Source organism: Paracoccus tibetensis, from assembly GCF_900102505.1.
GTDB classification, from domain to species: domain Bacteria; phylum Pseudomonadota; class Alphaproteobacteria; order Rhodobacterales; family Rhodobacteraceae; genus Paracoccus; species Paracoccus tibetensis.
Map to the genome: position 1 here is coordinate 55,778 of NZ_FMVT01000007.1, position 55,469 is coordinate 111,246.

Here is a 55,469-nt window from a genome sequence, read left to right on the forward strand (position 1 = left end):
GCCTCGTCGGCCTTGCCGGCTTCGAGACGAGCCGCCCGGCGAGCCTGTCCGGCGGGATGCGTCAGCGCGCCGCCATCGCCCGCGCCCTCGCGGCCGAGCCGCGCCTTCTGCTGCTGGACGAACCCTTCGGCGCGGTGGACGAGCTGACCCGCCGCCAGTTGGCGCGCGAGCTGCCGCCGCTCTGGCAGGCGCGGGGGGCGACGGTGCTGCTGGTCACGCATTCGGTCGAGGAGGCGGTGCTGCTGGCCGACCGGGTGCTGGTCCTTTCGCCGCGGCCGGCGCGGATCGTGGACGACATCGGCGTCCCCCTGCCCCGTCCGCGCCCCGCCGGCATCACCGACAGCCCCGCCTTCCGCCAGCTGACCCGCCGCGCCCTGACGGCGCTGGAGGGCGGCGCGCCATGACCGCGCGGCTGGCCGGGCCGCTGCTGCTGCTGGCGCTGTGGCAAGGGCTGGCGCTGCTGACCGCCGGACGCTTCCTGATCGCCGGCCCGGCCGAGGTCGCCGCCTGGCTTGCGGACCAGTCCGGCTTGGTGCTGCGCGCGCTGGCGGTCACGGGGCGCAACGCGGCGGTGGGCTTCGTGGCCGGGAACCTCGCCGCGGTGCTGCTGGCGGCGCTGGCGGCGCTGTGGCCGCGCAGCCGCGGCGGCGTGCTGGCCCTTGCGCTGGTCGTCCACTGCCTGCCGCTGGTCGCCACGGGGCCGATCCTGCGCGTCCTGCTGGGGCCGGGCGAGGGGCCGCAGATCTGGATCGCGGCGCTCGCGGTCTATTACACCACGCTGATCCCGCTGCTGGCCGGGCTGTCGGCCACGCCCTCGGGCTGGCTGGACCTGGTGCGGGTGCACGGCCGGGGGCGGCTGGCGCAGCTGGTCCATGTTCGCGCCCGCGCCGCGCTGCCCTATCTTCTGGCGGGCTTGCAGATCGCGGTCCCCGCGGCGCTGCTGGGGGCGATGGTCGGCGAGTTCACCGGGGCCGAGCGCGGCCTCGGCGTCCTGACCATCCGCTTCACGCGGGCGCTGGACGTGCCGGCGCTGTGGGGCGTCGCCACCGTCGCGGCGGGCGTCGCGCTGGCAGGTTACGGGGCGATCGGCGCGCTTGGACGGCGCCTCGGCGCGCCGCCGCCGCCGGTGATCCTGTCGCTCGGGGCGGCGCCGCGCGCGCCCTGGCGCCGCCAGGCGGGCGGGGCGCTGCTGGTCCTGCTGGCGGTGCCGCTGCTCTGGTGGGCCGCGATCGAGGCGCTGGCGCTGAACCCGTTCTTCGTCAAGACCCCGGCCGAGCTGTGGCTGGCGCTGACCTCCGCCCCCGACTCGGCGCTGCGCCGCGCGACGCTGGCGGGGGCGGGGCTGCAGACACTGGCCTTCCTGCTGCCGGGCTATCTGGCGGGGCTGGCGCTCGGGGCGGGCCTTGCCGCGCTGCTGGCGCTTGCCCCGGCGGCGGGGCAGGTGGTCACCCCGCTGGCGCTGGCCATGCGCGCCATCCCGATCATCACCACCGCGCCGCTGATCGTCCTGGCCCTCGGGCGCGGCGCGGCGGGCACCGTCGCCATCGTCGCCGTGATGGTCTTCTTCCCGACGCTCGTTGCCTGCCGCTACGGCCTCGCACAGGCGCCGGGGCGGATCATGGACCTGATGCAGTGCCACGCGGCCGGACCCTGGGCGCGGCTGCGCCATGTGCAGCTGCCGGCGATGCTGCCCGCGCTCTTCGCCAGCGCCCGAATGGCGGTGCCGGCGGCGGTGCTGGCGGTGACGGTGGCCGAGTGGCTGGCGACGGGACGCGGGCTGGGGCAGCTGATGGCGCTGTCGGCCTCGGTCTCGGACTACACGATGCTGTGGCTCTGCGTGGCGCTGGTGACGCTGGCCTCGGCGGCGGGCTATGCCGCGATCGCCGTCCTGGAGCGGCGGGTCCTGGCCGTCTTCGCCCCCGAGCAGCTGGTCCGATGAGCCGCCCCTGCCCCGCCAGCTTCGCCATTCCCGGCGACATCGAGACGCTGACCGGCGGCTACATCTACGAGCGCCGCCTGCTGGAAAGCCTGCGCGCCCTCGGCCATTCCATCCGCCATGTCCCGCTGCCCGCAGGCTTCCCCCACCCGTCGGACGCCGAGACGCGGGCCACGCTGGCCGCGCTGTGCGCCCTGCCGGCGCAGGAGCCGCTGATCCTCGACGGCCTCGTCTTCGGCAGCATCGCGCCCGAAGGACTGGCCGCCGTGCAGGCGCCGCTGATCGCCATGCTGCACCACCCCCTGGCGCTGGAGAGTGGGCTCGCGCCCGCGCGGGCGCAGGCGCTCTATGACAGCGAAAAACGGAACCTCGCGCGGGCGGCGCATGTGCTGGTGCCGAGCCGGCACACCGCCGCGCTGCTGGTCCGCGACTATGGCGCCGATCCCGGCCGCATCACCATCGTCCCGCCCGGTGTGGACCCGCCGCGCGTGACCCCAGCCCCGACCCGCCCGCCGCTGATCCTGTCGGTCGGCATCCTGCACCCGCGCAAGGGGCATGACGTGCTGATCGCCGCGCTCGAGGGGCTGGCCGATCTCGACTGGCACGCGGTCATCGCGGGCAACCCTTGGGACCGCGAACATGCGGCCGCCTTGGCCGCCCGGCGCACGACAAGCCCCGAGGCCCGGCGCATCCGGCTGGCGGGCCGTGTGGCGGCGGACGAGCTGCAGCACCTCTACGCACAAGCCAGCATCTTCGCGCTGGCGACGCGCTTCGAGGGCTACGGCATCGTCTTCGACGAGGCGCTGATGCGCGGCCTGCCCATCGTCTCGACCGCGATCGGCGCGGTGCCGGACACCGTGCCGACCGATGCCGGACTGCTGGTGCCGCCCGACGACGCCCCGGCTCTGTCGGCAGCGCTTCGGCTGGTCCTGACCGATCCCGCCCGGCGCGCGGCGATGGCGGCGGCGGCCACCCACGCCGCCGCCGCCCTGCCGCAATGGAGCGACAGCGCCGCGATTGCCGGCTCCGTGCTGGAACGGGTCGCCGCATCGCGGATGCACCCGGGCGGAACCAACTGACGGGCAACGGACTTTCATCGATCGACGCGGCACTCGCCGCTCCGGCAAGGGCGCGGAATGGCGAAGGCACGCAAGACCAAGGGCGACGAGAACAGGGCAGCCGAGCCGGAGCTGCCCGGCGCGGCGCCGTCCGCCGCCGATGTCGATGAGACAGAGGCACCGGGCGAGGCAACAGCGGCGGCAGAAGCCGACCCCGACGCAACCCCGCAGGAGGGCAAGCGCAAGAAGAAGCCAAAGCCCATCGGGACCGAGAAGGCGGTCGAGACGATGTTCCGCAACAGCTACCGCGCCGAGCTGGACACCATCGCGCTGGCCGCCACCAAGGCCAACATCATGATCTCGCTCAACGGGTTCATCATCTCGGCGCTGATGATCTCGGGCGCGTTCATCTTCGCCTCGTCCCCCGCCTTCCTGTTCCCGGCCGGCGTCTTCCTCGTGACCGCGGCGGTCTCGATCGTCTTCGCGCTTCTGTCGGCCTCGCCCGAGCGCAGCGATCTTTTCAGCGGAATGCGGGACTGGGCGGTGGCGGTGCGGCACAGGCAGGCGCGGCTGCGCGATCTGCGCGGCTACATGACCCGGGCTCGGCGGGGCACGCCTGCAGACGGGCCGCAGAACGTCCTGATCTACGAGCAGCGCGTCCGCCTGTCGCCCGAGGAATACTGGGCCGAGATGCAGGACATGATGCGCAACCGCGAGCGGATCTACTACAGCATGAGCGACCAGCTCTACTGGCTGGCGCTTGTGGCCGACCGCAAGTTCCGCCTGCTGAACATGAGCTACACCGTGTTCCGGTGGGGGCTGCTGGCGACGATGCTGTCCTTCCTGCTGCTGAAGCTGTCGCTGGACCTGCTGCCGCGCCAGGCCGATCCCTCGCTGCGCCTGCGCAACCTGGGAGTCGGCACCTTCCAGGACATCTACGAGCCCTCGGCCGTGCAGCAGCTGCCCGACGGCCGCCTGCTGGTGGTCGAGGACGAGGCTTCGCGCGCGCTGAACATCCTGACCCTCGACGACACCGGCATGCTGGTCGAGGACAACGCGCTGGATGTGCGGATGATGCGCGCCTTCGGCCGAAAGCTGTCGGACCTCGAGGGGCTGTCCATCGACGAGGACGGCTACCTCTATGCCACGACCTCGCATTCGCTGACCCAGAAGGGCGAGCGCCGCGCCGACCGCGAGCAGATGCTGCGCTTCCGCATCACCGGCAACGCGGTCACCGACATCGCGACCTTCGGCGGGCTGCGCGACACGCTGGCGGCCGACACCGCCCTGCGCGAGGCGGTGATGGAGGCGACGGGCGAGCATCTGGACATGAACGCGCTGAACATCGAGGGCCTCGCCTATGTCCGCCAGTCCGGGCATCTGCATGTCGGCCTGCGCGCGCCGATGGCGGGCACGCGCGGCGTGATCGTGGTGATCGAGAACCCGGCCGAGATGTTCACCGGCCAGGCCCGCCCCCGCTTCGGCGCCCCGATCCTGCTCGAGCTGCAAGGCGGCGGCATCCGCGCGCTCAGCTACGACCCGGTGCTGGACGCCTTCCTCATCGTGAACGAGCTGGAGGGCTACGAGGGCAACCGCTTCTCGCAGCTCTGGCGCTGGAGCGGCAACCCCGCGATGCCGCCCGAGCCGATCGCCCTGCCGGACATCATCAACCTCAACAACGTCGAATCCATCGACTCGATCAACATCGACGGCGAGCCGCGCCTGCTGATCATGAGCGACGAGGGCAGCGAGAAGAAGAACGAGCCGGCGCGCTACATGATGCTGGACTACGGCCAACTGACCGAGCGCGAATGACGCAGGCGGCCGCGCGCCGGTCGCGGAACATCCGCGCCGCTCGGCCGTTGATGCACCGGCACGAAGCCGCTTCGGAGGACAAGGTGAACGATCGTCGCAAGAGAAATGCCGTCTGGATCATCGGCGCGGTCGTCGCGGCCCTGGTGATCGCGGCCATCTACACCTTCGTCGTCGGCAGCAACGCCCCCGCCGGCTGAGCCGCGAGGCACTTGCGGCAGGGCGTCGCAGTCGCCATCTTGGGCCGTGACGCCGAATCGCGTCCTGCCCTGCTGGTGACCGGGCCCCTCTGGTGGAAGTGGCGGCGCTTCCGCGATGTCGGCACCCCCCTTGCATCCAGCCGCCTGGATACCCGTCATCATGACGACATCTCACTTGACCCGCGCGGCGGGCACGGATCGTCCGGGGGGACGGTCGGTCCTCTCCTATCTCAAATGGGCGATCATCGTCACCTTCGCGGGCCTCGCCCTCGGTGCCGCGCTCGGCTGGCAGACCACGGGCACGCTGTCCGGGATGCTGTCCATCCTCTTCATCTGCGCCGTGCTGGCGGTGCTGGAAATCTCGCTGTCCTTCGACAACGCCATCGTCAACGCCAACAAGCTCAAGGACATGACGCCGAAGTGGCAGCACCGCTTCCTGACCTGGGGCATCCTGATCGCGGTCTTCGGGATGCGGATCGTCTTTCCGCTTCTGATCGTGGTCGTCGCGGCCCATGTCGGCCCGTGGCAGGCGCTGGTCATGGCCGCCAGCGAGCCGCAGGAATACGCCCGCATCATGCACGAGGCGCATCTGCCCATCGCGGCCTTCGGCGGCACCTTCCTGATGATGGTCGGCCTGTCCTTCTTCTTCAACCACGAGAAGGACGTTCATTGGCTGGGCTGGCTCGAGCGGGCGATGACCCGCTATGCCTCGATCCGCGGGATCGAGGTCGCCATCGCGCTGCTGTTCGTGCTCGGCTTCTCGCGCCTCCTCGAGGGCGCCGAGCGCACCGTCTTTCTCAGCGCCGCGATCTGGGGGCTGATGACCTTCCTGCTGGTCGAAGTGCTGGGCGGGCTTCTGGACAGCAGCCAGTCCGCGCTGAAGGGCGCGGCGCAGGGCGGGTTGGGCGCGTTCCTGTACCTTGAAGTGCTGGACGCGTCCTTCAGCTTCGACGGCGTGATCGGCGCCTTTGCGCTGTCGCAGAACCTCTTCGTCATCGCCATCGGCCTCGGGATCGGCGCGATGTATGTGCGTTCGATGACCATCATGCTGGTCGAGAACGGGACGCTGGCCGAATACCGCTTCCTGGAACATGGCGCCTTCTACGCGATCATCGCCCTGTCGCTGGTCATGTTCGCCCAATCGCTGGTCCACATCCCCGAGGTCGTCACCGGCCTTGGCGGGGCGGCGCTGATCGGGGTGGCGCTGATTTCCTCGATCCGCTGGAACCGGCGGCAAGAGGCGGCGCTGCCGGCCTGATTGCGGTAACGCCGGACGTTGACCCCGCACCCGCCGTCGTCCAGAACGTCGGCGGGTGAAGGGAGAACCGCCATGAGCTTTCTGGGAATTGATCTGGGCACGTCCGGCCTGCGCGCGCTTCTGGTGGACGAGGGCGGGCGCCCCATCGGCTCGGCCGAGGCGCATTACGAGGTCGCCCATCCCCATTCCGGCTGGTCCGAGCAGGACCCGGCCGACTGGATCGCGGCGCTGCAATCGGCCGCCCGCCAGCTCAAGGACCGCCATCCCGAATTTGCAGCCTTGCGCGGCATCGGCGTCGCCGGACACATGCACGGCGCGACCCTGCTGGACGACGCCGACCGCGTGCTGCGCCCCTGCATCCTGTGGAACGACACCCGCTCTCATGCCGAGGCCGCCGCGCTGGACGCCCAGCCCCCGTTCCGCGCCCTGTCCGGCAACATCGTCTTTCCCGGCTTCACCGCGCCCAAGCTGGCCTGGGTCGCCGCGCATGAGCCAGAGGTCTACGGTAAGATCGCCAAGGTCCTGCTGCCCGCCGCCTACCTGAACCTGTGGCTGACGGGCGAGCATGTCTCGGACATGTCCGACGCCTCGGGCACCGCCTGGCTGGACGTCGCGGCCCGCGACTGGTCGCCCGAGCTGCTGGCTGCCGGCAGCATGCGCGCGGACCAGATGCCGCGGCTGGTCGAGGGCAGCGCCCCGGCCGGGCAGCTGCGCGCCGATCTGGCCGCCGAGTGGGGGCTGTCGCAGCCGGTGGTCGTGGCGGGCGGGGCCGGCGACAATGCCGCGGCCGCCTGCGGCATCGGCGCGATGGCCGAGGGGCAGGGCTTCGTCTCGCTCGGCACCTCGGGCGTGCTGCTGGCGGCGCGGGACGGCTTCCGCCCGGCGCCCGAGACCGCGCTGCACAGTTTCTGCCACGCCGTGCCGGACCGCTGGTACCAGATGGGCGTGATGCTGTCGGCGACGGACAGCATGAACTGGCTGGGCCGCATCACCGGCGCCAAACCGGCCGAGCTGGCCGCCGCGGTCGAAGGCCCGCTGCAGGCGCCGGGGCCGGTGCGTTTCCTGCCCTACCTGTCAGGCGAGCGGACGCCCCACAACGACCCGAAGATCCGCGGCAGCCTGACGGGCCTCGCCGCAGCCACGGGGCGCGAGGACCTGACTCGCGCCGTCATGGAGGGCGTCGCCTTCGGCCTGCGCGACAGCTTCGAGGCGCTGCGCGCGACCGGCGCCGAGCTGCCCGAGCTGATGGCCATCGGCGGGGGCGCCCGCTCGCGCTACTGGCTGCAGGTGATCGCGACGGTGCTTGACATCACGCTGGCCCTGCCCGCGGACGGCGAGTTCGGCGCGGCGCTCGGCGCGGCGCGGCTTGGCATGCTCGCCGCCGGCGCCGGCAGGCCGGAGGATGTGATGTCCACCCCCGCCATCGGCAATCGCATCGTGCCCGTGGCCGAATCCCGCGCGGCATTTGACAATGCTTATCGCGCGTGGCGTGCGACATATCCGGCAATTCGCGCAATACAGTAGCGCAATCTTGTCCAATTCGACGCAGATCGGCGTTTTCCACCGCCCGGAGCCCCATTTTCACCAAGCTATGAACAAGATATGAACGATGTGTCGCCTTGATGACGTGCAAACGGCAGCTGCCGTTGCATGATGGTCAAGCGCGGCGCATCTTCGGATGCTGCACCCCTTGCTCGAGGAGCCAAGACATGCAGATGAGGCCAGTCCCCAAGAATCCCCCGGTCGCGGAGTTCAGCCGCGACATGGTCGAGACGATGATGACCTATTTCGAGGCCTATGCCGACGAGGGCGTCCTGAAGGTCGAGGTGACCTCGTGGGGCCTGTGGCTGCCCAACAAGGTGACCGGCGGCCGCCAGTTTCTGGGCCTCGCGCGGATGCCGGAAGACACGCCCCGCCAGTAAGGCCGCCCGGACCCCACCGCCTGACTTGCCGCCCCGAGGGGGGCCGGCGCGATCAGACACGCGCGCTCAGGCAGGCGCATTCATGCGGGCGCGGCGCCGATCAGGCGATCTATATGCGCCCCGATCTGCTGCGCGTCATAAGGCTTCTGGATGACCGGCGCCGTCCTGCCCCATCCGGCAAGACCCGCCTCTCCGTAGCCGCTTGCAAAGACGAACGGGATCCCCCGCTGATCGAGACAATCCGCCACGGGGAAAGACTTCTCTCCCGCCAGGTTGATGTCAAGGATCGCCAGGTCGATCATCTCCTTCTGCGCCGCCTCGAGCGCGGGGCCGAGCCGCATGAGCGGCTTCAGCGGATGGTGTCCCAGGTCGCTGACGATGTCCGAGAGCAGCATCGCCACGAGCATCTCGTCCTCGACGATCAGGATCCGTGCCATCGCCTCAGTCCAGGATCGGACGGTCGCAAAGCGCGGCCGTGGTCGTGATCAGGTGGAAGGCCAGGCCCTCGGGGCGCAGGTCGATCTCGGCCGTGCCGTTCAGTTGCTGCGGCAGGACCTGCAGGATCAGGCGCGAGCCGAAGCCCCGCCGGCCGTAGGGCGCGGCCGTCGGGCCGCCGCGCTCGATCCAGTCCATCATGAAGGCGCCCTCGGGGCCGACCCGCCAGCCCAGATCGACCTGCCCGCCCGGCGCCGCAAGGGCGCCGTACTTCACCGCGTTCGTGCCCAGCTCGTGCAGGGCCAGCGCCAGGGACAGCGCCGCCTGCGGGCCGATCTGCATGTCGGGCCCGGTGACGCGGACGGCGTCGTCGCCCGGAACACGGAACGGCGCGACCGCCGCATCGACCATCGCGCGCAGGCGCACGCCGGTCCAGTTCTCGCGCGTCAGGACGTTGTGGGCGGCCGAAAGCGCCATGATCCGCGCCGTGATCGCGCGCGAGGCCTCGGCCGGGTCGGGCGTGCTGCGCAGCGTCTGGCTGACGATCGACTGCACCGAGGACAGCGTGTTCTTCACCCGGTGGTTCAGCTCGTTGATCAGCAGCGCCTGCCGGTCCTCGGCGCGGACCCGTTCGGTGACGTCCGAGCCCTGGATGAAGATGTGCGAGACCTCGCCGGCCTCGTCGCGGATCGGCTGGAACACGAAGTCGAGGATGCGCTCGTCCAGCGCGCCGTCACTGGCGCGCCGCAGCATCACCCGCTCGGCGTTGCGGCGGTGGACGGTGCCGGTGGCGCGCACATGGTCCAGCACGTCCAGATAGCCCTGCTCGACCACCTCGGGCAGCGACTCCTCGACGGTCTTGCCGATGGGGTCCTCGCGCGCGCCGACCAGCCGCAGGTAGCCGGGATTTGCCAGCTCGAAGCGGTGCTCGGGCCCGCCGACCATCGCCATGAAGGTCGGCGCCTGCTCGAAGAGGGTCTGGAGGCGCTCGAACTCCTGCCGGTTGCGCCGCTCGGCCAGCACGCGCTCGGTCGTCTCGGCCAGGATGGCGATCACGCCGGCAGGCTTGCCCGACTCGTCGAGGATCGGGGAATAGTCGAGGTTCATCCAGACCTGCTCGGCGTAGCCCTTGCGGTAGAGCGTCAGCTCCTGGTCGCGATAGGCCAGCGTGCGGCCCGACAGGCCGACCTTCATGACGTTGTCGTTGAAATCCGCCGCCTCGGGCCAGCCCTCGCGCACGTTCGAGCCGAAGAGCCCCGGATGGCGCGGCCCGGCGAACAGCGAATAGGGGTCGTTGTAGATCATCACGCCGGACGGGCCCCAGAGCATCACGATGGGCACTGGGCTCTGGAGCAGCAGGGCCGCCGCGTTCCGCAGCACGGCCGGCCAGGTCTCGACCCGGCCGAGCGGGGTCTGCGACCAGTCGAACTCGCGCAGCAGCCGCGCGCAATCGCCGTCATGGCCGATGAAGGCAAAGGGGTCGTGGGGCTGGCAAGCCTGGGTCATGTCGGCTCCGCCGGTTTTTCTTCACCTAGCGGGAATGAGTGACGTCGGTCAATCCCGCCGCAGGTCGCATCGCGGTGATATGAAGCCAGATGGGTCATCGCCCGAGCGAAGCCGCGATGAGGTGGCGCGAATAGGGCGCCTCGGCGGCGTCCCCGCGCAGCTGGGCGGCGGACAGAATCTCGACGATGCGGCCCTGCTGCATGACGGCCAGCCGATCGCACATATGGGCGATAACGGCCAGGTCGTGGCTGACCAGCAGGTAGGTCAGCCCATGCTCGGCCCTGAGATCGGCGAGCAGGTTCAGGATCTCGGCCTGCACGCTGACATCGAGCGCGCTGGTCGGCTCGTCCAGCAGCAGCAGCCGCGGCTCGGCGGCCAGCGCCCGGGCGATGGCGACGCGCTGGCGCTGGCCGCCCGACAGCTGGTGCGGGTAGCGGAAGCGGAAGCCGCGCCCGAGGCCCACATCGTCCAGCAGCTTCTGGATGCGGCTGTCGATCCGGTCCATGCCCTGAAGGCGCAGCGTCTCGCCCAGCACCGCATCGACCGAGTGGCGCGGGTGCAGGCTGGCATAGGGGTCCTGGAAGACCATCTGCACCGTCTTGAAGAAGGCCCGGTCGCGGCGGTCGGCCCTGAGCGGGCGGCCGTCCACCTCGATCCGGCCGGACCAGTTCGGGTTCAGCCCGGCGACGGCGCGCAGGATGGTGGACTTGCCCGAGCCGGATTCGCCGACAAGGCCGAAGCTTTCGCCCGCCGCGATGTCGAAGCCGACGCCGCGGACGGCGTCGATCCGGTCGGGGGGCTGGCCGAACCAGATGGTGAGATCCTCCACCCTCAGCATGGGGGGGACCGCCGCAGCGCGGGTTTGGCACCCCGGCACCCCCGCAGGGTATTTGCGCAACGAAGAAGGGGCATCAAAGGCCTCCGGGCAGGTCGGTGTCGGCGCGGGCGGCGGCGGGGTCCGGCTCGCGCCAGGCCTCGTCGCGCTGGAGCACCGCGAGCCGGTCCACCGGCGCATCGAGGCGCGGCAGGCTGTTCAGGAGGCCGCGCGTATAGGGGTGGCGGGCCTGGTGCAGCTCGCGCGCGGGCAGGGTTTCCACGACGCGGCCGGCATACATGATCAGCACCCGGTCGCAGAAGCGCGAGACGAGGTTCAGGTCGTGGCTGATGAAGATCAGCCCCATGCCGCGGTCCTTGACGAGGTTGTCCATGATGCTGAGCACCTCGCCGCGGACCGAGACGTCCAGCGCGCTGGTCGGCTCGTCCGCGATCAGGATCTGGGGCCCTGGCGCCAGCATCATCGCGATCATGATGCGCTGGCCCATCCCGCCCGAGACCTCGTGCGGGTAGGTGTCCATCACCCGCTCGGGCTCGCGGATCTGGACGGCGCGCAGCATCTCGAGCGCCTTCGCCCGCGCCTCGCCGCGGGGGGCGCGGGCGTGGAGGCGGTAGGCCTCGATGATCTGCTGGCCGACGGTCATCACCGGGTTGAGGCTGAACTTGGGGTCCTGCATCACCATGCTGATCTGCCCGCCGCGGATGGCGCGCATCTGCCGCTCGGGCAGGTTCAGGATGGACCGGCCCTGCAGGGTCAGCGCGGCGGCCTCGACCCGGCCGGGCGGACGGACGAGGCCGAGGATCGCGCGGCCGGTCATGGACTTGCCGCTGCCTGACTCGCCGACGATGGCGAGGCGCTCGCGGCCCAAATCGAAGCTGAGGCCGCGGACGGCCTGGAACTCGCCCTGCCGGGTGGGGAAGGTGACGCGCAGGTCGCGGACCGAGAGGAGCGGCGCGGTCATGACTTGTCGCCCTTGGGGTCCAGCACGTCCCGCAGCCCGTCGCCCAGCAGGTTGAAGGCCATCGAGACGGTGAAGATCGCGAGGCCCGGCATCGCCGCCACCCACCAGAAATCGAGGATATAAGCCCGCCCGTCCGAGATCATCGCCCCCCATTCCGGCAGCGGCGGCTGCGCCCCGAGGCCGAGAAAGCCGAGCCCCGCGGCCGAGAGGATGATGCCCGCCATGTCCAGCGCCACCCGCACGATCAGCGAGCTGACGCAGAGCGGCCAGATGTGCCGGATCAGCAGGCGCAGGCGGCTTGCGCCCTGCAGGCGGGCGGCGGCGATGAAGTCGGCGTTGCGGATGGTCAGCGTCTCGGCCCGCGCGAGGCGGGCATAGGGGGGCCAGGCAGTCAGCGCCAGCGCGAGCACCGCGTTGCCGATGCTGGGGCCGAGGGCGGCGACGAAAGCCAGCGCGAGGATCAGCTTGGGGAAGGCCAGGAAGATGTCGGTGATCCGCATCAGGACCTGATCGACCCAGCCCCCCGCGAAGCCCGCGACCGTGCCGATGAAGAGGCCGATAATGGGGGCGATCAGCGCCACCGTGCCGACGATGAACAGGGTGATGCGCGAGCCGTGGATGAGGCGCGAGAGGATGTCGCGGCCAAGCGCGTCGGTGCCCAGCCAGTTGGCCGCCGAGGGTGGTTGCAGGCGGTTCGCGAGGTTCTGGGAATAGGGACTGTAGGGCGAGATCCAAGGCGCGAGGATCGCCATGCCGATCAACAGGATCAGGATGATCAGCCCCAGCATCGCCAGCTTGTTGGCGCGGAAGGTCAGCCAGCCTTGGTAGATCGCGCCGAGCCGCGCCTGCCGGCGGGTCTGCGGGGCATCGGACAACAGCCAGTCCCGGCGGGAGACGGCGCTCATTTCGACCTCGGGTCGAGGAAGCGGTAGAGGATGTCGCTCAGCAGGTTCAGCACCACGAAACAGACGCCGACGACGACCGTGCCGCCGAGGACGGCGTTCATGTCTCCCGACAGCAGCCCGCGGGTGATGTAGCTGCCAAGGCCGGGCCAGCTGAAGATGATCTCGGTCAGGACCGAGCCCTCCAGCAGCGAGCCGAAGCTGAGGGCGATGACCGTCACCAGCGGGATGGCGATGTTGCGGAAGGCGTGGCGCCAGATCACGGCGTTCTCGGACAGGCCCTTGACGCGCGCGGTGGTGATATATTCGGCCGAGAGCTGCTCGAGCATGAAGCTGCGGGTCATACGGCTGATATAGGCCAGCGAGTAGTAGCCCAAGAGGCTCGCCGGCAGGATGATGTGCGAAAACGCGTCGCGGAAGGCCGGCCAGTCGCGGGCCAGCGCGCTGTCCACGAGGATCATGCCGGTGACGTTCGGGACCATGCCGTCATAGATGATGCCCTGCCGGCCCGGCCCTCCGACCCATCCGAGGATGCCGTAGAAGACCAGAAGGCCCATCAGCCCCAGCCAGAAGATCGGCATCGAGTAGCCGACCAGCGCCACCACGCGGGCGATCTGGTCGATGACGCCGCCCTTCCGCGCCGCCGCGATGACGCCAAGCGGCACGCCGATCAGGACACCGATCAGCGTGCCGAGCGTCGCCAGCTCGAACGTGGCGGGGAAGACGCGGGCGATGTCCTGCGCGACGGGCTGGCCGGTCGAGATCGAGCGGCCGAAATCGCCCCGCAGCACGTCGCCGACATAGCCGAGGAACTGCACGATCAGCGGCCGGTCGAGGCCCATCGCCCGATAGGCCGCGTCATACTGCGCCTGCGTGGCGCGGTCGCCGACGACCTTCAGCACCGGGTCGATCGGCATGACACGGCCGATGATGAAGGTCACCAGCAGAAGGCCCAGCAGCGTCAAGGCCAGCGACAGCAGCGTGCCGCCCACGCTGCGGGCGCGGCGGCGCATCAGCGCGCCGCGCGGCGAGGGGGCTGCGCCGGGGGGCCTGCCCCCGGCGCTGTCGTCGGTCATGGCCAAGGCCTATTCGCCCTTGGTCACCTGGCGGTAGATGACCGAGGTCACCGCGCCGCCGCTGTACCAGTTCTGCACGTTCTCGCGCAGGCCGACCTGCTCGATGCGCTGAAACAGCGGCACGATGGGTGCCTCGGCCTGATACCGGCGCTGGATCTCGCGGTACATCTCGGCCCGCGCCTCGGTGTCCTGCTCCAGCGTGGCGGCAACGGTGGCCTCGTTCATCTCGGCAGGCACCTCGTAGGCGTTGCGCCAGGCCAGAAGGCCGACCGCATTCGCCTCGTCGCTGTTGTCGGGGTTGTAGGCGAAGGTCGCCGCATTGGTGTTCGGGTCCGAGTAGTCGGGGCCCCATTCGCCCAGGAAGATCGGCACCTCGCGGGCGCGGTAGGCGTCCAGCACCTGCGCGCCGGTCATCTGCTCGATGTTCAGCGTCAGGCCGGCCTCGGCCATGCTGGCCTGCAGGGTCTGCGCCACGTCGATATATTCTCGCAGATCGCGGACGCGGGTGGTGATGGTGCCGCCCTCGATGCCGGCATCGGCCAGAATCTGGCGCGCCTTCTCGACGTCGTAGGTCCAGGGCGTTTCTTCCAGAACGCCCAAATAGCCGAGCGGCAGGAAGCTCTGATGCGTCACGAACTGGCCCTGCAGGAAGCTGGAGGTGATGCCCTCGTAGTCGACCAGATGCTTCATCGCCTCGATCACGGCGGGGTTCGACAGCAGCTCGTCCTTCTGGTTCAGGCCCATGTAGAGGATGCGGCCGCGCGGCTCGTCCAGGATCTTCACGCCCTCGACGGCGCTGATCGACTGCACGTCGGTCGGGGTCATGTTGCGCGCCACGTCGATGTCGCCCTGCTCCAGCAGCAGCCGCTGCGCGCTGGACTCGGCGACGTTGCGGACGATCACGCGCTTCATCTCGGGCGCGCCCTGCCAGTACTCCTCATAGGCGGTCAGCTGCACCTGCTCGTTCGGGCGCCAGGCCGCCAGCACATAGGCGCCCGAGCCGGCCTCGTTGGTGGAGAGCCAGGCATTGCCCAGATCGCCGTCCTGCTCGTTCGCCATGACCGTTTCCTTGTCCACCACCGAGGCGATGTTGGCGGTCAGGCAGTTCAGCACGAAGGACTGCGCGTAGGGCTGATCGAGGCGCAGCGTCAGCGTGTTGCCCTCAAAGGTGATCATCTCCTCGACATTGTCGGGGGTGAAGCCGAACTGGGTCAGGATGAAGGCCGGGGTCTTGTCCAGCTTGACGGCGCGCTGCAGCGACCAGGCCGCATCCTCGGCGCGCAGCGGGTTGCCGGAATGGAAGGTCACGTCGTCGCGCAGGGTGAAGGTGATCGAGAGGCCGTCCTCGGCCACCTCCCAGCTGGTCGCGAGGCTGGGCTGGAAGCCGGCATCCGGGTCCAGCGGGTCGAAATCGACCAGCCGGTCATAGGTGTTGTTGTTCACGTCGTTGCCCGAGAACTCAAAGCTCTGCGCCGGGTCCAGGCTGATGATGTCGTCGATGGTGTGCGCGACGACCAGCGTGTCGGCCGGGGTCTCGGCATGAGCGGCCGGGGCAAGGGCCAGCGCCGAGGCCAGAAGAAGCGCACGCGAGGAGATACGGATTGTCATGGTGATGATCCCTGTGGACGGCGCCTCCGACTGCCGCGGAGGCTTGCACATCGTGAAGCTTGGCGCAGGGCGCGGCAGCTTGCAAGACCTCGTGGGCCGGCGCGAGGGGCGGCAGCGCGCGGGCGGGGCGGGGCGGCGCCGAATGAGAATTGACAGGATCAGTCCCGCTGATCCAGCCTGCCCCGCAAGGAGGGCCGCGATGGACGCCCCGGTCTCCGGCCTCGCGCCGGTCTTCAGCATCGAGAACGAGGCGGGCCGCGGCGCGGCCGTCATCGTCTGCGAGCATGCTTCGAACCACTTTGCGCCGGAATGGGGCGATCTCGGCACCACCGCCAAGACCCGCAAGAGCCATGCGGCCTTCGATCCCGGCGCGCTGGATCTGGCCCGCGCGCTTGCGCGCCAGCTTGACGCGCCCCTGATCTCTGGGGGCCTGTCGCGGCTGATCCACGACCTCGACCGGCCGCCGCACGCGCCGACGGCCATGCCCATCGTGAGCCAGGTCCACAAGATCCCCGGCAATCGCGAGCTGACGACGACCGACCGCCTGCGCCGCGTGCGGCAAATCTATCTGCCCTTCCACGCCGCCTTGTCGGCCCTGCTGGCCGAGCGGCTGGCCCTGGGGATGCCGACCGCGCTTCTGACCGTGCACAGCTTCGATCCGGTCTATTTCGGCCTGCACCACAATGTCGAGCTGCGCGTGCTGCATGACGCCGACCCGACGCTGGCACGCGGGCTGGCCAAGGCCGCGACCGGCTTCTCGACCCGCCTGAACGAGCCGTCCGGCACCTGGATTGAGGGATCGCACACTCTGGCCCGCCACGCGACGCCCCTGCACCTGCGCCATGCCATGCTGGAGCTGCGCTCGGACCTTCTGGACAAGGATCTGCCGGGCATAGCCGCCCGCCTCGCGCCGCTCTTGTCGGGCGCGATCGGGGCCGCGTGAGCCCCCTGCCCCACCCGCCCCCGCCCGCCCCATCCGGCAGGGCGCCGATCACCCGGACACGGAGGACCTCATGCCCGCGAACCTGACCCTGGAGGCGCTGCGCGAGGCCGTGGCGCTGGACGAGATCGACACGGTCATCGTCGCGCTGGTGGACATGCAGGGCCGCTTGATGGGCAAGCGCTTCCACGCCGCCCATTTCCTGGACCACCACGACGAGACGCATTGCTGCAACTACCTGCTCGCCACCGATCTCGAGATGACCACCGTGCAGGGCTACGCTGCGACCAGCTGGGCCAGCGGCTACGGCGACTACGTGATGAAGCCCGACCTTTCGACCCTGCGCCGCATCCCCTGGGCGCCGGGCACCGCGCTGTGCCTCGTGGACCTGTCGGACCACCATACGCACCAGCCGGTGCCCCATGCGCCGCGCAACGTCCTTAAAGCCCAGATCGCGCGGGCCGAGGCGATGGGCCTGACGCCCATGATGGCGACCGAACTGGAATTCTTCCTCTTCCACGGCGATCCCCGCGCGCATTTCGACGCAGGTTACCGCGACCTACGCCCCACCGCCCGGCACAACGTGGACTACGCCCTCAGCGGCACCTTCGCGGACGAGCCGGTGATGCGCGCCCTGCGGAACGGGCTCTATGGCGCGGGCATCCCGGTCGAGAACTCTAAGGGCGAGGCCGAGGCGGGCCAGCACGAGATCAACGTGAAGTATTCGGACGCGCTGGACACTGCCGACATGCATGTGCTGGTCAAGGCGGCGACAAAGGAGATCGCCGCCGCCCACGGCCAGTCCGCGACCTTCATGGCGAAGTACTCGCACCGGCATGCGGGCTCCTCGAGTCATGTCCACCAGTCGCTGTTCAAGGAAGGCGCCAACGCCTTCCACGACGCCGGCGCCGAGCACGGCATGTCAGAGACGATGCGCGCCTATCTCGCCGGCCAGCTTGAACATGCGGCCGCGCTGACCCTGTTCCTCGCGCCCTACATCAACAGCTACAAGCGCTTCGTGACCGGCCTCTTCGCCCCGACCAAGGCGATCTGGTCGCTGGACAACCGCACCGCCGGCTTCCGCGTCTGCGGCGAGGGGACGAAGGGCGTTCGGGTCGAGTGCCGGATCGGCGGCGCCGACCTCAATCCCTACATGGCCTGCGCGGCGCTGCTGGCGGCGGGTCTGGACGGGATCGAGCGCGGGTTGACCCTCGGCGCGCCCTTCAACGGCGACGCCTATGCCGCGGCCGAGGCGCCGGAAGTGCCGAAGACCCTTGCCGAGGCCGCCGCGGCGCTGGACAACTCGGCGGTGATGCGGGCGGCGTTCGGAGACGGGGTCGTGGACCACTACCTCCGCGCCGCCCGATGGGAGATCGAGGAAGCGGGTCGCGTCGTGACGGACTGGGACATCGCCCGCGGCTTCGAACGCGCATGAGGATCGAAAAATGAGCAAGACGATCAAGCTGATCTCGCCCGTGGACGGCAGCGTCTACGTCGAGCGCCCGGCACTTCCGCTGCCCGAGGCACAAGCGGCGGTGGCTCGCGCCAAGGCCGCTCAGGTGGGTTGGGCCGCGCGGCCCCTCAACGAGCGGATCGCGCGGGTTCAGGCGGGGCTCGACGCGCTGAACGGGATGAAGGACCGCGTGGTCGAGGAGTTGGCCCGCCAGATGGGCCGCCCCGTCCGCTATGGCGGCGAGTTCGGCGGCATGAACGAACGCGCCGCCCACATGATGAGCATTGCCGACGAGGCGCTTGCCCCCGAGGTCATCGAGGACAGCCCCCGCTTCCGCCGCGAGTTGCGCCGCGAGCCGGTCGGCACCGTCTTCGTCATCGCGCCGTGGAACTACCCCTTCCTGACCGCCACCAACACCATCGTCCCCGCCCTGATCGCCGGCAACGCGGTGATCCTGAAGCACGCAAGCCAGACCCTGTTGGCCGGCGAGCGGTTGGCCGAGGCCTTCCATGCCGGCGGCGTGCCGGCCGACGTGTTCCAGAACCTCGTGCTGGACCATGAGACGACCGAGGCGCTCATCGCCGCGCGCTCCTTCGGCTTCGTGAACTTCACCGGCTCGGTCGCCGGCGGCCGCGCCATCGAGCGGGCGGCGGCGGGCACCTTCACCGCCACGGGGCTTGAGCTGGGTGGCAAGGACCCCGGCTATGTCCGCTTTGATGCCGATCTGGACGCGGCGGTGGACGGGCTGATGGACGGGGCGATGTTCAACTCGGGGCAATGCTGCTGCGGGATCGAGCGGATCTATGTCCATGACAGCCTCTATGACGCCTTCGTTGAAAAGGCCGCCGCTTGGGCGCGGCAGGCGAAGCTGGGCGATCCGCTGCACCCCGAGACGACGATGGGCCCGATGGCGCATCGCCGCTTCGCCGATCTGGTGCGCGAGCAGGTCTCCGAGGCGGTGCTGGCCGGCGCCCGCCCGCTGATCGACGCGGCCGACTTTCCGGCCGACGATGGCGGCGCCTATCTCGCCCCGCAGGTGCTGGTCGACGTCACCCACGACATGCGCGTGATGCGCGAGGAGAGCTTCGGCCCGGTCGTCGGGATCATGCCCGTTTCCGGCGACGACGAGGCTATCGCGCTGATGAACGACTGCGACTATGGCCTGACCGCCTCGATCTGGACGGCCGACCCCGAGGCGGCGTCCGAGATCGGCGCGCGGCTGGAAACGGGCACCGTCTTCATGAACCGCTGCGACTATCTGGACCCGGCGCTCTGCTGGACCGGCTGCAAGGATACCGGGCGCGGGGCGGCGCTTGGGCATCTTGGCTATCTGGCCGTGACGCGGCCCAAATCCTACCATCTGAAGAAGGTGACGGCATGAGCCTGACAGCCAACTGGTCCTATCCGACCGCGATCAAGTTCGGCGCCGGCCGTGTCAGCGAGCTGGCGCAGCACTGCCGCGCGGCCGGGATCACCAACCCGCTTCTGGTAACGGACAAGGCGCTTGCCACGCTGCCGATCACCACGAACGCGCGCGACATTCTGGACGGCGCCGGCCTCGGCCGCGCGATGTTCTGCGAGGTGGACCCGAACCCCACCGAGCGGAACATGGAGGACGGCATCCGCGCCTATCGCGAGGGGGCGCATGACGGCGTCGTCTGCTTCGGCGGCGGCTCGGCGCTGGACCTCGGCAAGATGATCGCGCTGATGGCGTTCCAGAGCATCCCTGTCTGGGATCTGGAGGATGTCGGCGACTGGTGGACCCGCGCCGACGCAGACCGGATCGCGCCCATCGTGGCGGTGCCGACCACCGCCGGAACGGGGTCCGAGGTCGGACGCGCCGGGGTGCTGACCAACTCGCAGACCCACAAGAAGAAGATCATCTTCCACCCGCGCCTTCTGCCGACCGTGACCATCTGCGACCCCGAACTGACCGTGGGGATGCCCAAGGCGATCACCGCAGGCACCGGCATGGATGCCTTCGCCCATTGCCTCGAGGCGTATTGCTCTCCGCACTACCACCCGATGAGCCAAGGGATCGCGCTGGAGGGGCTGCGGCTGGTGAACGAATACCTGCCGCGCGCCTATGCGACCCCCGACGATCTAGAGGCGCGGGCGCAGATGATGAGCGCGGCGGCGATGGGGGCGGTCGCCTTCCAGAAAGGGCTAGGCGCGATCCATTCGCTGAGCCACCCGGTCGGCGCGGTCTATGGCACCCATCACGGCACCACCAACGCGGCGGTCATGCCGATGGTGCTGGACTTCAACCGCCCCGCCATCGCGGACCGCCTGTCCCGCGCCGCAAACTACCTCGGCATCAGCGGCGGCTTCGACGGCTTCCGCGCGCGGGTGATGGAGCTGCGGGCAGAGCTGGCGATTCCGGCAAACCTGTCGGAGATGGGGGTCGAGCCCGCGCGGCTGGACGAGCTGACCGAGATGGCGCTGGAGGACCCCTCCTGCGGCGGCAACCCGGTCCCGATGACGCGCGAGAACACCCGCGCGCTGTTCGAGGCCTGCCTCTAGACCCAGCCCAGCATCACCGGCACCAGCACGATCGCCGCCAGCGCGGCAGTCTGCCCGACCAGCAGCAGGATCGAGGCCGGCCCCACCTTCGCCAGCGCCTGGAGCGAGGTCTTGATCCCGACCGCCGCCACCGCTGCGACCAGCACGGCGCGCGAGACGTTGCTGGCGGCATCCGTCACCATCTCGGGCACCAGATGGGCCGAGTTCAGCGCTGCCAGCGCGAGAAAGGCCAGCACGAAGGCCGGCAGCAGCGGCGGACGGCCCTCGCCCTGCCTGCGCGAGCGCAGCGCCAGCGCGGCGATCAGCACCACGGGCGCCAGCATGGTCACGCGGATCAGCTTGACCACCGTCGCCGTGTCCCCCGCCTCGTCCGACAGCGAATAGCCCGCGCCGACGACCTGCGCGACATCGTGGATCGTGCCGCCGAGGAACAGCCCGGCCTGGTGCATGTCGAGCCCCAGCATCGTCGCCAGCGCCGGGTAGAGGATCATCGCCACCGTGGACAGCGCCGTAACGGTGATGACGACGAAGGAGAGGTCGCGCTCGGCCCCCTCGCGCTGCGGCAGGACCGAGGAGAGGGCCATCGCGGCTGATGCGCCACAGATCGCCACCGACCCGCCGGTCAGCAGCCCGAAGGCGCGGTCCCGCCCGATGCTGCGGGCCAGAAGGACCGAGCCGATGATCAGCGCGGCGATGGAGCAGGCGATCAGCCCCACGAAAGGCCAGCCGATGGCCGACACCATCTCGACCGAGACGCGCAGGCCCAGCAGCGCGACCCCGATCCGCAGCAGACCGCGGGCGGCGAAATCGATGCCGGGGGCGGCGCGGTCGTCCTCGGCCATGAAATGCAGCGGCATGCCCAGCAGGATCGCCATCAGCATGACCGGCGCGCCGTAATGGGCCGACAGGAACTGCGCGGCCATGGCGACCGTCACGGCCAGCATGACGCCCGGCCCCAGCACCCGGCCGCGACCGACCAGCCCCGAGAAGAAGGGGGGCCGCGCGGGCCCCCCTTGGTGGCGAAGGGACGGGCTCACGGTCACTGGATGTCGCGCGAGCGCTCGTCGTTGATCTCGGCCTCGGCGGCCTCGACGGCGCTGCGGAACTCGGCCAGGATCTCCTCGCCGCCATCGACGGTGCCGGTGAACCACTCGTAGACCGGCTGCGCGGCCTCGGAAAATGCGGCGCGTTCCTCGGTCGTCGGGACGTAGACCTGACCGCCGGCTGCGGCGAAGGCCTCATAGGCCGCGATCGACTTGCGCTTGGGCGAGGCGAAGGTCGCCTGTTGCAGGGCGTAGAAGCCGTCCACGACGATGCGGCGCTGTTCTTCCGGCAGGGCCATGAAGCTTTCGTTCGACATCCACCAGTAGGCGCCCATGTAGCTGTGCTGGTCCAGCGTCAGATGCGTCAGGCCCGCCTCGGGGAAGCGCATCGACATGATGTCGGTGATGCCGTTCGCGGTGCCCTCGACCACGCGGGTCTGGAGCGAGGTGAACAGCTCGGGCCACGGGATCGGCGTCGGGGATGCGCCCATCGCGCGGGCCAGCTCCTGCGGCAGGTCGGCGACGACGGTCCGCATCTTCAGGCCCTGCAGGTCGGCGGGCGTGCTGACCTGGCGCTGCGTGTTGGCATAGCTGCGCCAGCCGCCGGTGTTGCCGATGGTCATCAGCCGCAGCGTGTCGCCGCTGTCGGCCAGCGCCCGGTCGCGCAAGCTGCGCATGAACTCGCCCGACAGCACCTTCTCGGCCACGCGGTCGTCCGACATCAGGTAGGGCAGGTCCAGCACCTGGAAATAGGGGAAGAGACCAGCCGCCCCGTCCAACGTCGAGATGTAGACGTCGATCGAGCCGTCCGCGACGCCCTGAAGGCACTCGGCCCCGTTCGAGCAGAGCTGCGTGCCCATGTAGATCTCGACGGCGATGGCGCCGTTCGAGGCGGCCTCGACATGGGACTTGAAGACCTGCAGGCCGTCGTAATCCTCGTCCTCCTCGTTCGAGTTGGCGACGGCGCGGATCGTGTAGTCCTGCGCAAGGGCCGGCGCGGCGACGGCCAGCGCGGCGGCGAGGGTGAGGGACAGTTTCAGCATGTTTTCCTCCTGTTGAAGTCTTGGCGTCAGTCGGCAAAGCCGGTCAGGCGCGGAATGGTCATGGAGAGGGCCGGGAAGTAGGTGATCAGGAAGATCACCACGACCTCGACGGCTAGGAAGGGCAGGATCGCGCGGGCGATGGTGGTCACGCGTTCCTTGGACACGGCGGCGGCGACGAAGAGGACAAGCCCCATGGGCGGCGTTGCCAGCCCCACGGTCAGGTTGACGCACATGATGATGGCGAAATGGACGCTGTCGACGCCCATCCCCTCGAACACGGGCGCCAGGATCGGGGCGAGGATGATGATGGCGGGGCCGGCGTCGAGGAACATGCCGACGACGAACAAGAGCAGGTTGATGAGCAGCAGAAGCAGCAATGGGTTCGCCGTCAGGGCCAGGATCCAGTCCGCCATGATCTGCGGGGCGTGTGACAGGGATACGACGGTCTTGAAGGACATCGCCGCGCCCACCAGCAGCAGCACCACCGCCGAGGTCAGGGCGGCGCGGCCGAGAACGTCCGGCAGCTCGGACAGCGTCATGGTCTTCAGGACCAGGAGCGAGATGACCATGGCGTAAACGGCGGCGACGGCGGCGGCCTCGGTCGGCGTGAAGATCCCGCCGAGGATGCCGCCGAGGATGATGACCGGCGTCAGCAGCGGCCAGAACGCCTTGAGGCTGGCGCGCCCCCGCTCGGGCCAGCTCTTGCGGGCCGAGGCGATGGGGAAGTCGTAGCGGTCTGCCATGACCTTGATGACGGCCATCAGCCCCAGGCCCACCATGATGCCGGGCACGATGCCGGCGAGGAACAGCGCCGCGACGCTTTCGCCCATCACGTAGGCATAGATGATCATGATGCCCGAGGGCGGGATGATCGGCCCGATGACCGAGCTGGCGGCCGTGATCGCGGCGGCGAAGCGGCGGGTGTAGCCCTGCTTCTCCATCGCGGGCACCAGCATGGACCCAAGCGCCGAGGTGTCCGCCACCGCCGAGCCGGACAGGCCGGCGAACAGCATGGACGACAGCACGTTCACATGCGCCAGACCGCCCCGCAGGTGGCCCATCAGCGCCTGCGCGAACTCGACGAGGCGCAGGGTGATGCCGCCGCGGTTCATCAGCTCGCCCGCCAGCATGAAGAAGGGGATGGCCATCAGCGGGAAGCTGTCGATGCCGTTGTAGAGGTTGCGGTAGAGCAGCGTCAGGTCGCGCTCCTGCCCGTTCAGCCACAGGATGATGCCGGGCGCGGCGAGCATGCCGAAGACGACCGGCAGGCCCATCAGCAGGAAGACGAGGAACAGCGGCAGGAACCAGATCAGCATCAGTCGACCCCTCGCGCGCCGGTGTCCATGCCGTCCCCGGTCGGGATCGGCGGCAGATCGCGGGCGCCCACAATCTCGGCCAGGTTGCGCAGGATCAGCTCGATATTGACCGAGATCAGCAGGATCAGCCCGACGGGCAGCGAGGCCATCATCCAGCTGCGCGGGATGCGGTACCAGGTCGAGAGGTCCAGCGAGGTCGGCAGGAACAGCGAGGCGCTGGCGAAGCGCCCGCCGAGGCCGGTGACCTCGCGCCAGCCGATCTGCACGGCGACGACCATCACGGCCAGCGCCAGCGACAGAAGGATCAGGTTCAGCACCCGCGCCAGCAGGGGCGGCAGCATCATCGGCAGGATGTCGATGGCCACGAAGCCGCCGCGGCGAAAGGCGGTGGGCGCCATGAGGCCCGTCATCCACAGCATGCAGAAGCGCGCGGCCTCGTCGGGCCAGGCGAGCGCGTTGTTCATGATGTAGCGCTGGAAGACCTGCACGATGGTCACGGCGACCATGATGGCAAGCGCCGCGATGCCGATGGCGCGGCCCGCCTTCAGCACCGTCTCGTTCAGTCCGGACAGGGCCCGGACCACGCCCAGCAGAAAGCCCATCTGCCCCCTCCCCCCTCGCCGCCCGCCTCCCTCGCGTGCGGCGCTTCTCTTCTAGTTGACGCGGATGCTGGCCTGCCGGCCGCCGAAGAAGGCCAGCGGCTCGCCCTCGCCGATGCTGGCGCGCAGGACGCGGCCGATGACGATGGCGTGGTCCCCCGCCTCGTGCAGCGCGAAGCGGCTGCAATCGAAGCGCGCGAGGCAGCGGTCGAGGACCGGCACCCCTTCGGCATTGGCGGACAGCCCCTGAAGCGCGTCGCGGTTGCGCGCGACCTCCCAGGCCAGGCTCGCCTGGTCGGCGGCAAGGACATGGATCGCGAAATGCTCGGCCCGCGCGAAGGCCGGGTAGCGCGCGCTGGCGAGGGCGGGCGACCAAAGCACCAGCGGCGGCTCCATCGAGACCGACGAGAAGCTGTTGGCGGTGATCGCGACGCAGCCGTCATCGCTGGCGGCGGTGACCACGGTGACGCCGGTTGCGAAACGCCCGAAGGCGTCGCGCAGCAGGCGGCCGTTGTCGGGATCGGGAACGAAGCTGCGCTGGTCCGACATCTGCATCACGGGACCTCCTGCCCGATGGCCGCCTCGTAGATCTGGAACCACTCGGCCCGGGCCAGATCGACCTTGAGGGCCTCGGCGATCTTGCCGATGCGGTCCAGCGCGTTGGTGCCCAGAACGGGCAGGATGCGCGCAGGATGGCGCAGAAGGAAGGCGACCGCAATCGCCCCTCGATCGACACCATGCCGCGCGCCCAGCATGTCCAGAACCTGCCCGATCCGGCCCTGATCGCGGATCAGGCTGCCGCCGCCCAAGGGCGACCAGGCCATGACCGGATCGCGGCGGCGCTGGTGAAATGCCAGATCGCCATTGGTGAAGGCGCCGGGCGCGGCCGGGGAGATCTCGATCTGGTTGGTCGCCAGCTTGGTCTGCATCGCGGATTGCAGCAGCTCGACATCCCACGGCCGGAAGTTCGACACGCCGACCGCCCGCACCTTGCCCGAGGCGACCAGTGCGTCCAGCGCCGCCCCCGTCTCGTCCGCATCCATCAGCGGGTCGGGGCGGTGGATCAGCAGCAGCTCGACCCGGTCGGTCCCGAGATCCTTCAGCGACTGGTCCACCGCCGCCTGGATATAGGCGGCCGAGGTGTCGTAATGCTTCACCGGCGCGTCCGCGTAGCGGCCCATCGGCGCGACGATGTCGCATTTCGTGACGATCTCGATCCGCTCGCGCAGGCCGGGGCTGGCGCGCAGCGCCTCGCCCATGATCGCCTCGGCCGTGTAGCCGCCATAGATGTCGGCCTGGTCCATCGTGGTGATGCCCTGCGCCAGGCACGCCTCGATCTTGCGCTGGACATGGGCGGGCGAGGTGTCGGGATCGTCCCCGATCCGCCACATCCCGTAGACCAGACGCGACAGGCTGACGCCGCCCTCAAGTTCGACCCGTTCCATTTCTCAGCGCCTTTCGCCTGCGGCCAGCGGAGTCGCCGGGGCGCTGTCGGGCACGCGGCCCCAGACCCGGTTCAGCTGGCATGTCTTCATCTGCGGCAGCACGCGGCTGCCGAAATGCTCGGCCTCGTCGATATGCGGATAGCCCGACAGGATGAAGGCCCGCACGCCCATCTTCCGCAGCTCTTCCAGCTTCGTCAGCACCTGGTCGGTCGAGCCGACGATGGCCGCCCCGCAGCCCGAGCGCGCGCGTCCGATGCCGGTCCAAAGGTTCGGCTCGATATAACCCTCGAGGTCCGCCAGCTCGCGGTTCCGCGCCTGCCGGCTGACGCCGAGCGAGCCTGCGTCCAGCGCCCGCTCGCGGATCAGGCGGCCCTGATCGTCGTCCAGCTTGCTGACCAGCTCGCGGGCATATTCCTTGGCCTCGGCCTCGGTGTCGCGGACGATGACATGGGAGCGGAAGCCGTAATCCAGCGTGCGCCCGTATTTCTCGGCTGCGGCGTTGGCGGCGCGCATCCGGTCGGCGATGTCCTCGGTCTTTTCCGGCCACATCAGGTAGACGTCGCAGTGCTGCCCGCAGAGGTCCAGCGCGTCGGGCGAGTAGCCGCCGAAATAGAGCATCGGTCCGCCCTGCTGGTAGGGGCGCGCCGGGTCGGTCGTCAGGCCGGTGAAGTTGTAGACCTCGCCCTGATAGTCGATCCGGTCCCGCGTCCATGCCTGCTTGAGGATCTCGACCACTTCGCGGCTCCGCTGGTAGCGGAAGGGGCTGGGTTCCTGCTGGCCGGGGAAGTCGCTGGAGATGATGTTGACCGTCAGCCGCCCCTCCAGCATGTGGTCGAGGGTCGCGATGGTGCGGGCCAGCATGATCGGCTGCATCTCGCCGCAGCGCACGGCGGCCAGCAGGTTGATCCGGTCCGTGATCGGCGCGCAGCCGGCGACGAAGGACAGCGTGTCCTGCCCGACCTGATAGGAGGAGGGGCAGAGGATGTTGCCGAAGCCCTGGGCGTCCGCGGTCTTCACGATCTCGCTGCAATGCGCCCAGGACGAACGCAGCGCGCCGTCCGGCACGCCCAGATAGCGGTAATCGTCCGAGCAGAGGGCCGAGAACCAGGCGACCTCGACCGCATCCAGATCGGCCGATTTAACGGGAACGACGGTCATGAACTCCTCCGTGAGTCGGCCGCGATTTCCTCTTGCTTAGCGGCGTCCTTGATGTAGATCAATGGTGCATCAATTTTATTCCGAGGGATCGGCGTGGGACTGGAAGCGGGGGCGATGCAGCGCGGTGGGGCGCTGCCGCTGCACATGCAGATCAGCGAGATGATCATCCGCGACATCGCCGCGGGCCGGCTGGTCGACGGCGCCCGCCTGCCCCCCGAGCGCAGCATGGCGGAGGATTTCGGCACCACCGTCCGCACCCTTCGCAAGGCGCTGGCGACGCTGGAAGGCATGGGCCTGCTGGAACGGCGGCAAGGCTCGGGCAACTACGTCCGCGCGGGCCAGCCGGTCGAATCGGTCTATTCCATGTTCCGGCTGGAGCACGCGAAGGGCGGCGGCGGCCTGCCCAATGCGCGCATCCTGTCGGTGGACGAGCTGCCGAAGGACGCGGCCCAGCCCGCCTACGGCGACAGCCCGCGCGGCACCCGCTTCCGCCGCTTGCGCTTTCTGGACGCGGTGCCCATCGCGGTCGAGGAGATCTGGCTGGACGCCGGCGCCGGCCGTATCCCGCCCGCGCAGGTGCAGGATTCACTCTATCTGACCTACAAGCAGGTGCTGAAGCTGTGGATCACTCGGGCCGAGGACCGCGTGGGCCTGAGCGCCGTCCCGGACTGGGCGCCGGACGCGTTCGCGCCCCGCCCCGGCACGCCCTGCGCCTATATCGAGCGCCTGTCCTGGGCCCAGGGCCCCGAGGCGGTCGAGTTTTCCCGCACCTGGTATGACCACGAAAGGGCGCTTTATGTGCAGCGCCTCATCTGAGAGGAAGTCGATGACCGTTCATGCAAACCCCCGCGCGGATGCGCGTCTCGTGACCTATGGCGTCATCGGCTGCGGCATGATGGGGCAGGAGCATCTGAGGAACATCGCCTTTCTGCCCGGCACCGCCATCGGCGCGATCTTCGAGCCCGACGCCGAGATGCGCGCCCGCGCGGCTGCGCTGGCGCCCGGCGCGCGGATGGTCGGCAGCGTCGACGAACTGCTGGCCGATGACGATCTGGACTGCCTGCTGATCGCCAGCCCCAACTTCCGCCATGTCGAGCAACTGGCCGCCATCGCCGCGCGCCGTCCGCTGCCGGTTCTGGTGGAAAAGCCGCTCTTCACCGATCCGTCCGAACTGGCGGCGCTGGACGCCTTCGCCGCCAGCTACCCCGCGCCGGTCTGGGTGGCGATGGAATACCGCTACATGCCGCCCGTCGCGAAGCTGCTGGAGATGGCGGATGCCGCGACCGGCGGCATCCGCATGCTGACCATCCGTGAGCACCGCTATCCCTTCCTGCACAAGGTCGGCGCCTGGAACCGCTTCAACCGCTATTCGGGCGGCACCTTCGTCGAGAAATGCTGCCACTTCTTCGACCTCATGCGCCTGGCCATAGGCCGCGCGCCGGTCCGCGTCATGGCGATGGGCGGGCAGGCGGTGAACCACAAGGACGAGCGGCCCGGCGGCGAGGCCCCGGACATCCTCGACCACGGCTACGCGATGGTCGAGTTCGAGGGCGGCATCCGCGCCATGCTGGAGCTGTGCATGTTCGCCGAGGGCTCGCGCTTCCAGGAAGAGATCAGCGCCGTCGGCCCGGCCGGCAAGATCGAGGCGCTGGTGCCCGGTCCGACCCGCTTCTGGCCCGAGGAACTGGGCGCGCCGCCGGTCCCGCAGGTCGTCGTCTCGCCGCGCGAGCCGCAGGGGCCGCGCGTCCTGGAGATTCCCGTGGACCCGGCGCTGCTGGAGGCAGGGGACCACAACGGCTCGACCTTCTACCAGCACCAGAGGTTCCTGGAGCTGGTGCGCGGCGTGCGGACGCGGCCCGAGGTGAGCCTCGAGGACGGCCGATGGGCCGTGCTGATGGGGCTGGCGGCGCAGCTGTCGATCGCCGAGGGGCGCGCGGTCGAGATGGCAGAGCTTCTGGCATGAGGGAGCAGGGGGCGCCCGCGCCCCCTTGGCCTGCCACCAGTTCACCCGCCAAGGATGTCCGCGTGCCGGGTCAGGGGGCGGCGGGTTCCAGCTCGGGCGAGACGGCTTCGCGGATGGCGGTCACGAGGGTCGCGCGGCAGGCCGCCTCGTCCTGGGCGCGGGCTTCGTCGAGGGCGGCGCGCAGGCGCTGGACGCGGTCGCCCGCCTCGGCCGGGGCGCCGTGACCGGCCGCCTGATCGTCAGCCTCGGCGGTGTCCTCGCCCTCGATGGGGGCGTCGTCGCCCGGAGCTTCGGTGTCGGTCATCGCGCGGGCCTCGCGGGCTGCCGCGACGCCTTGGCCGCCGGTGCTGTCCGAGATCGAGGCGAGCGCGGCTTCGTCCAGCGCCTCTTCCATGACCTCGATGGTGCCGGCGCAGTCAGCCGAGGCGGCGCCGCTGCCCATGGCGAGCATGGCGGCGGCGAGATAGGGGATGGGCTTGCGGTACATGGTTCCTCCCTCAGGTGCGAAGCTGATCGCCCACCGGCAGGGCGCGGATGCGCTGGCCGGTGGCGGCGAAGATGGCGTTGGTGATGGCGGGCATGACCGGCGGCAGGCCGGGCTCGCCCACGCCGCCGAGCGGCTGGTCCGGGTCCTCGCCGCCGACGAGATGGACGTGGATCTCGCGCGGGGACGTGTCCATGCGCGGGACGACATAGCTGTCGAAATTGTCCTGCTGGACGCGCCCCTCCGCAAAGGTGATCTGCGTCGTCAGCGCCTGGCCCGTGCCCATGATGACCGCGCCCTCCATCTGCGAGCGGATGCGGTCGGGGTTCACATGCGGGCCGCAATCGATGGCGATGTCGACGCGGGGGATGCGGACCTCGCCGGTGTCGGAGACCTCAACCTCGGCCACGACGGCGACATAGGAGACGAAGCTGTAATGGGCCGCGACGCCGAGGCCGGTGCGTTCCGGCATCTCGCGGCCCCAGTTCGCGGCCTCGGTCGCGGTCTCGATCACGCGGCGCAGGCGGCCGGTGTCGAGGGGGTAGCGGCCGGGATCTTCGCCGTAGTTCCAGACGTCGCCCTGCTCGGCCAGATCGACCTCGCGGGCGGGGCCGATCACCTCGAGAAGGTAGTCGCGCGGGTCCCGCCCCGCCTCACGCGCCAGCTCGTCGATGAAGGACTGGATGGCGAAGGCATGGGGAATGTTCGAGACCGAGCGGTACCAGCCGATCCGCGCATGGGCCTGCGCCTGCGGGTTTTCCGCCCGCACGTTGGGGATGTCGAGCGGCATGTTGGTCAGGCCCATCCCCAGCTCGAAGGGCAGCTTCTGGCCAGGATCGGGCGCGAAGATCGAGCCGATGGTGGGCGCGGCGGTGCGGTGCAGCCAGGCGGTGCACCGGCCGTTTTCGTCCAGCCCCGCCTCGAGCCGCTCGACCGAGACGGTGTGGAAGAAGCTGTGATGCAGGTCGTCCTCGCGCGTCCAGACCATCTTCACGGGTTGGCCCATTTCCTGCGCCAGGACCGCGGCTTCCAGCACGAAGTCGGGCTTGGACTTGCGGCCGAAGCCGCCGCCGAGGAGGGTGACGTTGACCGTCACATCCTCGGGCTGAAGGCCAAGCTTCTCGGCGACGCGCACGCGGGTGACCTGGGGCGCCTGGACGCAGGCCCAGATCTCGGCGCGGCCGTTCTCGACCCGGGCAAGGGCCATCGGCGGCTCCATCGGGGCTTGGGCCAGGTGGGGGATGTAGTATTCCGCCTCGAACCGGCGCGGCGCTTCGGCCAGTGCGGCCAAAGCGTCGCCCTGGTTGCGGATGACGGCGCCGTCGGTGCTGCGGGCGGCCTCTTCCAGCGTAGCGCGGTAGGCCTCGCTGTCATAGCTGCCGTGCTCGCCGTCCTCCCATTCGATCTGCAGCGCGTCGCGGCCGCGCATGGCGGCCCAGGTATTGGTCGCCACCACCGCGACCCCGCCGAGGGGCTGGAAGCCGGACGGCAGATCGGGCGAGTCGATGGCGATGACGCGCTCGACGCCGGGGATTTCCAACGCGGCACTGTCATCATAGCTGGCGACGCGGCCGCCGAGGACGGGCGGGCGGGCGACCACGGCATAGAGCATCCCGTCGACGCGGGCGTCGATGCCGTAGATCGTGGTGCCCATCACGATGGCAGGGTTGTCGATCAGCTCGAGATCGTCCTTGCCGATATAGCGGAACTGGTCAGGGGTCTTCAGCACGATCCCCTCGCGCTCGGGCACCTCGAGCTCGGCGGCGCGGGCGGCCATCTCGCCATAGCCGGCCTCCTGACCCGAGCCCTCATGGCGCAGGACGTGATTTTCGGCGGTGACCTCATCCATGGGAACGCCCCATTCTGCGGCGGCGGCCTCGCGCAGCATCTGGCGGGCGGCCGCGCCGGCGCGGCGCATCGGGCCGAAGAAGTGGCGCAGGCTGCGCGAGCCGTCGGTGTCCTGGTTGCCGAAGGTCGGCTCATCGCCCGGGGCCTGCGCGACGCGGACCTGCGCCCAGTCCGCCTCCAACTCGTCGGCCAGCACCATCGCCATTGAGGTGCGCACGCCCTGCCCCATCTCGGAGCGGTGGACGGTCACGGTCACCACGCCCTCGGGCGAGATCGAGACAAAGATGCGCGGGTCGTCGCGCCAGCCGTGGGGCATGGCATCGGCGCCGAATTTCTGTTCCTCTTCCTGCGCGCGGGCAGGGATGCCGAGGGCGAGAACGAGGGCGCCGGCGCCCATGCCCATCAGGACGGCGCGGCGGCTGATGTTTTCCAAGGCCATCACGCGTCCTCCTGTCCAGAGGCGCGCTTGATCGCGGCGCGGATGCGCGGGTAGGTGCCGCAGCGGCAGATGTTCTGGCTCATCACCGCGTCGATGTCCTCGTCCGTCGGCTCGGGCGTCTCGGCCAGAAGCGCGGCGGCCTGCATCATCTGGCCGGACTGGCAATAGCCGCACTGCGCCACGTTCAGCTCGCGCCACGCGACTTGCACGGGGTGGCTGCCGTCCGAGGACAGCCCCTCGATCGTGGTCACCTCGGCGCCGTCGGCCACCGCCATCGGCGTGATGCAGGAGAAGCTGGGGACGCCGTCCACATGCACGAGGCAGGCGCCGCAGAGCGCCGCGCCGCAGCCGAACTTGGTGCCGGTCAGGCCCAATTCGTCGCGCAGATACCACAGCAGCGGCATGTCGGGATCACCCCCGAACGTCCGCGCCTCGCCATTGACCGTCAGGTCCATCAGCCCCTATCCCCCTGCTGGCGCGGCGTGCCGCGTCTGGCCTGATCCGCCGAAGATGAAGGAGCAGCCAAGCCAACCGGCGAACGGCCGGGTTGTTCCCGGCCGCCGGGGATCATTTTGCGCGTGTCACGCGCCGGGCTTCATCACCACCTTGATGCAGCCGTCGGCCTTGTCGCGGAAGGTCTTGTAGAGGTTCGGCCCTTCGGAAAGCGGCGCATTGTGGGTGGTGACGAAGCTGACATCCAGCTCGCCCTTCACGATCATGTCCAGAAGCGGCGCGAGGTAGCGATGCGTGTGGGTCTGGCCGGTCTTCACGGTCAGGCCCTTGTTCATCAGCGCGCCGAAGGGCAGCTTGTCGATCACCCCGACATAGACGCCCGGCACCGAGAGCGTGCCGCCCTTGCGGCAGCACATGATCATCTCGCGCAGCACATGCGGCCGGTCGGTGCCCAGATAGAGCGCCTGCTTCACCCGGTCGACGCGCGCCATGATGCCGCTGTCGGCGGCGGCCTCGGTGCCCACGCAGTCGATGCAGCTGTCCGGGCCGCGGCCGTTCGTCATCTCTTGCAGCGCGTCGTAGACCTTGGTCTGGCTGAAGTCGATCACCTCGGCCTTGCCGTGGACCTGCGCCATGACCAGCCGCTCGGGCACTTCGTCGATGACGATGACGCGGCCGGCGCCCTGCTTCCACGCGGACAGGATCGCCATTTGCCCGACCGGACCCGCGCCCCAGATCGCGACCGTGTCGCCCGGCTCGATCTGCGCATTCTCGGCCGCCATCCAGCCCGTCGGCAGGATGTCCGAGAGGAACAGCACCTGCTCATCCTCCAGATCGCCGGGCACCGCGATGGGGCCGACGCTGCCATAGGGCACGCGCAGGTACTCGGCCTGCCCGCCCGCATAGCCGCCCAGCATGTGCGAATAGCCGAACAGCCCCGAGGGCGAGTGGCCCATCACCGCCGCCGCCTGCTCGGCGTTGCGGTTCGAGCGGTCGCAGAGCGAGAAGAGCTGCTTCTGGCAGAAGAAGCACTGCCCGCAGGCGATGTTGAAGGGCACCACGACCCGGTCGCCCTTGCGGAACTTGCTGTGGGCGCCGCCGGTCTCGATCACCTCGCCCATCGTTTCGTGGCCGAGGACGTCGCCCGACTCCATGGTCGGCATGCAGCCGTCCATCAGGTGCAGGTCCGAGCCGCAGATGGCGCAGGCCGTCACCTTGATGATGATGTCATCGGGCTCTTCGATGGTGGGATCGTCAACCTTGTCGTAGCGGATGTCGCCCTTGCCGTGCCAAGTGAGTGCGCGCATGTGATCGGCTCCTGCTCGTCATGTCTGTTGGGCAGGGGAACAGGGTCCGGGCGGTAATGTTCCCGCCTCATTCGGGCAGCAGCAGCCCCGGCCCGTCCGGCGCGGCCTGGCAGGCCTCCAGGAAACGTCGCGCCTGTCGCCCGCTGGTCAGGCGGATGACGGCCAGATGCGGCGGGGCGGCGGCGGCGATCTCTTGCGCGCGGGCGCGGTGGAAGCGTTGCGAGCTGGCGACGTAGCCGATGACGCGCCGCACGTCGCGGCGGAACCACTGCACGCAGCCTTCGCCCTGGCCGGGCCGCACCCGGCCGCTGTAGCGCCAGGTGCGCCAGGCCGCCCGCCACATCTGCGTGCCGAGGCCGAGGTCCAGCCAGATCAGCGCGTCGGCCCGCGCCGCCCGCTCGTGCCCGGTCTCGTAATGGCCGCCCTCCAGCACCCAGCAGGGCCGGGAATGGATCTCGCGCGTGATCCGGTCCAGCTCGGACCGGGTGCGATGGACGAAGCCGGGCTTCCAGCTGAGCGCGTCCATGTGGTGCACCGGCAACCCGCCCCGCGCCCCTAGCCGTTCCGCCAGCCAGGACTTGCCCGAGGCCGAACCTCCCAGGATCATCACCCGCCGCACCACCGTCACCGCATCAACCTCCTTACGAGCCGGAACAGACTGGCGAGCGTGCCGAGGAGCTTCAAGGCGCGTCGCGTCGCAGCGGCGTGGATCGGCCTGATGCCGCAACCGGGCGGGTTGGCTGCCGGAATCCTGCGCGACCTGAGGTGGCATTTGCGCCCTGCGACCCGCCGTGACCCGCGGCGGATCAGCCGTTCGCGAATCACCTTCGACTGATTCGTGCAGTCAAATTGGCCGCGCGCAGGGGCTGCCGAAAGAACTGCTCGCAAAAGCGGCAGGACCGGGGCGGTGGGTCGCATGCAAATCACGCTTAGGGCATGTTTCGCAACGCTTTTCGGGTCACGCGCGTTGCGATTTGTGCAAATGTCACCCTCTCGGGCAAATGCTCTTGCCCGGTGCCTGCTGCTGTGGCTTCCTGAGAACAGGGAGGCACCACATCATCGGATGCCACCGCTCTCCCGAAACCGCCTGCGCGGTTTCGAGAGCGCGGAAAAGCCTGAAGCACCGGCGCTGACTACGTCGGAGAAGCTTATGCAGACGTGCCGGCCGTCGGTTCGCAACCGGCCCGCGCTCAATCCTTACCCGCCAGCGTCACGCCGGCGGGTTTTTCCTTGGAAGCCCCCGCCCGTCAGTCGCTGCCGAAAAGATCGCGCGTGTAGACCTTCTCGGGCACGCCATCCAGATCGGGGCTGTGGCGGTTCGCCACGATGACGTCGGCCTCGCTGCGGAAGGCGTCGAGATCGCGCAGCACGCGCGAGCCGAAGAAACGCTCCTCCTCCATCGCCGGCTCGAAGACGATCACCTCGACGCCCTTGGCCTTGAGCCGCTTCATGATCCCCTGCACCGCCGACTGCCGGAAATTGTCCGAGCCCGCCTTCATCACCAGACGGTAGATGCCGACCACCTTCGGCCGGCGGGACAGGATGTCGTCCGCGATGACGTCCTTGCGGGTGCGGTTCGCCTCGACCACAGCGGCGATCAGGTTCTGCGGCACGATCTCGTAATTCGCCAGCAACTGCTTGCTGTCCTTGGGCAGGCAGTAGCCGCCATAGCCGAAGGACGGGTTGTTGTAGTGATGGCCGATGCGCGGATCGAGGCAGACCCCCTCGATGATCTGGCGCGAGTCGAGGTCATGGGTCAGCGCGTAGCTGTCCAGCTCGTTGAAATAGGCGACGCGCAGGGCAAGGAAGGTGTTGGCGAAGAGCTTGATCGCCTCGGCCTCGGTTGGGCCGGTCAGCAGCACCGGCACATCCTTGTCCAACGCGGCCCCGGCCAACAGGTCGGCAAAGGCCTGCCCGCGCGGGCTGTTCTCGCCCACGACGATGCGCGAGGGGTGCAAGTTGTCCTGCAGCGCGCGACCCTCGCGCAGGAACTCGGGGCTGAAGATCACCTGCTCCGTGCCGAGCCGGGCCGAGACGTCCTTCACGAAGCCGACGGGCACGGTCGACTTGACGACGATGACCGCCTCGGGCGCCAGTTGGGTGACCAGCTTGATGACCGCCTCGACGCTGGACGTGTCGAAGAAGTTGGTCTTGGGATCGTAGTTGGTGGGCGTCGCGACGATCACGAAGTCTGCGCCGGTATAGGCGGTCTCGGCGTCGGTCGTTGCCGCAAGGTCCAGCGGCTCCTCGGTCAGGAAGCGCGCCATCTCGGGGTCGTGGATCGGGCACTGGCGGGCGTTCAGCATCTCGACCCGGCGGGCGTCGATGTCGATGGCGCAGACGCTGTTCTGCCGCGCCAGCAGCACCGCATTCGACAGCCCGACATAGCCGAGCCCGGCCACCGCAATCTTCCGCTTCGTCATCTTTTCGCTTTCTTTGCCGTATCCTGATTCGCGCGGATGCTAGCGTCCTGTGCGGCAGGCGCCAGTGCAGCGGCGGCAAAAGATCGCGAGAATCAGCTTCTGCCCGCCGAGGCGGCGTCGAAGCGGTACTGCACCTGCATCCGCCAAGTCTCGCCCGGACGCAGGATGGATTGCGGGAAGCCTGGCTGGTTGACGCTGTCGGGCCAGCCCTGCGCCTCCATCGCGAAGCCGTCATGGGGGCCGTAGACCCGGCCGTCCAGCCCCGGCACGTCCTTCAGTTGCACGCCATCGTAGAACTGCAGCCCCGCCGCGGTGGTCAGGACCTGCATCCTCAGGCCCGAGCGGCCCTCGACCTCGGCCACCTCGCGCTGCGGCAGATCGCCGTCCGAGAGGCAGAAATTGTGGTCATAGCCCGCATCCCCGACCTCGCGCGCGCGGCGGAAGTCGAAGGGGGTCGCCGGCACGGGCGCGATCTCTCCGGTCGGGATGAGGTCGTCGTCCACCGGCAGGTAGGATGGCGCGTCGATCCGGACGCGGTGGCGACGGATGTCCCCCTGCCCGTCCAGATCGAAATAGCCGTGATGCGTCAGGTTGCAGGGCGTCGGCCTGTCCGACACCGCCTCCAGCTCGAAGCCGAGCGTTTGGTCCGCGAGCGTGATGGTGCAGGCAATCCGCATCTCGCCGGGAAAGCCCATGTGCCCGTCGGGCAGGACCAGCGAGAGGCGGGCGCGGTCGGCATCCTGCTCGTCGATCTGCCAGATCTGGACGTCCGTCCCCTCGGCGCCACCATGCAGCAGGTGCCGGCCGCGGAAGTTGGCGCTGACCTGATGCTCGGCGCCGTCCAGCGTGAAGCGTGCGCCGCCGATGCGGTTGGCGAAGCGGCCGACGATGGCGCCGAGATAGCGGCCGGGGCCGAAGTAATCCGCCGGCTCGGGGCAGCCGAGGACCAGCGGATGCGCCACCCCCTCCAGCCGCAGATCCTGCACGATGGCGCCGAGCGTCAGGATGCGCGCGGTGAGGCCGCCGCCCTGCAGGGTGATCGCCTCGACCCGGCGGCCGTCCGGAAGGGTCCAGCTCACAGGATCACCCTCGGCTCGGGCAGGCCGGGGACGCGGGCGCGCAGCAGATAGGGCAGGCCCTGCAGGGCGTCCGGCGCCTCGATCCCCTCCAGCGCGGTCGTCACCAGCAGGTCGCGCATGTCCGCGCCGCCGAAGGCCGGGCAGCTGCTGTGCTTGCCCGGAACGCCGTATTCGTCCGTCACCAGGCCCGCCTCGTCGTAGCGGCGCACGCAGCCCTTGCCCCAGAGCGCGACGTTCAGCCCGCCCTCGGCATCGACAACCGCGCCATCGGGGTTCAGCCCCTCAGGCGCAAGGTCCAGGAAGACTCGCCGTTCGCCCGCAGGCCAGCCCTCGGCGTCCAACGGCTGGCTCCAGACGGTGCTCTCCTCGGTGTCGGCGTAATAGGCGCGCCGCCCGTCCGGAGCGAAGCAGATCGCGTTGGGGATGGTCATGTTCGGCACCAGCTGACGCAGCTCGCCCCTGTGCCAGCGATAGATCGCGGCGCGCCGCTTCTCGGCCCGCTTGCCCATCGTGCCGAACCAGAAGCCGCCCTGCCGGTCGGCCCGCCCGTCGTTGGAGCGGGTGCCGGCATCCTCGGCCTCGACCGCGGCCAGATCCTCCAGCGCCCCGGTCCCGAGGTCCAGCACCGCCAGCCCGGTCTCCGTCGCCACCATCAGCCGCTCGCGGTCGATCCAACCGGCGGCCGAGGCGATGCGGTCCAGCTTCCACTCGCGCGCACGCCGCCCCTCGCGGGCGAGAAGCCGCTGGCCCAGGATGTCGAACCACAGGAAATGTCCGCGCTCGGGGTGCCACAGCGGCCCCTCGCCCAGCTCGCAGCGGCGGTCGTCGAAAGCGTTCATGCGGTCCCCTTGGCAAGGCGTGTCTGCGACAGGGTCAGAAGCCCCTTCTGCAGCAGGATGAAGGCCAGAAGCAGCAGGCCGATGACGATCTTGGTCCACCATGACGACAGCGTGCCGTCGAAGACGAGATAGGTCTGGATCAGCCCCATGGTCAGAACGCCGACCAGCGTGCCGAAGACATAGCCCGAGCCCCCCGTCAGCAGCGTGCCGCCGATGACCACGGCGGCGATGGCCGTCAGCTCGGTCCCCACCGTCGCCAGCGAATAGCCCGAGCCGGTATAGACCGAGAAGACGATCCCCGACAGCCCCGCCATCGCGCCCGAAAAGGCATAGACCAGCACCGTCGTCCGCCCGAGGTTGACGCCCATCAGCCGCGCCGTCGCCTCGCCCCCGCCGAGCGCATAGACGCTGGCGCCAAAGCGGGTGCGATGGGCGATGACCATGCCAAGCACGAAGACGGCCAGCATCAGGCAGCCGATGAGCGTCAGCCGGCCGCGCCCCGGCATCAGCCAGTAGGCGTCGGTCAGCGTGCGGTAGAAGGGATGGGTGATCGGCACGGACTGGACCGACAGCAGGTAGGCCGCGCCCCGCGCCAGGAACATGCCGGCCAGCGTCACGATGAAGGCGGGCATCGCCAGGCGGTGGATCAGGAAGCCCATCGCGGCGCCGAAGCAGGTGGTCAGGACCAAGAGGATCGCGAAGACCGGCAGCGGGTGCAGGCCCGTGTCCCGCAGCATCACCGCTATGAAGACGCCCGAGAAGGCGATCACCGCCCCCACCGACAGGTCGATCCCGCCCGACAGGATCACCAGCGTCATCCCCACCGCGACGATGCCGAGGTAAGCGTTGTCCGTCAGCAGGTTTCCCACGACGCGGGTCGAGAGGATGTTCGGGAACTGTGTGAAGGCCAGCGCATAGGCGGCCAGGAAAATCAGGATCGTCGCGTAAAGCGGCAGGGCGCGGGTGTTCATGCCTTGGCCCTTTCCCGAGCCTCGGCCCGGTGGCTCTCGCGCCAGAGGCGCCACTCGGCGGCGATGCGCGGCGATTGCAGGATCAGGATCACCAGCACCAGCCCGGCCTTGATGATGAGGTTGTATTCGCTCGGGAATCCGGCCAGCAGGATGCCCGCGCTGATCGTCTGGATGATCAGCGCCCCCAGCACCGAGGCGATGACCGAGAACCGCCCGCCCAGCAGCGAGTTGCCCCCGATCACGACGGCGAGGATCGCGTCCAGCTCCAGCCAGAGGCCGGCATTGTTGGCATCCGCGCCCCGGATGTCGGCGGTGACGATGATCCCGGCAAACGCCGCGCAGAGACCCGAGGCCGCATAGACCGCAATCAGCAGCACGGTCGCGTTGACCCCGGCCAGCCGGGCGGCGCGGCGGTTGATGCCGATGGCCTCGATCAGAAGGCCAAGCGCGGTGCGGCGCATCAGCAGCGTCACGGCGATGGCCGCGCCCAGCCAGATCCAGGTCGGCACCGGCAGCCCCGCCGCGGTGCCGGACCCGAGGAAGGCCAGCCCCGGATCGGAGAAGGTCAGGATCCGCCCCTCGGTGATGAGCTGCGCGATCCCGCGGCCCATCGTCATCAGGATCAGCGTGGCGACAAAGGGCTGGATGCCGACGATGGCGACCAGCACGCCGTTCCAGACCCCCGCCGCGATCCCCGCCGCCAGCGCCAGCGCGACGGCAACCACCGCCCCCTGCCCCGAAACCACGGCCGAGGCCGCGACGGCTCCGCAGATCGCCATGATCGTGCCGACCGACAGGTCGATCCCCCGCGTCGCGATGACCAGCGTCATCCCCACCGCCAGCAAGGCCACTGGCGCGCTGCGTTTCAGGATGTCGATGACCGGCCCGACGAGGCGGCCGTTCTCGTAGCTGACAGACAGGAAGGCCGGGTAGAAGATCGACACGAGCGCGATCAGCGCCGCCAGCGCGATCAGCTGCGGGGCGATGCGTTGCAGGACGCTCATGCGGCTTCTCCCTCGCTGGCGATGGCCTGCATGATCCGGTCGCTGCCCACCGCGCTGCCGGTCAGCTCGGCCACATGGCGGCGGTCGCGCAGCACGATCACGCGGTCGGCGACGGCCACCAGCTCGTCCAGCTCGCTGCTGATGACCAGGACCGACATGCCGGCACGGGTCAGTTCTCCGATCAGGCGCAGGATCTCGGCATGGGCGCCGACATCGATGCCGCGCGTCGGCTCGTCCAGGATCAGGAAGCGCGGGTTCATCGCCAGCCAGCGCGCCAGCACGGCCTTCTGCTGGTTGCCGCCCGAGAGCTGCCCGATGGGCTTTTCCCGGTCCGAGGTGCGGATGTCGAGCCGCTTGATGTAGTCCTCGGCCAGCTTGTTCTGTTGGCCGCGCGGGATCGGCCGCGCCCAGCCCCGCTGCGCCTGCATCCCAAGGATGATGTTCTCGCGCACCGACAGATCGCCGACGATCCCGTCCAGCTTGCGATCCTCGGGCGCAAAGCCGAAGCCCGCCGCGATGGCTGTGCGGGGGTTGCTCAGCACAATGTCGCCGTTGGCGTCCCGCGCCGTGCCGCTCTGCGCCGGGCGGATGCCGAACAGCAGCTCGGCCGTCTCGGTCCGGCCCGACCCCAGAAGCCCGGCCAGCCCCACGACCTCGCCCGCGCCAACCGTCAGGTCGAAGGGCTCGATCACGCCCTTGCGCCCCATGCCCGTGAAATGCAGCAGCGGGGGCGCGGCCTCGCTGCCCTCATGCGGGGCCTCCACCACCTCTTCCAGCGCCCTGCCCAGCATCTGCTCGACGAGGCTCATCCGCGTCAGCTCGGCAACGGGCTGGCTGGCGACGCGGCGGCCGTTCCTGAGCACCGTCACCCGGTCGGCCAGCTCGAACACCTGATCGAGGAAATGCGAGACGAACACGATCGCCATGCCGCGCGCCCGCAGCCCGCGCACCACGTCGAAGACCATCGCCACCTCGCGGGCGTCCAGACTGGCCGTCGGCTCGTCCAGGATCAGCACCTTGCCCGAAATCTCGACCGCCCGCGCGATGGCGACGATCTGCCGGATGGCGACCGGGTAGCTGCCGAGGTCGCGGTCCACGTCGATGTCGAGCCCGTACTGCCCCAACACCGCCTGCGCCTGCCGCCGCAGCGCGCGGCTGTCCACCAGCCCCCACTTGCGCGGCTCGCGCCCGAACATCAGGTTCTGCGCGACCGTCAGGTTCTCGAGAAGGTTCACCTCCTGATAGACCGTCCCGATCCCCAGCCCCTGCGCCTCCAGCGTCGAGCGCGGGTCGATGGCCGCGCCCTCCATCGTGATCACCCCGCCGTCGCGCGCATAGGCGCCGGTCAGGCACTTGATGAGCGTCGACTTCCCGGCTCCGTTCTCGCCCAGAAGGGCGTGCACCTCGCCGGCATGGAGGTCCAGATCGACGCCGTCCAGCGCCCGCGTGCCGGGAAAGACCTTGGTCAGCGACCGGATCGACAGCAGCATCCTCACCTCCCGAAAAGGAGGGGCCGCCCCGAAGGGCAGCCCCGCGGGTCAATAGCCCAGATCCTTGCGGCGCTCGTATTCGCCGGCCGGATCGTCGGCCTGCGTGTAAAGGCGCGACTCGGTCTGGATGAACTTCTCGGGCTCGGTGCCGTCGGCCCAATAGGCTTCCAGCGCGTCGAAGGCCGGGCCGGCCATGTTCGGGGTCAGCTCGACCGTGGCATTTGCCTCACCTGCCGCCATCGCCTGGAAGATGTCGGGCACAGCGTCGATGGACACGATCAGGATGTCGGTACCCGGCTGCAGCCCGGCTTCCTTGATCGCCTGGATCGCGCCCACCGCCATGTCGTCGTTATGGGCATAGAGCGCGCAGATGTCCGCGCCGCCATTCTCGGCCTGCAGGAAGCTTTCCATCACCTCCTTGCCGAGCGCGCGGGTGAAATCGCCGGTCTGGCTGCGCACGATCTCGATGTTGTCATGACCTTCGATGGCATTCTCGAAGCCGGTCTTGCGGTCGATGGCGGGGCTGGAGCCGGTCGTGCCCTGCAGCTCGACCACGCGGCATTCCTCGCCGGCGACCTCATCGACCAGCCATTGCCCGGCGACCTCGCCCTCGTGCACCAGATCCGAGCCGACGGCGGTCAGATAGAGGCTCTCGTCGCTGTCCACCTGCCGGTCCAGCAGCACGACCGGGATCTCGGCCTCCTGCGCTTCCTCCAGCACCGAATCCCAGCCCGTCGCCACCACCGGCGCCAGCAGGATCGCGTCCACGCCCTGCGCGATGAAGGACCGGATCGCAGCGATCTGGTTCTCCTGCCGCTGCTGGGCGTCCGAGAATTGCAGCTGGTAGCCGCGTTCCTCGGCCTGCTGCCGGGTCAGCGTCGTTTCGGCCGCGCGCCAGCCCGATTCCGAGCCGATCTGCGAAAAGCCCACGACCTGCGCGCCCGCGGCCGTTCCCATGACCGTCAGCGCCAGCGCCGAGGCCCCCAAAGTGAGTTTGCTCATCATTCCCTCCCAAGAAGTTGGCGCCCCTGCGGCGCGTCGGGTCTTCCCTGCCGTCCCCCATCCTGTCGGGGGGCGGGCCTTCCCGCGTGCGGCGCCCTTCAGAAGTCGAAGGACGCGGCCGTGTTGCGGCGGCCGAGCGTGAAGGCGTCCGCGACCAGCACCATCGGCGCCAGATCGACCTCGGACGCGCCCGCGCGCACCAGCTCCGCCATCCGGGCGTAAAGCGCCGGATATTCCTGCATGATGTCCTCTTGCCCCTCGGCGGGCTGCCCTCGGGTCTCGAGGACGTTGCCCCCCATCCGCAGCGCCACCGGCCCGGCATCGGTCGAAAGCTCGATGTCCCAGGTCTGCGGACCGGTCTGGAGGAAGTCGAAATCCGCCTCTATCCCGCCCGACAGCTGCAGGCGTGCCGCGATGGGCGCCTGCCGGTTCTGGGGGAAATCCAGCTCGGCCGCTTGCAGGTGAACCGGCTGCGGCAGGATCTCGGTCAGGATCGAGAGGGCGTTGATTCCGGGATCGAAGACGCCCATGCCGCCGGCCTCCAAGATCCAGTCCTGCCCCGGATGCCAGTGCCGGATATCCTCGCGCCAGGTGATCTTGCCGCTTCTGACCTCGCGCCCGGCCAGCCACCGCTTCGCCGCTGCCACGCCAAGCGCCATGCGCGAATGCCAGGTGGCGTAGATCGTGACGCCCGCCTCGCGCGCAAGCGCCTCCAGCGCATGAACCTCGGACAGGCTCGCGCCGGGGGGCTTTTCCAGCATCAAGTGACGGCCCGCCCGCAGCACCGCCTCGGCCGCGGCAAAGCGCGGCACCGGCGGCAGGCAGAGGCTCACTGCCTCCACATCAGGCCGCGCCGCCAGCATCGCGTCGATGTCGGTGAAGGCTTCGACGCCCTCGACCGTGCCGTGCCGCGAGACCGTCGCCGCCAACTCCCAGTCCGGGCTGGCGGCCAGCGCCGGCACATGCTGGTCCAGCGCGATCTTCCCGATGCCGACGAGCGCGAGTTTCATCAGTGGCTGTCCTTCCCGACCGCGTTGCCCCGGCAACCTTTCAGGAAGTCCATGTCCGCCCCGGTATCGGCGCCCATCACATGCTGCTGGTGCAGCCAGGCGTAGCCGCTGGTCGGCTGGTCGGGCAGCGGGCGCCAGGCGGCCAGCCGCGCGGCCAGCTCGTCGGCGGGGATGTCCAGATGCAGGCGCCGGTTCGGCACGTCCAGTTCGATCATGTCGCCGTTCCGCACCACGGCCAGAGGCCCCCCGGCCGCCGCCTCGGGCGAGGTGTGCAGCACGACCGTCCCGTAAGCCGTCCCCGACATGCGCGCGTCCGAGATCCGCACCATGTCGGTCACGCCCTTGCGCAGCACCTTGGGCGGCAGGCCCATGTTGCCGACCTCGGCCATGCCCGGATAGCCCTTCGGCCCGCAGTTCTTCAGCACCATCACGCAGGTCTCGTCGATGTCGAGATCCTCGTCGTTGATCTTGGCCTTGTAGTCGTCGATGTCCTCGAAGACGACCGCCCGGCCGCGATGCGTCAGCAGATGCGCACTGGCGGCCGAGGGTTTCAGCACCGCGCCGTTCGGCGCAAGGTTGCCCTTGACCACGGCGATCCCCCCCTGCGGGGTCAGCGGATTCTCGACCGGCCGGATGACGTCCTCGTTCCAGTTGACGACGTCGCGCACCTCTTCCCAGATCGTCTGGCCGCTGACGGTCAGCGCGTCCATGTGCAGCTGCCCCGCCTCGCCGAGCCGCTTGATGACGACGGGCAGGCCGCCGGCATAGAAGAACTCCTCCATCAGGTACTGACCCGAGGGCATCAGGTTCACGATGGTCGCGACGTCCCGCCCGCAGCGGTCCCAATCGTCCAGCGTCAGGTCGATCCCCACGCGCCCCGCCATCGCCAGCATATGCACGACCGCGTTGGTGGACCCGCCGATGGCGCCGTTCACGCGGATCGCGTTCTCGAAGGCCTGCTTGGTCATGATGTCCGAGGGCTTCAGGTCGTCCTTGACCATCTGCACGATCCGCCGCCCTGACATCTGCGCCATCACGCGGCGGCGGCTGTCCACTGCCGGGATCGCGGCATTGCCCGACAGCGCCATGCCAAGCGCCTCGGCCATCGAGGCCATGGTGCTGGCCGTGCCCATCGTATTGCAGGTGCCGCTGGAGCGGGACATGGAAGCCTCGGCTTCGAGGAACTCGTCCTGCGTCATCAGCCCGGCCTTCACGGCCTCGGAGAACTTCCACAGATGCGTGCCCGAGCCGACCCGCTCGCCGCGGAAATAGCCGTTCAGCATCGGCCCCCCGGTCACGACGATCGAGGGGATGTCGCAGGATGCGGCCGCCATCATCAGCGAGGGCGTGGTCTTGTCGCAGCCGACCATCAGCACCGCGCCGTCCATCGGCTGGCCGCGGATCGTCTCCTCGATGGCCAGCGCCGCGAGGTTGCGGAACATCATCGCGCTCGGGCGGAAGGTGTTCTCGCTGGCGGAAAAGACCGGCACCTCGACCGGGAAGCCTCCGGCCTCCCAGATGCCCGCCTTCACCTTCTCGGCCAGTTCGCGCAAATGGCCGTTGCAGGGGGTGAGGTCCGACCAGGTGTTGAGGATGCCGATGATCGGGCGCCCGTCGAACAGGTCATGGGGGTAGCCCTGGTTCTTCAGCCAGCCGCGGTGATAGATCGTGTCGCGCGACGTGCCGCCATACCATTCCTGGGATCGCAGCTTCCGGGGCCAGGGGGCGGGGGTGAATGTCATCATCGCCTCACAGGGCCAGGACGGGCACGGGCGCGGGATCCGCAGCCTCGACCGTCAGCGGGTTGGTCAGCGGCAAGCCGAAATCCGGGCAGACGATGCGGAACCGGTCGCCCGCCTCGGTGCTGATCCCGTCCGCGAAGCTGAGGGTCGCGGTGCCGAAGAAATGGACGTGCACATCGCCGGGGCGGCGGAAGAGGCCGTACTTGAAATGGTGATGCTCCAGATTCGCCAGCGTGTGGGACATGTTCGCCTCGCCCGACAGGAACGGCTTTTCCCAGATCGTCTTGCCGTCGCGGATGAGGCTGCTGGTGCCCTCGACGTTCTGTGGCAGATCGCCGACCAGCATCTCGGGGCCGTAGCTGGCGGGACGCAGCTTGGAATGGGCGAGCCACAGGTAATTCCCGCGCTCGGTCACATGATCCGAGAATTCGTTGGCCAGCGCAAAGCCAAGCCGAACCGGGCGCCCGTCGGGGGCCACGATGTAGAGCCCCGCGATCTCGGGCTCCTCGCCCGCATCCAGCGCGAAACCAGGCGAGGCCAGCGGCTGGCCCGGCGCCACGGCATTGTAGCCGTTGCCCTTCCAGAACCATTCCGGCTGCGCCCCGATCCGACCGGCCTCGGGCTTGCCGCCCTCCAGACCCATGCGGAACATCTTCATGCTGTCGGTCAGCTCGCCCGCATCCATGCTGGCATGCATCTTGTCACGCGCCGAGGCGCTGCCCAGATGCGTCAGGCCCGTCCCGGTCAGGTGCAGATGCGCCGGGTCCTCGTGATCCAGCGGCAGCAGCAGCCGCCCCTCGTCCAGCGCGGCGGCCAGATCGACCGAGATCCCGGCGCCGCGCGTCTTCACCTCGGCCTCGAGACCCCGTCCCGCCGCCAGCGCGGCCAGCGCCAATTGGCGGGTGGTCTCCACGCCGGGGACCAGATGCGCCTGATCGTCCATCCGGGCGGCGACGGCGCGGCGGCCGTCCTTCAGCGTCAGTTGCGACAACCACATGGCTCAGCCCTCACGGTTCTTGTTGTAGACATCGAAGAAGACGGCAGCCAGCAGCACCAGCCCCTTGATGACCTGTTGGTAATCGATGCCGATCCCCATGATCGACATGCCGTTGTTCATCACGCCCATGATGAAGGCGCCCACGACCGCGCCGACGATCTTGCCGACGCCCCCGGACATCGAGGCGCCCCCGATGAAGACCGCCGCGATCACGTCCAGCTCGACCGCGAAGCCCGCGCGGGGGGTGGCGGTGTTGAGGCGGGCGGCAAAGACCAGCCCCGCCAGCGCCGCCAGCAGCCCCATATTGACGAAGACGAGGAAGGTGAGCCGCTCGGTCCTGATGCCGCTGAGCTTTGCGGCCTTGGCGTTGCCGCCGGTGGCGTAGACGCGCCGGCCGATGGTGGTCCGCTCGGTCAGGAAGACGTAGATCACCGTCAGCACGACCATGGACAGCAGCACGTTCGGCAAACCGCGGAACCACGCCAGCTTCCAGGTCACGAACAGAAGCGCGGCGGCGATGATGCCGTTGCGGATGAGGAACAGCGCGAAGGGCTCGTCCTCCATCCCGTAGCGCAGGTTGCGGGCGCGGGCGCGCAGCCCGATCCACAGGATCAGCAGCACCGACAAGACGCCCACCGCCAGCGCCAGGCCGTTCGGGCGGTCGAAACCGAAGGGGTCCGCGATGAAGCCGGTGGACAGCTGCTGGAAGTTCTGCGGGAACGGGCCAACCGACTGCCCGGCCAAGAGCCACAGCGACAGGCCTCGGAAGACCAGCATCCCCGCCAGCGTTACGATGAACGAGGGGATCTTCCAATAGGCGACGAAATAGCCCTGCACCGCGCCGATCGCCATGCCGGTGATGATGCAGACGACCATCGCCTGCCAGACTGGCATCCCCATCTGCACGATCATCACGGCGGCCAGCGCTCCGATGAAGCCCATGACGGAGCCGACCGACAGGTCGATATGGCCCGACACGATCACCAGCAGCATGCCGAGCGCCATGATAATGATGTAGCTGTTCTGCAGGAACAGGTTGGTGATGTTCACCGGGCGCAGCAGCACGCCGCCGGTGACAATCTGGAAGAAGGCCATGATCGCGATCAGCGCGAAGAGAAGCCCGTATTCGCGGATGTGCCGCGCCACATATTCGCCCAGACCCGTGCGGGGCGCGCTTTCGGTGCGTTCCACGCTGTCCTCCTATTCCCTGACGATCAGCGACATGATCGCTTCCTGGCTGGCCTCTTCGGCCGTCAGCTCGCCCACGAAGCCGCCCTGGTTCATCACGTAGATCCGGTCGCACATGCCCAAGAGCTCGGGCATTTCGGACGAGATCATGACGACGGCGCGGCCCTCGCGGCTCAGATCGTTGATGATGTTGTAAATTTCGTATTTCGCGCCCACGTCGATTCCGCGCGTCGGCTCGTCCAGCACCAGAACGTCCGGCGCGGTGAAGAGCCATTTCGCCAGCACGACCTTCTGCTGGTTGCCGCCCGAGAGGTTCATCACTTTCTGGAAGACCGAGGGCGTCCTGATCCGCAGCGCGCTGCGGTACTTCTCGGCCACCTCGGTCTCGCGGCTCTCATCCACGACGCCGCGGCGCGAGACGCCGTCGAGGTTGGCCAGGATCGTGTTTCGCCGGATCGTCTGCTCGAGGATAAGCCCAAGCGTCTTGCGGTCCTCGGTGACATAGGCCAGCCCGGCCTTGATCGCGCGGTCCACGGTGGAAACGTCCACCTCCTGCCCGCGCACGAAGGCCTGGCCGCTGATGTTGCGGCCATAACTACGGCCGAAGACGCTCATCGCCAGTTCCGTGCGGCCCGCGCCCATGAGGCCGGCGATGCCGACGACCTCGCCCGCGCGCACGGTCAGGGACACGTCGCGGATCATCTGCCGCTCGCGCTGCTCGGGATGCCAGACGTTCCAGTTCCTCAGCTCGAAGACCACCTCGCCCGCGCGCCGCTCGCGCTCGGGGTAGCGGTGGGCCATGTCGCGGCCGACCATGTCGCGGACGATCTTGTCCTCGGTCAGGCCCTTTGCGTCCAGCGTCGAGATCGTGGCACCGTCCCGGATCACCGTCACGCGGTCCGCCACCCGGCGCACCTCGTTCAGCTTGTGGCTGATGATGATGCTGGTGACCCCCTGCCCTTTCAGCTCCAGCAGCAGGTCCAGCAGCGCCTGGCTGTCGCTTTCCGACAGGGCGGCGGTCGGCTCATCGAGGATCAGCAGCCGCACGTTGCGCGACAGGGCCTTGGCGATTTCCACGAGCTGCTGCTTGCCGACGCCCAGCTTGCCGACGATGGTGCCGGGCGCCTCGCGCAGGCCGACCTTGGCCAGCAGCGCCTCGGTCTGGCGGAAGGTCTCGGGCCAGTCGATGACCCCGCCCCTGGCGCGCTCGTTGCCCAGAAAAATGTTCTCGGCGATGGTCAGAAGCGGGATCAGCGCCAGCTCCTGGTGGATGATGATGATGCCCTTCGCCTCGCTGTCGCGAATGTCGCGGAAGTTCACCACCTCGCCGTCATAGGTGATTTGTCCGTCGTAGCTGCCGATCGGGTAGACGCCCGACAGCACCTTCATCAGCGTGGACTTGCCCGCCCCGTTCTCGCCGCAGATCGCGTGGATCTCGCCGGGGGCGACGTCGATGCTGACATTGTCCAGGGCCTTCACGCCGGGGAAGGTCTTGGAGATGCTCTGCATCTGAAGAAGGGCACTCATCGGGTCGTTCCTTGCCGGGCCGCATCCCGTCAGGGGCGGCCGCAGGGCGAAATCAGGCCGCCCGGCCTCCATGCAGGAGGGGGGCGGCCCGCGCTGTTACTGAAGCTGCTCGGCGGTGTAGTAGCCGCTGTCCACCAGGATTTCCTGGTAGTTCGAGGCATCGACCGGCACAGGCTCGAGCAGGTAGGACGGGACCACCTTGACGCCGTTGTCATAGGTCTCGGTGTCGTTGATCTCGGGCTCGCCGCCCTTCAGCATCGCGTCCACCATGCCAACCGTGACGCGGGCCAATTCGCGCGTGTCCTTGAAGATGGTCGAATACTGCTCGCCCGCCTGGATGGACTTGACCGACTGCACCTCGGCGTCCTGGCCGGTCACGATCGGCATCTCCAGATCGCCCGAGCCGTAGCCGACGCCCTTCAGCGACGACAGGATGCCGATGGACAGCCCGTCATAGGGCGAGAGGACCCCGTGGACGACCTCTTGCGTGTAGTTCGCCGACAGAAGGTTATCCATCCGCGCCTGCGCGGCCGAGCCGTCCCACCTGAGCGTGCCGACCGTCTCCATCCCCTGCTGGCCCGAGGGGATCACGATCCGCCCCTCGTCGATCAGCGGCTGCAGGATGGACATGGCGCCGTCATAGAAGAAATAGGCGTTGTTGTCGTCCGGGCTGCCGCCGAACAGCTCGACATGCCAGGGGTTCACGTCGCCGAAGCGCTCCTCGAGGCCCTGCACCAGGCTGTTGGCCTGCTGCACGCCCACCTGGAAGTTGTCGAAGGTTGCGTAGTAGTCGACATCCGGCGTGTCGCGGATCAGCCGGTCATAGGCGATCACGCGGATGTCGGATGCGGCGGCGTTGGCCAGCGCGTTCGACAGCGTGGTGCCGTCGATGGCGGCGATCACCAGCACGTCCACGCCCTGCGTGATCATGTTCTCGACCTGCGCCAGCTGGTTCGGGATGTCGTCCTCAGCGTATTGCAGGTTGGTTTCGTAGCCCGCGGCCTCGAACTGCTCGACCATGTTGGCCCCGTCCGCGATCCAGCGGGCCGAGGATTGCGTCGGCATCGAGATGCCGATGGTCTGGGCCGAGGCCGCGACGGCCAGCCACGAGATGCCGAACGCCAGCGCGGCGGTCTTGATCGAAGTCATGTCGTCCTCCCCTGCGGCGCCCCCTCCGGCGCCTTCTTGTGACAAAAGTTGTAGCGCGCCCAGCACATGATCGTAAAATGACATTACGGCCCGACCTCATACCGGAAATGATATGTCCGAATCCCTCGCCCGCCTGCAGCTGAAACCCGCGCAGCTTCGCCTGATCCTGCGGATCGCCGAAACGGGCCGCCTTCAGCAGGCCGCCAGCGCCTGCGGCATGACGCAGCCCGCCGCATCCCGGATGCTGGCCGAGACCGAGCGGCAGCTGGGCGCGCCCCTGTTCCTGCGCGCGCCCACGGGCATGGCCCCGACCGAGATCGGCACCGCCGTCATCCGCCGCGCCCGCACCATCCTGCGCGAGATGGGCAACATGGCCGCCGACGTGACCGCCCTGCGCGGCGGCCATGCGGGCGCGGTGCATGTCGGCGCCGTGACCGGCCCGGCGGTCGGTTATCTCGTGCCCGCCATCCGCGAGATCAAGCACGAGATGCCAGAAGCCGACATCACCGTCGACGTCATGCCCTCGCGCGATCTCCTTCAGCACCTGACCGCGGGCGAGATGGACTTCGCGCTGGCCCGCATCCTGCCCGAGTTCGACAGCCGCGACTTCGAGATCCTGCCCATGCGCGACGAGAAGGTCGCCTTCTGCACCCGCGCCGGCCATCCCCTCGCCCGCGCGCCGATGGTCACCCTGACCGAGCTGGGGGAATACGAATGGATCATGCAGCAGCGCGGCGCCCCGATCCGCGAGGCGACGCTGGAGGCCTTTGCCTCGGTCGGCCTGCCCGAGCCGCGCAACATCGTCTCGTCTGCCTCCATTGTCTTCACCATGGCCTACCTGGCCGAAAGCAACGCCGTCGCCTCGGTCTCGGAAGAGGTGGGACTGCTGCTCCGCCGCGCCCCGGTCGGGGCGGGCTTCGCGCTGCTGGAGTGCCAGCGCGAGATCCGGGTCGCGCCCTACTTCCTTCTGAACCTGCGCCGCCGCCCGCTGTCGCAGCTCGCGCAGCGCGTGAGGGCGCGGGTGATCGAGAAGACCGGCCTCGCGCCCGCCTGATCCGCTTGCCGCGCCGGCCCCGCCCCGCTACCTCTGGCGCAAAGAGGAGTGACGCGATGCAGCCAGCCTTCGCCGCCGTGGACTGGGGGACGACCAGCTTCCGGCTGTGGCTGCTGGACGCGGCGGGCGCCATCTGCGGCCAGAGCGCCGGCCCCGACGGCATGACCCCCTCGGCGGGCCGCTTTCCCGAGGTGCTGGCCCGCCACCTTGCCAGCGCCGGCGCCGCCGCCGACCTTCCCGTCCTCATCTGCGGGATGGCCGGCGCCCGGCAGGGCTGGATCGAGGCGCCTTACCTGCCCCTGCCGGCCCGGCTGGACCGCCTGCACGAGGCGGCGATCCGCGTTCCGACCGAGGGCGACATCCGCATCCTACCCGGCCTCTGCCAGTCCGATCCCGCGGCCCCGAACGTGATGCGCGGCGAGGAGACGCAGCTTCTGGGCCTGCCGCCGGCGAAGGGTCCGCGCCTCGTCTGCCTGCCCGGCACGCACAGCAAGTGGGTCTGGATGGACGGCCCCGCCGTCACCCGCTTCACCACCGTCATGACCGGCGAGCTTTACGCCGCTCTCTCGCAGCACACGGTCCTGCGCCACTCGGTCCCGGACGCTCCGCCGACGCCGCCCGACCATCCGGCCTTCCTCGCCGCGCTGGACCTCGTCCTCGCCGCGCCTGCCGCCGTCCTGACGCGCCTCTTCGAGCTGCGCGCGGGGCAGCTTCTGGACCTTGCCGCGCCGCGGGACGGGGACGCGCATCTTTCCGGCCTGCTGATCGGCGCCGAGATCGGCGCGCTGTCCCCGCGGATCGACGCGCCCCTGCTGCTGGCCGGCACCGGACCGCTGCTGGCGCTCTATGCCGCCGCGCTGACCCGCGCCGGCATCCCCTTCACCACGGCCGACGCGGCCGAGGCCAGCCGCCGCGGCCTCGCCCTCGCCGGCTCGCGCATCTGGAGCGACGCATGACCCCTTGGCCCCGCCTCAACCGCCCGCTGGTCGCGATCCTGCGCGGCATCACGCCGGACGAGGTCGCGCCCGTCGCCGCCGCCCTGATCGAGGCCGGCATCGAGGCGATCGAGGTGCCGCTGAACTCGCCCGACGCGCTCGACTCGATCGCGCGTCTCGCCCGCGACTTCGGTCGCGACGCGCTGGTCGGCGGCGGCACGATCCTGACCGTCGCCGAGGCCGAGGCCGTCCATGCCGCCGGCGGCCGGCTCTTCGTCAGCCCCAACATGCGCCCGCAGGTCATCGCGCGCGCCGCCAGCCTGGGCATGGTCACCATGCCGGGCGTGCTGACCCCGACCGAGGCGCTGGACGCGCTGGAGGCCGGCGCCTCGGCGCTGAAGGTCTTTCCGGCGAACGTGCTCGGCCCCGCCGGCATCGCCGGGATGCGCCCGATCCTCCCGGCCGGCACCGTCATCGGCGCGGTCGGCGGCGTCGATGCCGGCAACATGATGGACTACCTGCGCGCCGGCGCCGGCGCCTTCGGCCTCGGCACCGCGCTCTACCGCCCGGGACAGGGCGCGGCCGAGGTGCACCGGCAGGCGGGCCGCATCGTCGCGGCTCTCGACGCCGCCCTGGCCGGAGCCTAGGCGCCCAGATCGCGATCAACGTGCGGCTGTGAGGCGCTCACCCGGGCGCTGCGTCCGCCAGCTCGGGCCGACATCCAAAGCGCGATCTGGTGGCCGCCGTTTCAGCCGGAATGCGAATCAGCTTCGGGCGCGATCTCGACGTCGATGTCGTCGTAGGTCAGCCCCCGCGCCTCGGGATGCGAATGCAGCAGCGCCGCCACGACGGCCAGCCGCATCGGCTCGATTCCAGCGTTCAGCGCGTCGTTGATGGTGTCGCTGTGCAGGACCACACCGTCCGCTCTGCGGATGGCGCGAAAGCGATAGACGGTCATGAGCACCTCCGAGAGTGGATACCGCCGGATTAGACCATACCAATAAGTTGACTGCTAGTGCTTTATAATAAGTTAAAAATTCGAGGCCTCGAGGCTGTTGCGCGGGCGCATCCTCTGGCCCACCCGAGGGGCCGGCATCTGCTGGGACAGGCGGTCGAGAAGGTCCACGTAATCCTTGTTGTGCGAATAGGCATCGAGCGCAGACATAATCAGCTGCAGATCGTCGGCCGTCATGCGAAGGCAGAGATCCGCACTGTTCGGAGCGTCGGGCATGTCAATCGTCCTGTCGGTTAATGCGATGCCAGACTAACGCAGTGCGTGAGAAATTCACCTCAAATGTTCCGACAAATTGTGTGACGGTCGCAAGTCGCCGTGAGGACCACCGAGACCGACACATGACGCCACACTCGCGCCGTGCGCGAACGCGCCGGTCCTAGACCGCGGCCTGCCGCCCGTCGGGATGCAGGGCGTCGATCTCGACCGCGACGAGGTGCTGGAGCGTCCAGATGTAGTCGTCGTGGATGCCGTGCTCGGCCAGTCCGCGCGCGGTGCGCAGCAGGTACTCGGCCCCCGATCCGGCCGCGCCCGCGGCCTGCGCCAGCCGGCGCGCCTGGTGCGTGATGCCGAGCCGCGCGATCTGCAGCTCGACCGGGTCCGCGTAGAAGGTCAGCGCCTCCTCGAGGCCGCGCTCGGTGCGGACCTCAATCCAGCGGGCGTTCGCCGCCAGTTCATGCGCCACAAGCTCGCGCCGCAGGATGCTGCGCAGGGACGCCGTCTCGGTGCCCGGCGCGATCTCCATCACCAGCCCCTCGCAGCTGCCGCCCGAGGCCAGCGCCAGCATCAGGCCGGGCCGTTCGGGCGTGCCGCGGAAATGGTTCAGCGAGATCGAGAAGTCCCGGTGCCAGCCAAGGGCCATCCCGCGGCGGCGGGCGCCGACGGCGAAGTCCGGGTTCCAGATCAGCGAGCCATAGGCGAAGATGGGGATCGGGCGGGGGCGCCCCTCGGTCAGCAGGGCCGCCAGCCGGTCGAGATCGGCGTCCTCCAGCATCCGCCAGGACGGATCGTAGAGCAGCCCCTCGCCCGGCGCCACGCGCGCGACATGCGCGTCGGTCAGGGTCAGCGGGCGGGGCGTGGACATGGGCGCGACTCGGGGCGGTTGGACAGACCCTTGTCGCAAAAGGCAGCGGGCGCGGGAAGGGCTGCGCAGGTCAAAGCCCCTCGAACCAGGCTGCATAGGAGCTGTTGCGCGCCATCCGGCGGTTCTGGTCCGGCGCGCCGTCTGTCCACCAGACCGGGCCGCGCTCGCCGAGGGCGATCTTCGCGGCGTCCACGCGGCCCCGCGCCTCGGCCTCGGCCGCGGCATCCTTGGCCGCCAGCGCCGCGCCGACCTCGCGCCGGGCCGTCATCAGCTCGGCCACGAGCCGGGCGCGGGTCTTCTCGTCGAGGCCGGGATTGGCCGCACGCCACAGCCTGCCGCGCACGACGATGTAGCGGCCGTCGGGCGTGCGCGGCGGCGGCGGCGGGCTCATGCCCAGTCCTGGCCCGCCAGCATCGCCCGCGTCCGGGGACAGGATTCGCCGCCGAAGAAGGTCGCGATCACGCGGTCGAAGACGTCGCCGCTGCCCGGCACCGCGGCGAACAGTGTCGCGCACGAGCGCAGCTTCATGGCGTCTATGCCGCCCATGATCCGCTCGGCCGGCAGCTCGCCGTGCTCCAGCACCGCCTCGGCGCATTCGACAATCCGCGGGCCGAGCGCGGGATGGCGCAGATAGGCCTGCGCCTCGGCCAGGTCCGCGAGGCCGAAGAACTCGGCCGTCGCCGACCGGCCGATGCCGCGCAGTTGCGGGAAGATGAACCACATCCAGTGGCTCTGCTTGCGCCCCCGCCGCAGCTCCGACAGCGCCTGCGCGTAAAGCTCGTCCTGCGCGGCGAGGAAGCGGTCGAGCGAGGCGGGATCGTCGGCGTCGGGGAACATGCGGGCATCCTTTGCGGCCTGTGGGCCGGGATCAACGCGCGGGGCGGGGCGGGGTTCGCCCTGCCCGCCCGCCCGCGGCGCCCTCAGCTCGCCTCCGCGAAGGCGGCCGGTGGCTGGCCGGTGAAGCCCGCCAGATGATCGGCCATCGCCCGCTGGAAGGCCGGGCGGGCCGTGCCGCGCGCGACGAAATCCGCCAGCCGCGGATGGCTGGCCAGATGCGGCGTGCCGTCGAGCATCCGCAGGACCGAGACCATCATCAGATCGCCCGGCCCGAAGGCGCCGGCGAACCACTCCGCGTCCGCCAGCCGATCCTCGGCCTCGCGCAGCCGCTCCTCGATGCGGGCGTCGATCGAGGGCAGGCGCGGCGCGGACCACGGCTCGCCGGCCTCGAAGAGGGTCGCCATCGCCCGGTCGGTGATCACCGGCTCGAGCGTGTTCATCGCTGCGAAGGTCCATTCCAGCGAGCGCGCCCGCGCCGCTGCGCCCGCGGGCATGAGGCCGGGGAAGCGCTCGGCGATGTGCCAGACGATCGCGCCGCTCTCGAACAGGGTCAGCCCCTCCTCCTCGTAGGTCGGGACCTGCCCGAAGGGTTGCAGCGCGCGA

General features: G+C 69.4%; 55 protein-coding genes (2 of these 55 running past the window's edge). 17 read left to right on the forward strand and 38 right to left on the reverse strand.

Translation table 11 applies throughout. From position 1 onward, the window contains the following. The 8 genes from BLP73_RS11060 to BLP73_RS11095 all read left to right on the forward strand — a co-directional run. Positions 1–404, forward strand: the 3' portion of a protein-coding gene (locus BLP73_RS11060) for an ABC transporter ATP-binding protein (RefSeq protein ID WP_090744104.1). It extends 385 nt beyond the left edge of the window; only the last 404 of its 789 coding nucleotides appear in the window; its start codon lies off the left edge, out of view; it ends in the stop codon at positions 402–404. Then, on the forward strand, positions 401–1,939 hold the full coding sequence (locus BLP73_RS11065) for an ABC transporter permease (protein ID WP_090744107.1): 1,539 nt from the start codon (positions 401–403) through the stop codon (positions 1,937–1,939). Before BLP73_RS11060 ends, BLP73_RS11065 begins: the two co-directional genes overlap by 4 nt. Next, entirely contained in the window at positions 1,936–3,015 is a 1,080-nt protein-coding gene (locus tag BLP73_RS11070; protein ID WP_090744110.1) for a glycosyltransferase family 4 protein, read from the forward strand. Before BLP73_RS11065 ends, BLP73_RS11070 begins: the two co-directional genes overlap by 4 nt. A gap of 57 nt (positions 3,016–3,072) precedes the next feature. Further along, positions 3,073–4,809, forward strand: a complete 1,737-nt coding sequence (locus BLP73_RS11075) for a DUF3616 domain-containing protein (protein ID WP_090744113.1) — start codon at positions 3,073–3,075, stop codon at positions 4,807–4,809. Beyond that, positions 4,806–5,006 (forward strand): hypothetical protein, encoded by a 201-nt coding sequence (locus BLP73_RS11080; RefSeq protein ID WP_090744117.1) that lies wholly within the window; start codon positions 4,806–4,808, stop codon positions 5,004–5,006. Before BLP73_RS11075 ends, BLP73_RS11080 begins: the two co-directional genes overlap by 4 nt. Positions 5,007–5,166: 160 nt before the next feature. After that, positions 5,167–6,264 (forward strand): DUF475 domain-containing protein, encoded by a 1,098-nt coding sequence (locus tag BLP73_RS11085; protein WP_090744120.1) that lies wholly within the window; start codon positions 5,167–5,169, stop codon positions 6,262–6,264. Between the two features lie 72 nt (positions 6,265–6,336). Beyond that, positions 6,337–7,788, forward strand: coding sequence for a xylulokinase (gene xylB / locus BLP73_RS11090; protein ID WP_090744125.1), 1,452 nt, complete (start codon positions 6,337–6,339; stop codon positions 7,786–7,788). Positions 7,789–7,973: 185 nt separating this feature from the next. Beyond that, the gene (locus tag BLP73_RS11095) at positions 7,974–8,186 is read left to right on the forward strand and encodes a hypothetical protein (protein ID WP_090744127.1); all 213 of its coding nucleotides are present in this window, start codon (positions 7,974–7,976) and stop codon (positions 8,184–8,186) included. Positions 8,187–8,266: 80 nt separating this feature from the next. On the opposite strand, the gene BLP73_RS11100 is transcribed toward BLP73_RS11095, so the two are convergent. From BLP73_RS11100 to BLP73_RS11130, 7 genes are all read right to left on the reverse strand, one after another. Continuing rightward, positions 8,267–8,623: a response regulator gene (locus BLP73_RS11100; protein WP_090744130.1), complete on the reverse strand. Its 357-nt coding sequence runs from the start codon at positions 8,621–8,623 to the stop codon at positions 8,267–8,269. Between the two features lie 4 nt (positions 8,624–8,627). Continuing rightward, complete coding sequence (locus BLP73_RS11105) at positions 8,628–10,127, reverse strand: sensor histidine kinase (RefSeq protein WP_090744133.1); 1,500 nt, start codon at positions 10,125–10,127, stop codon at positions 8,628–8,630. A 94-nt stretch (positions 10,128–10,221) separates the two neighbouring features. Next, positions 10,222–10,965, reverse strand: a complete 744-nt coding sequence (locus BLP73_RS11110; protein WP_090744136.1) for an ABC transporter ATP-binding protein — start codon at positions 10,963–10,965, stop codon at positions 10,222–10,224. Between the two features lie 73 nt (positions 10,966–11,038). Beyond that, positions 11,039–11,923, reverse strand: a complete 885-nt coding sequence (locus tag BLP73_RS11115) for an ABC transporter ATP-binding protein (protein WP_090744139.1) — start codon at positions 11,921–11,923, stop codon at positions 11,039–11,041. Further along, complete coding sequence (nikC, locus tag BLP73_RS11120) at positions 11,920–12,828, reverse strand: nickel transporter permease (protein ID WP_090744142.1); 909 nt, start codon at positions 12,826–12,828, stop codon at positions 11,920–11,922. Before nikC ends, BLP73_RS11115 begins: the two co-directional genes overlap by 4 nt. Then, entirely contained in the window at positions 12,825–13,838 is a 1,014-nt protein-coding gene (locus BLP73_RS11125; protein ID WP_090744612.1) for an ABC transporter permease, read from the reverse strand. Before BLP73_RS11125 ends, nikC begins: the two co-directional genes overlap by 4 nt. A 72-nt stretch (positions 13,839–13,910) precedes the next feature. Further along, positions 13,911–15,509 carry an ABC transporter substrate-binding protein gene (locus BLP73_RS11130; RefSeq protein WP_090744145.1) on the reverse strand — a complete coding sequence of 533 codons (1,599 nt, stop codon included), beginning with the start codon at positions 15,507–15,509 and terminating at the stop codon, positions 13,911–13,913. Between the two features lie 199 nt (positions 15,510–15,708). Between BLP73_RS11130 and BLP73_RS11135 the strand changes: the two genes are divergently transcribed. The 4 genes from BLP73_RS11135 to BLP73_RS11150 all read left to right on the forward strand — a co-directional run bounded on the left by BLP73_RS11135 (position 15,709) and on the right by BLP73_RS11150 (position 20,425). Beyond that, complete coding sequence (locus BLP73_RS11135; RefSeq protein ID WP_175453330.1) at positions 15,709–16,452, forward strand: N-formylglutamate amidohydrolase; 744 nt, start codon at positions 15,709–15,711, stop codon at positions 16,450–16,452. 70 nt (positions 16,453–16,522) lie between these two features. Then, on the forward strand, positions 16,523–17,884 hold the full coding sequence (locus BLP73_RS11140; protein WP_090744152.1) for a glutamine synthetase family protein: 1,362 nt from the start codon (positions 16,523–16,525) through the stop codon (positions 17,882–17,884). Between the two features lie 10 nt (positions 17,885–17,894). Next, entirely contained in the window at positions 17,895–19,283 is a 1,389-nt protein-coding gene (locus tag BLP73_RS11145; RefSeq protein WP_090744155.1) for an aldehyde dehydrogenase family protein, read from the forward strand. Beyond that, entirely contained in the window at positions 19,280–20,425 is a 1,146-nt protein-coding gene (locus BLP73_RS11150) for an iron-containing alcohol dehydrogenase (protein ID WP_090744157.1), read from the forward strand. The genes BLP73_RS11145 and BLP73_RS11150 overlap by 4 nt, the downstream gene beginning before the upstream one ends. Here the strand turns inward: BLP73_RS11150 and BLP73_RS11155 are convergent. Genes BLP73_RS11155 through BLP73_RS11185 form a run of 7 tightly spaced genes read right to left on the reverse strand, consistent with a single transcriptional unit; the run spans position 20,422 to position 27,029 of the window. Beyond that, on the reverse strand, positions 20,422–21,462 hold the full coding sequence (locus tag BLP73_RS11155; RefSeq protein WP_342672088.1) for a YeiH family protein: 1,041 nt from the start codon (positions 21,460–21,462) through the stop codon (positions 20,422–20,424). The genes BLP73_RS11150 and BLP73_RS11155 overlap by 4 nt on opposite strands. A 2-nt stretch (positions 21,463–21,464) precedes the next feature. Then, complete coding sequence (dctP, locus tag BLP73_RS11160) at positions 21,465–22,511, reverse strand: TRAP transporter substrate-binding protein DctP (RefSeq protein WP_090744163.1); 1,047 nt, start codon at positions 22,509–22,511, stop codon at positions 21,465–21,467. Positions 22,512–22,537: 26 nt separating this feature from the next. Then, positions 22,538–23,827 carry a TRAP transporter large permease gene (locus tag BLP73_RS11165; RefSeq protein WP_090744167.1) on the reverse strand — a complete coding sequence of 430 codons (1,290 nt, stop codon included), beginning with the start codon at positions 23,825–23,827 and terminating at the stop codon, positions 22,538–22,540. Beyond that, the gene (locus BLP73_RS11170; RefSeq protein WP_090744170.1) at positions 23,827–24,429 is read right to left on the reverse strand and encodes a TRAP transporter small permease; all 603 of its coding nucleotides are present in this window, start codon (positions 24,427–24,429) and stop codon (positions 23,827–23,829) included. Before BLP73_RS11170 ends, BLP73_RS11165 begins: the two co-directional genes overlap by 1 nt. Before the next feature lie 51 nt (positions 24,430–24,480). Then, on the reverse strand, positions 24,481–24,975 hold the full coding sequence (locus tag BLP73_RS11175; RefSeq protein ID WP_090744615.1) for a flavin reductase family protein: 495 nt from the start codon (positions 24,973–24,975) through the stop codon (positions 24,481–24,483). Between the two features lie 5 nt (positions 24,976–24,980). Beyond that, complete coding sequence (locus BLP73_RS11180) at positions 24,981–25,871, reverse strand: aldo/keto reductase (RefSeq protein WP_090744173.1); 891 nt, start codon at positions 25,869–25,871, stop codon at positions 24,981–24,983. 3 nt (positions 25,872–25,874) lie between these two features. Next, a complete protein-coding gene (locus BLP73_RS11185; RefSeq protein WP_090744176.1) occupies positions 25,875–27,029 on the reverse strand; it encodes an LLM class flavin-dependent oxidoreductase in 1,155 nt (384 codons plus the stop codon). Between the two features lie 114 nt (positions 27,030–27,143). Between BLP73_RS11185 and BLP73_RS11190 the strand changes: the two genes are divergently transcribed. Next, positions 27,144–27,845, forward strand: coding sequence for a GntR family transcriptional regulator (locus BLP73_RS11190; RefSeq protein WP_090744180.1), 702 nt, complete (start codon positions 27,144–27,146; stop codon positions 27,843–27,845). Positions 27,846–27,855: 10 nt separating this feature from the next. Then, entirely contained in the window at positions 27,856–28,992 is a 1,137-nt protein-coding gene (locus tag BLP73_RS11195) for a Gfo/Idh/MocA family protein (RefSeq protein ID WP_090744184.1), read from the forward strand. Between the two features lie 70 nt (positions 28,993–29,062). Here BLP73_RS11195 and BLP73_RS11200 read toward each other — a convergent pair whose 3' ends face one another. The 18 genes from BLP73_RS11200 to chvE all read right to left on the reverse strand — a co-directional run bounded on the left by BLP73_RS11200 (position 29,063) and on the right by chvE (position 49,944). Next, positions 29,063–29,479: a hypothetical protein gene (locus BLP73_RS11200; protein WP_090744187.1), complete on the reverse strand. Its 417-nt coding sequence runs from the start codon at positions 29,477–29,479 to the stop codon at positions 29,063–29,065. 10 nt (positions 29,480–29,489) lie between these two features. Continuing rightward, positions 29,490–31,763 carry a xanthine dehydrogenase family protein molybdopterin-binding subunit gene (locus BLP73_RS11205; protein ID WP_090744192.1) on the reverse strand — a complete coding sequence of 758 codons (2,274 nt, stop codon included), beginning with the start codon at positions 31,761–31,763 and terminating at the stop codon, positions 29,490–29,492. Further along, positions 31,763–32,218, reverse strand: coding sequence for a (2Fe-2S)-binding protein (locus BLP73_RS11210; RefSeq protein ID WP_217630673.1), 456 nt, complete (start codon positions 32,216–32,218; stop codon positions 31,763–31,765). The genes BLP73_RS11205 and BLP73_RS11210 overlap by 1 nt, the downstream gene beginning before the upstream one ends. Positions 32,219–32,344: 126 nt before the next feature. Beyond that, positions 32,345–33,523 (reverse strand): zinc-dependent alcohol dehydrogenase, encoded by a 1,179-nt coding sequence (locus BLP73_RS11215; protein WP_090744198.1) that lies wholly within the window; start codon positions 33,521–33,523, stop codon positions 32,345–32,347. A 67-nt stretch (positions 33,524–33,590) separates the two neighbouring features. After that, the gene (locus BLP73_RS11220; protein WP_090744202.1) at positions 33,591–34,151 is read right to left on the reverse strand and encodes a P-loop NTPase family protein; all 561 of its coding nucleotides are present in this window, start codon (positions 34,149–34,151) and stop codon (positions 33,591–33,593) included. Positions 34,152–34,770: 619 nt separating this feature from the next. After that, on the reverse strand, positions 34,771–35,946 hold the full coding sequence (locus BLP73_RS11225) for a nucleotide sugar dehydrogenase (RefSeq protein WP_090744207.1): 1,176 nt from the start codon (positions 35,944–35,946) through the stop codon (positions 34,771–34,773). Between the two features lie 92 nt (positions 35,947–36,038). Next, positions 36,039–37,025 carry an aldose epimerase family protein gene (locus BLP73_RS11230; RefSeq protein ID WP_090744209.1) on the reverse strand — a complete coding sequence of 329 codons (987 nt, stop codon included), beginning with the start codon at positions 37,023–37,025 and terminating at the stop codon, positions 36,039–36,041. Continuing rightward, positions 37,022–37,864, reverse strand: coding sequence for an SMP-30/gluconolactonase/LRE family protein (locus BLP73_RS11235; protein WP_090744213.1), 843 nt, complete (start codon positions 37,862–37,864; stop codon positions 37,022–37,024). Before BLP73_RS11235 ends, BLP73_RS11230 begins: the two co-directional genes overlap by 4 nt. Then, on the reverse strand, positions 37,861–38,835 hold the full coding sequence (yjfF, locus tag BLP73_RS11240; protein WP_090744216.1) for a galactofuranose ABC transporter, permease protein YjfF: 975 nt from the start codon (positions 38,833–38,835) through the stop codon (positions 37,861–37,863). Before yjfF ends, BLP73_RS11235 begins: the two co-directional genes overlap by 4 nt. Then, positions 38,832–39,839, reverse strand: a complete 1,008-nt coding sequence (locus BLP73_RS11245) for an ABC transporter permease (RefSeq protein ID WP_090744219.1) — start codon at positions 39,837–39,839, stop codon at positions 38,832–38,834. Before BLP73_RS11245 ends, yjfF begins: the two co-directional genes overlap by 4 nt. Next, positions 39,836–41,329 (reverse strand): sugar ABC transporter ATP-binding protein, encoded by a 1,494-nt coding sequence (locus BLP73_RS11250; protein WP_090744222.1) that lies wholly within the window; start codon positions 41,327–41,329, stop codon positions 39,836–39,838. Before BLP73_RS11250 ends, BLP73_RS11245 begins: the two co-directional genes overlap by 4 nt. 48 nt (positions 41,330–41,377) lie before the next feature. Beyond that, the gene (ytfQ, locus tag BLP73_RS11255) at positions 41,378–42,331 is read right to left on the reverse strand and encodes a galactofuranose ABC transporter, galactofuranose-binding protein YtfQ (RefSeq protein ID WP_175453331.1); all 954 of its coding nucleotides are present in this window, start codon (positions 42,329–42,331) and stop codon (positions 41,378–41,380) included. A 98-nt stretch (positions 42,332–42,429) separates the two neighbouring features. After that, on the reverse strand, positions 42,430–43,341 hold the full coding sequence (locus tag BLP73_RS11260) for a Gfo/Idh/MocA family protein (protein ID WP_090744228.1): 912 nt from the start codon (positions 43,339–43,341) through the stop codon (positions 42,430–42,432). Next, complete coding sequence (gene araD, locus BLP73_RS11265) at positions 43,341–45,083, reverse strand: L-arabinonate dehydratase (RefSeq protein WP_090744619.1); 1,743 nt, start codon at positions 45,081–45,083, stop codon at positions 43,341–43,343. The genes BLP73_RS11260 and araD overlap by 1 nt, the downstream gene beginning before the upstream one ends. Positions 45,084–45,090: 7 nt before the next feature. Then, positions 45,091–46,080 carry an AraD1 family protein gene (gene araD1 / locus BLP73_RS11270; protein WP_090744231.1) on the reverse strand — a complete coding sequence of 330 codons (990 nt, stop codon included), beginning with the start codon at positions 46,078–46,080 and terminating at the stop codon, positions 45,091–45,093. Between the two features lie 3 nt (positions 46,081–46,083). After that, the gene (gene mmsB, locus BLP73_RS11275) at positions 46,084–47,271 is read right to left on the reverse strand and encodes a multiple monosaccharide ABC transporter permease (protein ID WP_245686635.1); all 1,188 of its coding nucleotides are present in this window, start codon (positions 47,269–47,271) and stop codon (positions 46,084–46,086) included. A 9-nt stretch (positions 47,272–47,280) separates the two neighbouring features. Then, positions 47,281–48,795, reverse strand: a complete 1,515-nt coding sequence (gene mmsA, locus BLP73_RS11280) for a multiple monosaccharide ABC transporter ATP-binding protein (protein WP_090744234.1) — start codon at positions 48,793–48,795, stop codon at positions 47,281–47,283. Positions 48,796–48,891: 96 nt separating this feature from the next. Continuing rightward, on the reverse strand, positions 48,892–49,944 hold the full coding sequence (gene chvE, locus BLP73_RS11285; RefSeq protein WP_090744236.1) for a multiple monosaccharide ABC transporter substrate-binding protein: 1,053 nt from the start codon (positions 49,942–49,944) through the stop codon (positions 48,892–48,894). A gap of 112 nt (positions 49,945–50,056) precedes the next feature. Between chvE and BLP73_RS11290 the strand changes: the two genes are divergently transcribed. The 3 genes from BLP73_RS11290 to BLP73_RS11300 are packed head-to-tail and all read left to right on the forward strand — an operon-like array spanning position 50,057 to position 52,580. Beyond that, the gene (locus tag BLP73_RS11290) at positions 50,057–50,998 is read left to right on the forward strand and encodes a LysR family transcriptional regulator (protein WP_090744239.1); all 942 of its coding nucleotides are present in this window, start codon (positions 50,057–50,059) and stop codon (positions 50,996–50,998) included. Between the two features lie 56 nt (positions 50,999–51,054). Beyond that, complete coding sequence (locus BLP73_RS11295; protein ID WP_090744243.1) at positions 51,055–51,954, forward strand: 2-dehydro-3-deoxygalactonokinase; 900 nt, start codon at positions 51,055–51,057, stop codon at positions 51,952–51,954. After that, positions 51,951–52,580 (forward strand): 2-dehydro-3-deoxy-6-phosphogalactonate aldolase, encoded by a 630-nt coding sequence (locus tag BLP73_RS11300; RefSeq protein WP_090744246.1) that lies wholly within the window; start codon positions 51,951–51,953, stop codon positions 52,578–52,580. The genes BLP73_RS11295 and BLP73_RS11300 overlap by 4 nt, the downstream gene beginning before the upstream one ends. A 101-nt stretch (positions 52,581–52,681) precedes the next feature. Here the strand turns inward: BLP73_RS11300 and BLP73_RS11305 are convergent, their stop codons facing one another. From BLP73_RS11305 to BLP73_RS11330, 6 genes are all read right to left on the reverse strand, one after another. Further along, entirely contained in the window at positions 52,682–52,891 is a 210-nt protein-coding gene (locus BLP73_RS11305; protein ID WP_090744248.1) for a hypothetical protein, read from the reverse strand. A gap of 72 nt (positions 52,892–52,963) precedes the next feature. Next, entirely contained in the window at positions 52,964–53,164 is a 201-nt protein-coding gene (locus tag BLP73_RS11310; RefSeq protein ID WP_090744251.1) for a hypothetical protein, read from the reverse strand. 160 nt (positions 53,165–53,324) lie between these two features. Further along, positions 53,325–54,029 carry a gamma-glutamylcyclotransferase gene (locus BLP73_RS11315; RefSeq protein ID WP_175453332.1) on the reverse strand — a complete coding sequence of 235 codons (705 nt, stop codon included), beginning with the start codon at positions 54,027–54,029 and terminating at the stop codon, positions 53,325–53,327. 70 nt (positions 54,030–54,099) lie between these two features. Beyond that, positions 54,100–54,420, reverse strand: coding sequence for a hypothetical protein (locus BLP73_RS11320; protein ID WP_090744257.1), 321 nt, complete (start codon positions 54,418–54,420; stop codon positions 54,100–54,102). Beyond that, the gene (locus tag BLP73_RS11325) at positions 54,417–54,866 is read right to left on the reverse strand and encodes a DUF1810 domain-containing protein (RefSeq protein ID WP_090744259.1); all 450 of its coding nucleotides are present in this window, start codon (positions 54,864–54,866) and stop codon (positions 54,417–54,419) included. Before BLP73_RS11325 ends, BLP73_RS11320 begins: the two co-directional genes overlap by 4 nt. Positions 54,867–54,949: 83 nt before the next feature. Continuing rightward, positions 54,950–55,469: the 3' portion of a glutathione S-transferase family protein gene (locus tag BLP73_RS11330; RefSeq protein ID WP_090744262.1), read on the reverse strand. It continues 167 nt past the right edge of the window; 520 of the gene's 687 nt are visible here — the last part of the coding sequence; its start codon lies off the right edge, out of view; its stop codon occupies positions 54,950–54,952.

What these genes read in the sequence shown, in the direction of transcription:
- BLP73_RS11065 (WP_090744107.1), top strand. Translation starts at nt 401, where the DNA reads ATGACCGCGCGGCTGGCCGGGCCGCTGCTGCTGCTGGCGCTGTGGCAA.
- BLP73_RS11070 (WP_090744110.1), top strand. Translation starts at nt 1,936, where the DNA reads ATGAGCCGCCCCTGCCCCGCCAGCTTCGCCATTCCCGGCGACATCGAG.
- BLP73_RS11075 (WP_090744113.1), top strand. Translation starts at nt 3,073, where the DNA reads ATGGCGAAGGCACGCAAGACCAAGGGCGACGAGAACAGGGCAGCCGAG.
- BLP73_RS11080 (WP_090744117.1), top strand. Translation starts at nt 4,806, where the DNA reads ATGACGCAGGCGGCCGCGCGCCGGTCGCGGAACATCCGCGCCGCTCGG.
- BLP73_RS11085 (WP_090744120.1), top strand. Translation starts at nt 5,167, where the DNA reads ATGACGACATCTCACTTGACCCGCGCGGCGGGCACGGATCGTCCGGGG.
- xylB (WP_090744125.1), top strand. Translation starts at nt 6,337, where the DNA reads ATGAGCTTTCTGGGAATTGATCTGGGCACGTCCGGCCTGCGCGCGCTT.
- BLP73_RS11095 (WP_090744127.1), top strand. Translation starts at nt 7,974, where the DNA reads ATGCAGATGAGGCCAGTCCCCAAGAATCCCCCGGTCGCGGAGTTCAGC.
- BLP73_RS11100 (WP_090744130.1), bottom strand. Translation starts at nt 8,623, where the DNA reads ATGGCACGGATCCTGATCGTCGAGGACGAGATGCTCGTGGCGATGCTG.
- BLP73_RS11105 (WP_090744133.1), bottom strand. Translation starts at nt 10,127, where the DNA reads ATGACCCAGGCTTGCCAGCCCCACGACCCCTTTGCCTTCATCGGCCAT.
- BLP73_RS11110 (WP_090744136.1), bottom strand. Translation starts at nt 10,965, where the DNA reads ATGCTGAGGGTGGAGGATCTCACCATCTGGTTCGGCCAGCCCCCCGAC.
- BLP73_RS11115 (WP_090744139.1), bottom strand. Translation starts at nt 11,923, where the DNA reads ATGACCGCGCCGCTCCTCTCGGTCCGCGACCTGCGCGTCACCTTCCCC.
- nikC (WP_090744142.1), bottom strand. Translation starts at nt 12,828, where the DNA reads ATGAGCGCCGTCTCCCGCCGGGACTGGCTGTTGTCCGATGCCCCGCAG.
- BLP73_RS11125 (WP_090744612.1), bottom strand. Translation starts at nt 13,838, where the DNA reads ATGCGCCGCCGCGCCCGCAGCGTGGGCGGCACGCTGCTGTCGCTGGCC.
- BLP73_RS11130 (WP_090744145.1), bottom strand. Translation starts at nt 15,509, where the DNA reads ATGACAATCCGTATCTCCTCGCGTGCGCTTCTTCTGGCCTCGGCGCTG.
- BLP73_RS11135 (WP_175453330.1), top strand. Translation starts at nt 15,709, where the DNA reads ATGGACGCCCCGGTCTCCGGCCTCGCGCCGGTCTTCAGCATCGAGAAC.
- BLP73_RS11140 (WP_090744152.1), top strand. Translation starts at nt 16,523, where the DNA reads ATGCCCGCGAACCTGACCCTGGAGGCGCTGCGCGAGGCCGTGGCGCTG.
- BLP73_RS11145 (WP_090744155.1), top strand. Translation starts at nt 17,895, where the DNA reads ATGAGCAAGACGATCAAGCTGATCTCGCCCGTGGACGGCAGCGTCTAC.
- BLP73_RS11150 (WP_090744157.1), top strand. Translation starts at nt 19,280, where the DNA reads ATGAGCCTGACAGCCAACTGGTCCTATCCGACCGCGATCAAGTTCGGC.
- dctP (WP_090744163.1), bottom strand. Translation starts at nt 22,511, where the DNA reads ATGCTGAAACTGTCCCTCACCCTCGCCGCCGCGCTGGCCGTCGCCGCG.
- BLP73_RS11165 (WP_090744167.1), bottom strand. Translation starts at nt 23,827, where the DNA reads ATGCTGATCTGGTTCCTGCCGCTGTTCCTCGTCTTCCTGCTGATGGGC.
- BLP73_RS11170 (WP_090744170.1), bottom strand. Translation starts at nt 24,429, where the DNA reads ATGGGCTTTCTGCTGGGCGTGGTCCGGGCCCTGTCCGGACTGAACGAG.
- BLP73_RS11175 (WP_090744615.1), bottom strand. Translation starts at nt 24,975, where the DNA reads ATGTCGGACCAGCGCAGCTTCGTTCCCGATCCCGACAACGGCCGCCTG.
- BLP73_RS11180 (WP_090744173.1), bottom strand. Translation starts at nt 25,871, where the DNA reads ATGGAACGGGTCGAACTTGAGGGCGGCGTCAGCCTGTCGCGTCTGGTC.
- BLP73_RS11185 (WP_090744176.1), bottom strand. Translation starts at nt 27,029, where the DNA reads ATGACCGTCGTTCCCGTTAAATCGGCCGATCTGGATGCGGTCGAGGTC.
- BLP73_RS11190 (WP_090744180.1), top strand. Translation starts at nt 27,144, where the DNA reads ATGCAGCGCGGTGGGGCGCTGCCGCTGCACATGCAGATCAGCGAGATG.
- BLP73_RS11195 (WP_090744184.1), top strand. Translation starts at nt 27,856, where the DNA reads ATGACCGTTCATGCAAACCCCCGCGCGGATGCGCGTCTCGTGACCTAT.
- BLP73_RS11200 (WP_090744187.1), bottom strand. Translation starts at nt 29,479, where the DNA reads ATGTACCGCAAGCCCATCCCCTATCTCGCCGCCGCCATGCTCGCCATG.
- BLP73_RS11205 (WP_090744192.1), bottom strand. Translation starts at nt 31,763, where the DNA reads ATGGCCTTGGAAAACATCAGCCGCCGCGCCGTCCTGATGGGCATGGGC.
- BLP73_RS11210 (WP_217630673.1), bottom strand. Translation starts at nt 32,218, where the DNA reads ATGGACCTGACGGTCAATGGCGAGGCGCGGACGTTCGGGGGTGATCCC.
- BLP73_RS11215 (WP_090744198.1), bottom strand. Translation starts at nt 33,523, where the DNA reads ATGCGCGCACTCACTTGGCACGGCAAGGGCGACATCCGCTACGACAAG.
- BLP73_RS11225 (WP_090744207.1), bottom strand. Translation starts at nt 35,946, where the DNA reads ATGACGAAGCGGAAGATTGCGGTGGCCGGGCTCGGCTATGTCGGGCTG.
- BLP73_RS11235 (WP_090744213.1), bottom strand. Translation starts at nt 37,864, where the DNA reads ATGAACGCTTTCGACGACCGCCGCTGCGAGCTGGGCGAGGGGCCGCTG.
- yjfF (WP_090744216.1), bottom strand. Translation starts at nt 38,835, where the DNA reads ATGAACACCCGCGCCCTGCCGCTTTACGCGACGATCCTGATTTTCCTG.
- BLP73_RS11245 (WP_090744219.1), bottom strand. Translation starts at nt 39,839, where the DNA reads ATGAGCGTCCTGCAACGCATCGCCCCGCAGCTGATCGCGCTGGCGGCG.
- BLP73_RS11250 (WP_090744222.1), bottom strand. Translation starts at nt 41,329, where the DNA reads ATGCTGCTGTCGATCCGGTCGCTGACCAAGGTCTTTCCCGGCACGCGG.
- ytfQ (WP_175453331.1), bottom strand. Translation starts at nt 42,331, where the DNA reads ATGAGCAAACTCACTTTGGGGGCCTCGGCGCTGGCGCTGACGGTCATG.
- BLP73_RS11260 (WP_090744228.1), bottom strand. Translation starts at nt 43,341, where the DNA reads ATGAAACTCGCGCTCGTCGGCATCGGGAAGATCGCGCTGGACCAGCAT.
- araD (WP_090744619.1), bottom strand. Translation starts at nt 45,083, where the DNA reads ATGACATTCACCCCCGCCCCCTGGCCCCGGAAGCTGCGATCCCAGGAA.
- araD1 (WP_090744231.1), bottom strand. Translation starts at nt 46,080, where the DNA reads ATGTGGTTGTCGCAACTGACGCTGAAGGACGGCCGCCGCGCCGTCGCC.
- mmsA (WP_090744234.1), bottom strand. Translation starts at nt 48,795, where the DNA reads ATGAGTGCCCTTCTTCAGATGCAGAGCATCTCCAAGACCTTCCCCGGC.
- chvE (WP_090744236.1), bottom strand. Translation starts at nt 49,944, where the DNA reads ATGACTTCGATCAAGACCGCCGCGCTGGCGTTCGGCATCTCGTGGCTG.
- BLP73_RS11290 (WP_090744239.1), top strand. Translation starts at nt 50,057, where the DNA reads ATGTCCGAATCCCTCGCCCGCCTGCAGCTGAAACCCGCGCAGCTTCGC.
- BLP73_RS11295 (WP_090744243.1), top strand. Translation starts at nt 51,055, where the DNA reads ATGCAGCCAGCCTTCGCCGCCGTGGACTGGGGGACGACCAGCTTCCGG.
- BLP73_RS11300 (WP_090744246.1), top strand. Translation starts at nt 51,951, where the DNA reads ATGACCCCTTGGCCCCGCCTCAACCGCCCGCTGGTCGCGATCCTGCGC.
- BLP73_RS11305 (WP_090744248.1), bottom strand. Translation starts at nt 52,891, where the DNA reads ATGACCGTCTATCGCTTTCGCGCCATCCGCAGAGCGGACGGTGTGGTC.
- BLP73_RS11310 (WP_090744251.1), bottom strand. Translation starts at nt 53,164, where the DNA reads ATGCCCGACGCTCCGAACAGTGCGGATCTCTGCCTTCGCATGACGGCC.
- BLP73_RS11315 (WP_175453332.1), bottom strand. Translation starts at nt 54,029, where the DNA reads ATGTCCACGCCCCGCCCGCTGACCCTGACCGACGCGCATGTCGCGCGC.
- BLP73_RS11320 (WP_090744257.1), bottom strand. Translation starts at nt 54,420, where the DNA reads ATGAGCCCGCCGCCGCCGCCGCGCACGCCCGACGGCCGCTACATCGTC.
- BLP73_RS11325 (WP_090744259.1), bottom strand. Translation starts at nt 54,866, where the DNA reads ATGTTCCCCGACGCCGACGATCCCGCCTCGCTCGACCGCTTCCTCGCC.